Source organism: Micromonospora sp. WMMC273 (assembly GCF_027460285.1).
Classification (GTDB): Bacteria; Actinomycetota; Actinomycetes; order Mycobacteriales; family Micromonosporaceae; genus Micromonospora; species Micromonospora aurantiaca.
This window is the reverse complement of the sequence record NZ_JAPZBE010000002.1, coordinates 54,659-107,793: the sequence shown is the minus strand read 5'-3', so window position 1 is coordinate 107,793 and position 53,135 is coordinate 54,659. Positions and strand designations below refer to the sequence as shown.

Below are 53,135 nucleotides of genomic sequence, written 5' to 3'. Positions count from 1 at the left end.
CTGGGACAGCCCCGAAGCCCAGCTGATCGACGTGCTCCCGGCGAGCCTGTCCCTGGAAGACCGCAACAGCGAAGCCGCGGTACCCGGCTCGCACCAGCGCCTCAACCGCGTGCTCTACGGCGTCACCGACGACTACGACTACACCCTGTTCGACTGCCGGCCCGCCCTCGGCCACCTGGAACAGAACGTCGTGCAGAGCCTGGAAGCCGAGAACGGCGACGGCGTCTACATCGTGGCCGAACCCCACAAGGACGCCATCACCGGCGCGCAGCGCGTCCTCGCCGAAGTCGAGGAATGGGCCGACCAGCTCGACATCGACGTCGACATCCTCGGCGTCATCGTCAACCTCGTCGTGTCCAACACCAAGCTGCACCAGGGCCGGGTCAAGTCCATCCCCGCCTCCCTCGGCGACAACGCCCCGCCGGTCCTCACACCGCACATCCCCCGGCTCACCCGCATCGCCGAGGTGACCGACCTCGCCGTGCCGATGCTCTACGACCCCCGCCTGCGCCGTGAGGGCGTGGTCGACATGATGAAGCAGCTCGCCGCGGCGATCGACGTCGGAGCGGACGCATGACGGCCAACGGCTTCGACCAGCCGGTGCAGCCGCACAACGTGCCCCGCCGGCGTGGACGCCGCGACCCGGACGAGCAGCCCGCCACCCCGGCCCCGGCACGCGCCGAGCCCGCCCCCGCCCCGGCACCCGCCCCGGCACCCGCCCCGGCACCCGCCCCGGCACCTGCCCCGGCACCGGCTCCCGAACCGGCCCCGGTACGCACCGCCGAGCCGACCGGCGCGACCTCCCTCGACCGCGTCCTCAGCAACCCGGCCCCGGCACAGACCGTCGCCAGCGCCGTGTCCGTGACGGACCTGCTGGAGCTGCGCAAGAAGCGCCGCGACCCCATGACCGACTGGTCCCGCGACGGCACCCGCCTCACCAAGTGGATCCAGGCCGCCGTCAAGCTCCAAGCGGACATGACCGGCTACCAGCAGCAGGAGGTCATCCGCGACGCCCTGCTCGGCCGCGTACCGCTGTCCCCGCAGCTCCTCGACGCCGCATTCGAAGCTGAGTACGGCTACCCGCGCACCGATCTGCGCGACTGACCACGCACCACCCGGGGCCGGCCCGGGGCGACGCCTCCCCACCCAGGGGAACGCACGCCCCGGCCGGCCCTCCTTCATGCCCACCCACCTGCACAGCTAGCAGCACAGCTAGCCACGCTGCTAGCAGACTGGCTAGCAAGCTAGCTAGCAGATCACGGGGCCCCGTACGGGGCTAGCCACGTGGCCCCGTGACCACCGGCCCGCCCGCGTCACCGGCAAGCTACCCGCACACCCGCCGGACCACCGTGCCGCCCGGCCACCCGCACGCCGGGGCAGACCGCCTCGTGCCGACCCTCGCCACCGCGTACCCGCCGGACCACCCGGTCACCTCGACAGCCACCCGGACAGCAGACCAGACACCCGCCCGGACACCGGTCCGGACAACCAGACGCCCACGAACCCGCTCACCAGCCCGCGCGCCCGGACAACCACCCGGACAACCAGCCGCCCACCGGCCTGCTCACCAGCCCGCACGCCCGGACACCGGATCGGACAACCACCCCGGCCCCTGACCACCCGCCAGCCCTCGACCCGGGCCACCCGCCCGCCTCAGCACCCGACCACCCGGCCGCCCGGTCGGCGACCCGCCCGGCCGCCTCCACACGCGACCGCCCGCCGAGCCGCCCGGCGCCGCACCTCACCGCCGACGCCACCCACCCCGCACCAGCCCTCGCGGCAGGACACCCCGCAACCCGGCCGGGTACGCCCCCGCCCGCCGTCACCTGTCACCCCGAAAACAGGGGAACAGGGCCACCGGCCCGCTCCCGGTCACCCGGCGGCCCGCCCGCGCCAGTCACCCCGAAAACAGGGGAACTGGCCACCACCACCCCGAACAGCCACCACCGCGGCCGCCGGCCCGGCCCGACCCCCACCCGCCAAGATCATCGGCACCCCCCGCCCGTACCGGCGAGGTCCACGGCCCCGACCCGCGACCAGCGCCGCAGTGCCCGACACCTGCCCGCGCCGGCCGTGCCCCGCTCGGGCCATCAAGGGCCGGAAACAGCTATTCCCGGCCCTTACCCTAGGATCAGCGGGAGGAGGTCGCCGTGAGCGAAAAGCAGCAGGCCAGCGCCGTCGACCGGGCGCTCACCGTCGCGGGCAGGGCCCGACGCGACGACGGGCGGCTGGAGTCGCAGACCATGGCCCGGTACCAGCGGGTGTTCGGGGAGTTCAACGCGTGGCGGCGGGGTCGGGGTCTGTCGGTGACCAAGCCGCCCACCTCCGAGCATCTCGCCGAGTACGCCGAAGCGCTGGTCCGGGAGCACGGGTACGCGAAAGCGACTGCCCGGGGCCGGGTGGCCGCGGTCAGGGCGGTGTTGCGGTTACGCGGCGAGCCAGTGCCAGATGGCGTCGCGGCGTGGTTCGTGCTCCGTGAGGCTGACCATACCGCTGATCAGCCGGAAGGTGACACCCCACGGGGGGTGCGGCGTGGCGTGCTCGCCGCGGTGGTGGCCCGGGGGCTGAACCTGGACAAGCCTGCGGCGGCGGCGCGGGACCGGTGTCTGGTGACGTTGGCGCACGCGCTGACGGTGCCGGTGGCGCGGCTGGTCGAGCTGGACGTGACCGATGTGGACCTGGTCGACGGCGCGCTGGTGGTGCGGGTGGCCGGGGAGGTGCGGGAGCTGGAACACGACCATGATCCGGAGGAGGTGTGTCCGGTGGAGGCGGCGGCGGGGTGGCTGGGTGTGCTGGCGGCCGCCGGCGTGCGGTCGGGTCCGTTGTTCCGGTCGGTGGACTCCGGGCAGAACATCGCGGGGTGCGGGCCGAAGGCGGGGACGTCGGGGGCGGACGGTGGCCGGCTGAACGTGCGCGGGTTGCACCGCATCTGGGCGCGGCTGGTGGTCAGGGCAGGATTACCCCCGTCGACGCCGCGTGATCTCCGGCTGGGCGGCGCCGTCGACGACCTCGCGGAGGGGTCGCCGTTGGTGGAGGTGCTGCGCCGGGGTGGATGGTCGCCGAGGTCGGCTTCGGCGGCTCGGCGGCTGGTCGACCATCTGCAGAACGGGGGAGCCGATGGTGGAGGACGATCAGGATGAGACGGTGGCCGCGGTGCGCGAGGTGGTGGCGGCGCACGGGTGGGCGGTCAAGGGCGTCGGGCCGAACATCGCGTACACGGTGGGGCTGACCGAGGCGGGGTTGCCGGAGCTGGTGCTGATCGGTGTGCGGGTGGAGGTCGCGGCCCGGGTGCTCAACGATCTGGCGCGGCGGTCGCTGGAAGCGGAGTTGACGCCGGAGCTGTTGTACGCGGTGGGGGAGTTCCGGCGGCCGGTGGGGGTGCGGGCGGTGCCGATGGATGTGGCGCGGCGGGTGTTGCGGTACGCGACGGCGTTGTACGGGGACCGGTGGCGGGTGTGGGAGGTGGTTCCCGGGTTGACCGATGAGCCGCCTACGGTGTGACCCGTGGGCCGGGTGAAGGGACCTGACGAGCCGGTGGCGCCGACGGTGCTGCCGGGGCATCGTCGGCGTGGGCGGCCGGGGCCGCCGGACGGCGTACGAGGTCGCGGTTCGCGGCAGGACAGCCGCGAGCGGTCGGAGGGGATGTGGATGGCAGCGGGGTGGAGCGGGACCGGGCACGTGCAGGAGGTGCCGGGGCAGGTCGATCGGCTGCCGGAGTTCGACCCTCGGTCGGGCGAGCATCTGTGGATGGTGTTCGCGGGGTTCCGGGTGGTCCCGGAGCGGTCTGGTGAGGATGGTCCGGCGCTGCTGGATCGGGAGAACCTGTTGCTGATGCAGGGGCCGGGGTGCTTCTACTGCGAGGAGGCGTACACGCCGCGGTTGGCGATGCGGCGGTGTCGCGGCCCCCGCCCGTAATTACCCCCTGGTAGTTGACTACTTAGGGGTTAGTGGATAGGCTAGCGGGGGACCGCCTGGAACGGTCCGCAGCCGAGGAGGAACCCCCGCCCATGCCACTGGACCGGATCGACGAAGCCGCTATCCGCTTCGTGCTCACCTGCCAGCAGCCATCGACCGTCTCCGACGGCGACTGCATCGCTGCGGCCGATCGTCTCACGGACACCCTGCGAACCCTCGGCATCACCGCCGAGTCCGTGTCGGTGATCGGCTGGATCGACCCCGACTGCCACGTCCTCGGGTTCGCCCACCGCGCGACGGCGATCGGTGACCACATCGCCGACCTCACCGCCCGCCAGTTCCACCCCGACGCCCCCGCACGGTGGCTCGCCCCCGTCGGGGAGTACCTGAGCCGGCTGACCACGTTGACGCGGGTCGCTGCCGCGACGATCGTGCGGGACAACGAGTCGATCGTCAGGAGTGCGCCATGACCATGCCCGAGGAGACCAGCACCGCCGCCTGGTTCCACGAACTGACCAACCGCGTCGCCGCCGCTCACCGCGCGGACGACACCGCCGAGGTCAACCGGCTGCTGGACTACGCCGAGCGGGAGGGCGGCGCGCACTGGCGGGAACGGCTGGAGCACCTGCTGACCACCACCACGCTGATCAAGGAACGCCGCGCGGCCGGGCTGCCCGGCGGCGCCCACTCCATCGGCCACAACGGCGGGGTGCTGGTCTGCGACTTCTGCGGCGGCGAGCCGGTCATCGCGTACTACCCGTTCACCCCGTTCCAGCTCGCCGTCCTCGACGCGCAGATGGACTCCGGTGACCGGTGGTACGTGTGCGGACGCTGCCGCGAGCTGCACGACGCCGGGGACTGGAAGGGCCTACGCGACTGGGTCGGCCCGGCCGCCCGCCAGGAGCCGGTCCGGCTGATCTGGCACGGCTTCCGCACTCACCGCACCGGAGACGCCGTCCCGGTCGCGCCGGGCAGCAACCCCGAGGCGGGCAGGCCGTGACCGGCCGCCGGACGCTGCTGTTCGGGCTGGCGTGCCTGACGGCGGGGTGGATCGCCGCCGGCCTGTTGGAGGAACACGACGGGCCGATTTGGCTGGCCGTGCTGGTGTTCCTCGCGCTCGTCCTGGCCGTGGCGATCGCCGCGGACCTGCTCCACGCCAGGAGAGCCCGGTGAACGACGACCTCGACCAGCGGCTGCGCTACTACCGCACCGTCAACGTCATCTTCCTGTGCCTGGGCGTGGCCATCGTGACCGCGCTGACGTTCGGGGTGCTGCTCGACGTGATGCCCGTGCCGGTGTGGGCACGGACCGGGGCCTGGTTCGTCTCCCTCACGGTGATCATCGGCGCGCACGTCTGGACGAACCGCGCGCAGCGGCGGGTGATCACCGCCGAGCGGGAACGCCGCGAGGAGCAGCTACGCGCCCGGATCGCCTCCGGCGAGCTGGACCGGAGGTGACCGGGTGGCCCGCACGATCCGGCTGGATCTGACCGAAGCCGAAGCCCGCGCGCTGCTGCGGCTGTGCCAGGAGGGCAGCGCGGGAGACCTGTACGAGCTGATGGACCGCAACGCTCAACGGGTCGCCGCCGCTGAGCGCGCCGAGCGGAAGGTCCGGGAAGCGCTGGAACCCCGCCGAAACACCCGAACTTGACATAAGGAAGGTTATCGAACAATGCGGACAGATGTGCGGTGGACCGCCGTCCTCGCGCCCCTCAACGTCGCCAGCACCGACCACCGGCTGCTGACCCTCGACTTCACGCTCACCGCGCACACACCGCTCGCGCTGCTCGAAGACCTCCCGCACGCCCCCGTCATCGGCACCGTCGACGACGCCGAGGTGCACCAGGGCATCATCCTGGCCCACGGCACGCTCACCGACCCGGCCACCGCGACCCGGATGTCCAGCGGCGAGCTACGCCCCCAGATCGACCTCCACGACACGACCGTCACCCACCGCGACGGGTTGACGGTCTTCCACTCCGGGCTGCTCGGCGCCGTCCGCGCCGGCACCCGACCCGTGTGGCCCGCCGCCCGGTTCCACATCGACTGACCGGCGCACCCCGCCAGGAGGTACACCACCATGACCACCCCGAACGCCGCCGTGCTGTGGGCACTGGACCAGCAGTGCCCGTCGGCCGCCGACAAGCTCGTGCTCACCCTGATCGCCCGCAAGGTCGGCCCGGACGGCACCTGCCACCCCACCCGGGCCACCCTCGCCCGAGAAGCGCACCTGTCCGACCGGCGGGTGTCCCGCGCCATCACCAACCTGTGCACCGCCGGGCTGCTCGACGTCCGGCGCGGCAAAGGCCCGAACACCTACAGCCCGAACGTGAGGAACAGATGACCCTGCCCGTACTACCGCCCGAGGCCCGCCGGGTCTACCAGTCGCTGCTGCTGCTCGCCGGGGAGGCCCGCCCGTCGATGGGCTGGCTCGCCGAACGGTCCGGGCTGTCCCGGGAGGACATGCTCCAGGCCCTCGGCGAGCTGACCGAACTCGGCTACCTGTCCGCCCGCCCGCCCGGCACCATGACCTGCGACCACCCGACCCCTCCCCCGATGTCGAGCAACCTGCTCGACAACCCCACCATCGAGCTGGCCCGCGCCGTGTCCGACGTCTACAACCTCGACTGGACCGGCTACCCGAAGACGCTGCCCGACGACTACCGGATGACCGCCCCCAGCGACCTCGCGTTGTTCCTCGGCGGTGACTGCTCGTCGTTCACCGGCGACCTGCTGCGGCTGATCGCCAAGAGCCAGGCGACCGTGGCGCACTTCCACGCCCTGCTGACCGCGTTCCCGTACGCCGTGGTGGCGTGGTCGGTGTTCCAGGTGCTGCCGGTCGTCAACGCCGGTCAGCTCGCCGCGGTCCTGCGGGGAGACGAGCCGTCATGACCGCCGACGCCCCGTACTACATCGACGACCCGATGGTGGACCGCGCCGCGCACCGGCTGGTGATGACCCTCGCCGAGGTCGAGTCGGCCGCCGCAGGCCGCAGCCTGCACTACGGCCGGTGCTCCTGCACCACCATGGACCCGGTCGGCCCGTGGGACGACTACGCCGTGCTGGAGGCCTACGACCAGCACATGCAGCACGTCCAGACCGAGACGCGCGCCCGCGCGGCCCGGTCGTGACCCGGCTGCTGGCCTGGGCCTCCGGCCGGTGGGCGGTCCACCTCGCGGTCTGGACGTCCTGCTGGATGCTGCTGAACTGGCTGGCCGCCGACGCGCCGGCACGGCGCGCGCCCGGCCCGCCGACCACCGGCCCGATCGCGGAGTTCGACCTGCTCATGTGGTGCTCGGCCCCCGGCAAGGTCCGGATCCACGTGCGGAACACCGGCTGGACCTCGGTGTTCTACCTGGAATCACCGACCCTCGGCGTCGAGATCGCCGGCTGGACCGACCCGATGCCGCACCGGTTCCCGCCCCGGTCGATGAGCTCACCGCCCAACGAGATCCGGCTGACCATGCCCCGACGCGGCCCCGACGACGTGTGGATTCTGACCGTCGACGGACACCGCTACGTCCAGCGCACCGGTTACCCGATGGAGTGTCTGGCCCCGATCTGACCGGGCTCGCGGCTCACCACGATCACCACTCGCATCACCCCCCACCAGGGGGGTATTCTGACCTGGCCGCAGTCGCATGATGGCCTGGGTGGTCCCACCGTCTGTTCCCCAGACTCACGGTGGGACCACGTGGCATTGCGGCCCGGACACGCCCACCCCCCACCGGTTGACCGGTAGAACGCTGAGTCGCTGATCAGACTGCGTACACTCCCTGCTAGATCAAACGACGACGGGGGGTCGCGCGGTGGTCAAGGGCAACAAGGGTGCCTCCACACAGGCCGGAGCACTGATCCGGGCAGAACTGGCCGCGCTGGCGGTCCCGATCGATCAGGTGTCGAACTGGCCGGGCAACCCACGCCGCGGTGACATCGCCAAGATCAAAACGTCGCTGACGCAGCACGGCCAGTACACCCCGCTGCTGGTGCAGGCCAGCACCGGGCACGTGGTCAAGGGCAACAACACCCTCATCGCCATGCGCGAGCTGGGCGCGACGTCCGTCGCGGTGAACAAACTCGACCTCACCGACGACCAGGCCCGCAAGATCCTGCTGCTGGACAACAAGACCAGCGACGACGCGGAGTACGACGAGGGCGAGCTGGCCGCGCTGCTGGCCTCCTTCGGTGAGGCCACCGACGACCTCGCCGACACCGGCTGGTCGACCGCCGAACTGGACGAGCTGCTACGCGCCTCCGACCACCTCGGTAACCAGGCCGCCGCGTTCCTGGACCCGATGATCGCCCAAGCGCCGGACCCGGCCACCGCCGCCGCCGCGATGGCCACCACCGCACCGCCCGCCGCCGTCCCGGCCGCCCCGGCCGGCCCGCCGGCGGACCCGAGCACCGCGGCGGCCGCCACCGAACCGGCCGAGGTCGTGCTCCCGCCGGCCCCGGCCGCTCCGGCGCCGCCCGGCGAGCCGCAGGCTCCCCCGGTGCAGTACGTCCAGCTGTCGTGGACCGCGACCGCCGAGCAGCGGGAAGTCGTCCGGGAGGCGGTCAAGCTCGCGCAGACGATCACCGGCAGCCCGATCGCCGTGGACGCGCTCGTCGCGATCGCCCGCCACTACCTCACCACCGCGCAGGCCCCGGCAGGAGCAGACGCATGAAGCCTCCGTCCGGCCGGATCGAAACCGGCGTCACGCCCGTCGAGGGCCTGAAGATCATCAACCTGTGGGAGACCCGGCCGACGCTGCCCGACGCCGGAGTCGACGTGCACGGCGCGCCCGCCCGAGGCCTGCCGCTGCACACCAACGGCCACCTCGGCGCGGACATGCTGCACGTCGCCGCCGGGAAGCAGTTCCCGGTGCACACCCACCCCGGCGACCACCTGCTGTACTGCCTGTCCGGTGAGGGCACCATGTCCATCGCCGGGAAGACGTACCGGATCTTCCCGGGCGACCTGTACATGGTCGACGGGGAGGTGCCGCACGCCGTCGGCGCGATCACCGATCACGTCATCGTCGCGATCGGGTCGCCGCACAAGCCGGTCGACTCCCCCGAGCGGATGACGTTCGTGGACTGGACCGGCCGGCTGGTCGACACCCCGCTGCTGGCCACCGACCCGGTGCCCCCGCCGGAGGCGTGAGCGGTGCTCGGCCGTAAGCAGGCCCTCGCCGACAACCAGGTGTGGACCGACGCGATGCACCGCGCCGCCGAGCTGGTCACCGACACCGAGCTGGACGACCTCATCGGCCGGGCCGTCGAGGGCATCCGCGCCGAGCAGGCCGCAGGCCGGGTGATCGGCTACGGCTGGTCCGGCGGGAAAGACTCCCAGGCGCTGCGGTACGTCATGGACGCCGCCGGAGTCTCGGACTGCGTCCTCGGGATCACCGCCGGGCTGGAATGGCCCGCCATGCTGCGGTGGCTCACCGACCACATGCCGCCGGCCTGCGACGTGATCGCCGCCCCGCTGGACCTGCACTGGCTCGCCGCCCACCCGCACATGCTGTTCCCGCAGGGCGCGGACGGGTCGAAGTGGTTCGGGCTGGTGCAGCACAAGGCCCAGCGGGACTTCTACGTCCGCCGTCAGCTCGACCTCCTCGCGCTCGGCCGCCGCCGCAAGGACGGCAACTACATCGGCCCCAAGGGCGCCGACCGGTACACCAACCGCGCCGGGATCACCCGCTGGTCCCCGATCGCCGACTGGACCCACGAACAGATGTTCGCGCTTCTCGTGCGGCGGGAGGTGCCGCTACCGCCCTGCTACGGCTGGCCGCGCGGCTGGCAGATCGGTACCGGCGCGTGGCCGGCCCGCCAGTGGACGACCAGCCCGGACCACGGCTGGTCCGAGTGCTGGCAGATCGACCCGGACGTGGTCCGGCACGCCGCCACGGTGCTGCCGCAGGCCGCCGACTGGCTGACGCGAACGGGGAACGGCTGATGTGCGGGATCTTCGCCTACGCCGGGTCGGTGCCGCCGGAGACCGGGCACCTCGCCGCCGCCGCGTCCGGCGCCGCACGCCGCGGTCCGCACGGCCACGGGTGGATAGCCCGCAACCCGGACGGGCGGCACCACCTCCACACCGCCCTCGGCCCGCTCACCCACACCGCCCTGCACCGCATCCCGGCCACCGCCACCGCCCTGCTCGGCCACGCCCGCATGGCCACCGTCGGCCGGTACGACGACCCGGACGCCCTGCAACCGTGGCTGGTGAACGCCGCAGACGGCCGGGTCCACGCCGTGGTGCACAACGGCAACGTCTACAACGCCGACCGGCTGTCCGACCGGCCCGGCGCGGTCACCGACTCCCACGCCCTCGCCCTCGCCTACGCCGACCTGCGCGCCGCCGGCCTGACCCCGCCCGTGGCGATCAAGGCGCTGGTCGACCGGGCGCAGCAGCACGCCTGGGTAATCGCCGTGCTCGACAGCGACGGCCGGCTCTACGGCCACCGCCACCGCCACCCCCTCTACACCTGCACCGCCGGGTCCGGGGCCGTGTACTGGACCTCACAGCCCTGCTGCCGTACGGCGGTCCCGCTACCCGAGCTGACCGTGTTCACCGCTCTGGAAGGCTCCTGATGGCCAGCAAACGCCGGTCCAGCAACGGCGGGCACATGCTCAAACCGGTCCCGCTCGACCAGGACGTCTACACCCTGGCCCTCGAACGCACCGCCTACGTCTTCGACCAGTTCGACCACGTCGTGGTGTCGTTCTCCGGCGGGAAAGACTCCACCGCGGTGTTGCAGGTCGCGTTGGAGGTGGCGCACTCACACCCGCGGTTCGCCCGGCACCTGCCGCTGCGCACGGTGTTCTTCGACGAAGAGGCGATCCCGTACGAGACGGAGCAGTACGTCCGGCGGATCTCGCAGCGCGACGACGTCGCGTTGGAGTGGTACTGCCTGCCGGTCCGGCACCGTAACGCCTGCTCCCGCACCGAGCCGTACTGGTGGCCGTGGGCGCCGGAAGCCCGCGACAAGTGGTGCCGCCCGCTGCCGCCGGAGGCGATCACCGAGCTGGCCGGGTTCCCGACCTGGCCGCCGATGGACCGCCTGTCGATCCCGAACCTCAACGGCCTGCTCGTGCCCGCCCACCTCGGCAACGTCGCGATGCTGATGGGCATCCGGGCGCAGGAGTCCCCGAACCGCCGCCGGGCCGTCAAGCTCCACAAGGTCGACAACTTCATCATCAAGTTCGATGAAGGCACCTCCCAGGGCAACGTGTACAAGGCGTACCCCATCTACGACTGGATGACCTCCGACGTGTGGACCGCCCCGGCCCTGCACGGCTGGGACTACAACCGGGCGTACGACCTGATGGAGATGGCCGGCGTCAGCGCGTTCTCGCAACGCTGCTCGCCGGCGTTCGGTGAAGAGCCGATCCAACGGCTCGACACCTACGCCAAGTGCTTCCCCGACGTGTGGGCGATGATGGCCGAACGGCTGCCCGGCGTCGGCGCGGCCCTGCGCTACGCCCGCACCGAGCTGTACGGCTTCGGCACCCGCCCGGAGAAACCCGCCGGGCTGCCCTGGTCGGAGTTCCTGGCCCTCTACGCCAGCAAGCACGGCGACCTCACCCGCCGGCAGGTCACCAACCGGCTGCGTACCGAGATCCGCCGCCACTACCGCAAGACCACCCACCCCATCCTGGAAAACACCCCCCACCCGCTGACCGGCGTGTCCTACAAGTTCCTGCTGCCGCTGGCCATGCGCGGTGACCTCAAGGAACGCCGCCAGGCGTACAAGCTGCTCGACAACGAGCCGGGCACCGGCCTGCCGACCGTCGGGATCTGGCGCCGCTACGCCGAGGAACTCACCCAGATCCTCGCCGCCGGCCGGTTCCACGAGCTGGGCCACCCCGGCGACCCGCCCGCCGACCCGTGGGCGCTGCTGCCCGACTACGCCCGCCAGGAGGTGTGATGCCCGCCAGCCCGGCCCGGGTCGACCCCGGCGACATCAAGAACAAGAAGCGCCAGTCCCGCGACCGCATCGACGTGGACCGGTCGGTGTACGACCTGGCCTGCGAGCGCATGGAGGTGATCTTCGACCTGCACGACACGGTGATGATCGCCTTCTCCGGCGGGAAAGACTCCACCGCCGTGCTGAACGTGGCGTTGCAGGTCGCGCACTCCCATCCCCGCCACGCCCGGCACCTGCCGCTGCGCACCTACTTCTACGACGAAGAGGCCATCCCGTACGAGACGGAGGAGTACGTCCGGCGGGTGTCCCAACGCGACGACGTGGACCTCACCTGGTACTGCGTGCCGTTCAAACACCGCAACGCCTGCTCCCGCACCTCGCCGTGGTGGTGGCCGTGGGCGCCGGAAGCCGAAGCCCTGTGGTGCCGGCCGATGCCGCCGGAGGCGGTCACCACCCTGCCCGGCTTCCCGATCTGGCCGCCGGAGGCCCGCCTGACCGCCCCCGACGCCAACGGGCTGATCGCCCCGCCGTCGCTCGGGAACGTGGCCATGGTGATGGGCATCCGCGCGCAGGAGTCCCTGACCCGCTACCGGGCCCTGGTGCGCGCCGGAGGCCGGGAGCACAACTACCTGATCAAGTTCGACGACGCCACCGCCAAGGGCAACCTGTGGAAGGCGTACCCCATCTACGACTGGCGCACCGAAGACGTGTGGACCGCCCCCGCCCTCATGGGCTGGGACTACAACCGCGCGTACGACCGCCTCGAGATGGCCGGCCTCGGCCACTCCGCGCAGCGCTGCTCCCCGGCCTTCGGCGAGGAGCCGCTAGAAAAGCTGCACACCTACGCCTCCTGCTTCCCCGAGGTGTGGGCCAAGATGGTCGACCGGGTACCCGGCGTCGGCGCCGCCGGCCGGTACGCCCGCACCGAGCTGTACGGCTACCGGGGCCGGCCGGAGAAACCCGCCGGGATGACCTGGCCGCAGTTCATCACCCACTACGTCGGGAAGTTCCGGCCCGGCGACCAGAAGTTCGTCGCGTCCCGGCTGCGCGACGAGATCCTGCTGCACTACCGCAAGACCACCACCCCGATCACCCGCAAGACCCGCCACCCGGTCACCGGCATCAGCTGGGAATGGCTGCTGATGCTGGCCATGCGCGGGGACTTCAAGGGCCGTAAGCAGGCCGGGAACGAGTCGTCGGCCTACGGCAGCCCGGAGTGGGCCCGCCTGTGGCACAAGTACATCGACGAACTCGCCTCCACGATCGCTGATGGTCTGCTGCCCGACCTCGCGCATCCCGGCACGGTGCCCGAGGACCTGTACGTGCTGCTGCCCGCCGAGCTGCGGGACGGTAGCTCATGATCAGTTTTCGGTTAATGTCAGCTAGTGACAGTTCTCAATACCGAATTGGCGTGGCTGGCCGGACTGTGGGACGGCGAAGGCTCGGTCGGAATCAACCGGAACCACCGCCGGGGAGCCAACAGCGAGGGCTTCAACGTCTTCCCTCAAGTGCAAATCCAGATGACCCACTTTCCGACTATCGACCGGGTCGTGGACCTCATCAAAAGCATGGGATGCCAGGTGGTGTCCTACCACTGGGCCGAAAAGCAGGCCCATCACAAGCGAGCCTGCGGCCTGCGGATCACCCGCACCGGTTACGTCCTCACGATGGCCACGGCGCTCCTGCCGTACTCGGTCACGAAGGTCGAGCAGTGGACGCTGGTCAAGGAGTTCTGCGAGCTGCGGATCGCGCGTCAGGGATTGGGAAGTCATGGCCAGCTCAAACGGGGCGGCCGTCAAGGATGGTGGGTGCCGTACAGTGAGCGCGAAATCGAACTCTACAACCTCATTGGTCGCTGCAATCGGCGTGGACTGCCAGCCGCTGTCGAACGTGGAATGGGTGCCCCGGGACCTTCTGTCCGCGAACAACTGGAATCCGAATAAGGCCGCGCCGCCCGAGCAGCGGCTCTTGAAGACCTCCATCCTGGAGAACGGCTGGACCCAACCGATCGTCGTGCGGGAGTTCGACGGCGGACAGCGGTTGGAGATCGTCGACGGCTACCACCGGTGGATGACGTCGGCGGACCCCGAGGTCCGCTCGCTGACCGACGGGTACGTGCCGATCGTCCGGCTGCCGGAATGCCCGGAAGACCTCGCGATCATGGCCACCGTCCGGCACAACCGGGCCAGAGGCACCCACCACGTTCTCGGCATGGCCGACCTGGTCGACCGGCTGCTGTCCTCCGGCCTGTCCCGCGAGGAGATGGGCCGCCGGCTCGGCATGGACGCGGAAGAGGTCGACCGGCTCGCCGACCGCGGTCAGATGACCAAGCGCGGCGCGGCCGCCGGGTTCAACACCGGCTGGACCGTCTGATGGCCACCCCCGGCCGGGTACCGCCGCTGCACGTCGACCAGCTCCCGATCGGCGGCCGGTGGGTGATGCCCGCCAGCTCCCGCCGGGTCACGGTGGTCAACCCGGCCACCCTCGATGAGGTCGGGTCGTGCCCGCTGGCCGACGAGACCGACATCGACCGGGCGGTCACCGCCGCCCGGCAAGCGTTCGACTCCGGCCCGTGGCCGCGGTTCCACCCCCGCGACCGGGCGATGGTGCTGTCCCGGCTGCTGGACGTCTACGCCGCCCGGCAGGCGGAGATGGCGGACCTGATCACCGCCGAGACGGGCAGCCCGGCCCGGTTCACCGCACAGACCGAACACCCGCTGGAGATCCTGCGTTTCTACATCGACCTCGCCGGCCGGTTCCCGTGGCAGGAGCACCGCGGCAGCGGCACGCAGATCTTCCGCGAGCCGGTCGGAGTCGTCGCCGCGGTGGTGCCGTGGAACATGCCGCAGAAGACCATCCTGATGAAGCTGGTGCCCGCCCTGCTCGCCGGCTGCACGGTGGTGGTCAAGCCTGCGGAGGAGACCCCGCTGGACGCGCTGCTGCTGGCCGACATCCTCGACAGCGCGGGCCTGCCGCCGGGTGTGGTCAGCGTGGTGCCCGCCCTGCCGGAGACCGCGGAGTATCTGGTGGCGCACCCGGCCGTCGACAAGGTGGCGTTCACCGGGTCGACGGAGGTCGGCGCGCGGATCGGGGAGCTGTGCGGCCAGCGGGTGAGGCGGGTGTCGCTGGAGCTCGGCGGGAAGAGTCCCGCGATCGTGTGTCCGGACGCGGACCCGGCCCGGGTCGTCGACGCGCTGCGCACCGACACGTTCGCCCTGTCCGGGCAGATCTGCTCGGCGCACACCCGGGTGCTGGTGCCGCACTCCCAGCTCGACCACTACACCGCCCGGATCGCCGAGATGGCCGAAGGGCTGCGGGTCGGTGACCCGATGAACATCTACACCGACCTCGGGCCGGTGATCTCCCGCCGTCAGCAGCTGCGGGTGGAGGGCTACATCCAGGACGGGATCACCTCCGGCGCGCGGCTGGTCACCGGCGGGCTGCCCGCCGACGGTGAGGAGCGGCAGCCCGGCTGGTGGGTCAAGCCGACGGTGTTCATCGCGGACAACGACCACGTGATCGCGCGGGAGGAGGTGTTCGGGCCGGTGGTCACGCTGATCGGGTACGGCGACGACACCGACGCGGTCCGGATCGCGAACGACTCCCCGTACGGGCTGGAAGCCGCGGTGTGGACCGAGGACCTGGCCCACGCCGACACCCTCGCCCGCCGGCTGCGCGCGGGCACCGTCCGGATCAACGGCGCGTTCGACGTCAACGCCCCCCTCGGCGGGTTCAAAGCCTCCGGGATCGGCCGGGAACTCGGGGTGGAAGGGCTCGCCGGGTACACCGAGGTCAAGGCCGTGGTGTCCCGATAGACCGGCGTTCGGGTGGTGGTGTCCGGGAGTCACGGGGCCGGGATGCCACCACCCGGGCGTCTCACCGCTGGATAGCCGCGAGCCCGCCGAGCAGCCGCCGCTGGCCGGCCAGCGCGTCGATACGCGGCGCCGTGGCGAGGGGGTCCGGCCCGTCGACGGTGTCGTCCCAGGTGTCCGGCGGCATCAGCAGCACCACCGCCCGCCCCCGCTCGGCGGCCACCCGCCACAGGCCGGTCGTCGGCGGCGCGTCGGTGGCCACCACCTTCGACCCGGACAGTTGCAGGTGCGAGATCCGGTCGCCCTGCATCACCACCGTGATCCCGGCCGCGTGCGGCCACAGCGCGCCGGACAGCTCCCGGGAGGTGATCCGGCCCGCGCCGGAGCGCCGCAGCCGGGTCGACACCGCCTCGTACACCTCCTGGTCGCGGGGTTGGATGGCCAGCACCGGCCACCGGTCGAGGTCGTTGCCGAGCACGAGCAGGTTCCACATCGGTGCAGCCACAGGACGCTCCAGGTCAGCCAGGGCAGGACGCCGCCGAGTGTAAGGGCTGGGACAGCCGAGAGGCCCCGGACGCTCACGTATCGTCCGGGGCCTCACTCGGGATAGGTCCGGTCATGCCCCCCAGCACGGCCCGGTACCCCGGCCGGCACGCCGCGGTATGTCCCGCGCGGCGTGACCGACGCAATGTGAAACATCCTATGTGATCGGTCCCATCGCCCCCGCCGAGGAAAGTCGATCTTTTCGTGAAACGTAGAACGGACGAAAAGTTGTCCTCCGTTCAACCGTCTTGACCGGCCCCTACACTCGATCATGTGACGGGGGATCACCACCGGGCACGGGCACGGCAATCACCGGCCCGCTGTCCCGACGGCGCGACCCGTCCCGGCACCTGCACACGCGCTGCCCTGCGGTGGCCGGATCGTCGGTGGGGACGATCCCGGAACACGGGGGCGGGCAGAACGCCAGCGCGGTGACCGGGGCGAGCTGGCCCGCCGCCCTGGCCGAATGGGGCAGGCGGGAGTCCTTCCGTCGCGCAGTGCGTACCGCGCTACCCGCTTGGAGAGGACACCCCACCATGTCTGACCAGCCCGCTGCCCCGCCGCTCGGCCCGGACCCGGACCCCGGCAACGCCGGACCCGAGGACTGGGCCGGAGTCGACTACGACGACCCGGCGCTCGAGGAGGCCACCGCGGCGGCCGAAGACCCGGACACCGCCGACCCGCTGCCCGGCGACTACCGCGACGACACCACCCCGACCGACGGTGAGGTGGCGGCATGAGCACCTGCGCCTGCCACATCTCGCCGGCGTTCGCCCGCGAGCGGGAACGTCTGAAGGCCCTCGGCGGCACCCTGTTCGGCATCTGCCCCGACGCCGACCACAAGTACGGGTTCCACCTGCCGTCCTGCCGCCTCGGCGACAGCGACTACTCCCTGCGCTACGGCCGCGGTAACCGGCTCTACGGCGCCGCGATCGACGTCGGTATGGACTTCGACGGCTCCCGCGACTGGCTGCTCTGGCTGATCGCCGAAGCCCGCGCCGGCCGTAAGCCCGGCCTGGTCGAGGTGATCGGCCAGCCGAAGGGCCAGCCGGTTCTCTACTGGGCGAAGTGGAACGGCTGGAAGGCCAAGGTGTACACCGGCTCCGGCCACGACCGGTGGACGCACCTCGGGGTGGACCGGTCGGTGCTGGCGAAGACGGCGGACCTGAAGCTGCTCGCCTGGACCCCCGGCAGTGTCAGCAAGCCGACACCGGCCAAGCCCGCCACGCCGGCCCCCGGCCCCGTGCTGCCGTTCCCGCTCCCGGCCACCTGGTACTTCGGTCCCGCCTCCGGCCCCCGCCAGTCCGTGTCCGGGCTGCACAAGCGCACGTTCGCCGGGCACACCGACCGGTACTGGCTGCAGCAGTTCGGCACCCAGCTGTCCCGCCGGGGCTGGGCGGTCGGGAAGGGCCGCACCTACCTGCGCTCCGGCAACGACGGCATCTACGGCCCGCAGTACGCCGCCCTGATCCGCGCGTTCCAGAAGGACCAGAAGCTTCAGGTCGACGGGCGGCTCGGCGCGGTCACCTGGAAGGCCGCCTTCAAGAACCCCATCCGGTAGGACACCCCCTGGTGACCGGATTCATCCGGCCCGAGCTGGCGCACCTCGCCGTACCGATCGGTGAGGTGCGCCAGTTCCCGGGCAACCCACGCCGCGGTGACCACGACCGGATCGCCACCAGCCTGCGCCGCCACGGCCAGTACGCCCCGCTGCTGGTGCAGTCCTCCACCGGCCGGGTGGTCAAGGGCAACAACACCTTGCAGGTGATGACCGCCCTCGGCTACAGCGAAGTCGCGGTGGTCCGGCTGGACATCGACGACGAGCGGGCCCGGAACCTGCTGCTGATCGACAACCGGCTCACCGACGAGGCGGACTACGACCTGCCCGAGCTGACCGACATGCTCGCCGGGATCATCGACTGGGAAGCCGCCGGCTGGACCCCGGAAGACCTCGACGACATGCTCGCCGAACTCGACCACGACGCCGCGCTGTCCGAGCTGGAAGGGTACGAACCCGACCCGGCCCCGCAACCCGTCTCGGTGGACCTGAACCGGCCGCCGGCCCGTATCCCGCCGACCCGGCCCGTACCGTCCGGCCCCGGCCCGGCACACCCGCCCGCACCGCCTACCGCCACCCGCCCCCCGGCGCCGCCGCCGCGCGCCCCGGCCCCGGCCCCGGCCCCGGCGCCGGTCCCGGTGCAGCGGCCGGTGCTCGCCGAGCTGCTGCTGTACCTCCCGCCCGACGACCGCGCCGAAGCCATGCGGCTGATCGCCGCCGCCCGCGACTGGCTCGGCGCGGACCTCACCCCCGGCGAGGTCGTCCTCCGCGCGCTGCGGACCCTCGCCGCGATCGGCGACGCCCGCCACAACCCGCACCACACCCTCAAGATCGGCACGCTGCTCTACGCCGCAGGCCGTGACCCGCTGGAGACCTCATGACCACCGACGCCCCGACCTGCCCGCCCGCCCCCGGCGCGGGACTGGCCGAACTGTTCGTCCGGCTCTACCGCCGGCTCGCCGCCCGCCACGACTTCGACCCCGGCCCGCCGTGGCCGCAGATGGCCCCCGCCCAACGCGCGCTGCTGACCGACGTGTTCGCCGACCTGGAACTGCTGCACCACCCCCGGATCACCGAGCTGCGCCACGGCCAGACCGTCCTGCTGATCCTGCCCGACACCGGCGACCCGGCCACCCTCGACCAGATGCGGGCCACCGTCGCGGAATGGCTACCCGACCAGCAGGTCTACATCGCCGCCGGTATCTCCCACACCATCACCTCATGATCCACATCGAGGGCATGGGCTGGTTCGGCGCCGCCATGGCGTACCGCCTGCACGCCGACGGCATCCCGTTCACCTGGCACGACATCGACACCCCCGTCAACGCCTGGCAAGCCAGCGCCGGCATGGTCTACCCCGCAGGCGACGACCGGTCCACCGTCAACCTCACCCGCTGGCCCACCCTCGCGGGTATCTTCCCCCCAGGCACGGTCATCCCGGCCGCGTTCGCCTACCCGCACACCCACCCCCCACACGCCGGGACCTACCGCACCCGACTCGACCTCGGGTGGATCCGCGTCGCGGACGCCCCCGCCTACGCCGTCGACGTCCCGGCCATCGTCAACACCGCCCGCGCCCAGTTCGCCGACCGCCGGCTGTCCGGCCCGGTCCCCGGCAAACCCACGATCATCGCGCACGGCCACACCGACCGCCGGTCCACCTGGATCTGGTCGTGGACCGCCCCCGTCCGGCTGCACCTCCCCGACGCCCTCCACCACGCCGTCCCCGAGCGGATCGCGTTCTACGGCCGGACCCACCGCTTCGCCCGCACCTACGCCTTCCCGATCCCCACCCGCCCGAACTGGTGGTGGGCCGGCACCTCCCTGCTCAACCAACGCCGCCCGCACCCCCTCAACCCCGACCTGCACCTCACCTCCTGGCGCCGCAACGTCGGCCAGCTCTACCCCTGGGTACGCATCGTGGACAACGAACCGGCCATCCACGGCTGGCGCGCCCGCCAACGCCCCGACGACCGCGGCTACCTCGAATGCGACGGCGACCGGCTGATGTTCCCCGCCCTCGCCAACTCCGGCGTCCGCTGGGCCCCCACCCTCCTCGACGACGCCGCGGCGTGGGCGGCCGCCCGTACCCGCACACACGTCTGACCGGCCGGAGGTACCCGCCATGTCCAGCAAACCGCCGATCACCCTCTCGTCCGACCTGGACCCCTGGGACCGGCAACCCGGCGAGTCACACCGCCAGTACAGCCGCTTCCAGACGTTCATGGAGCTGGGCCGGGGCCGCACCCTGAAACAAGCCGCGGAAATGCTGCACGGCCTCGGCGACAAGATCACCTACCGGACGTTGATGCAGTACGCCTACGAGTACCGGTGGAGCGACCGGGCTGAGGCGCACGACCGCGACCAGGACCGGCTGGAACGGGAACGGCTGCTGGTGCTGCGGCGGGAGATGCTGGCCCGCCACCGCAAGCTCGCCGCCGGAATGCTCGGCAAGGCCATCACCAGCCTGCAAAACCTCCAGCCCGCGCAGATGACCCCGACCGACATCACCCGGTTCGTCAAGCTGGCCACCGACCTGGAACGCGTCGCGCTCGGCGAACCCGAGCGGACCGTCGCCGTGACCGGCGCGGGCGGCGGCCCGATCACCGTCGACGACTTCTCCCAGTACACCCCGGCGGAACGGCGGGCACGGCTGGAACAGATCACCACCGAGCTGTCCCGCCGGGCCGCGCTGCACGACGACGAAGACGACGACTGACCCGGGCAGGAACGTCCACCCTGGAACGTGATCACCCGACCGGTACCCGCCGGTATCCTTCGAACGAGCGTTCGCACAGGTCACGCTCACCACGGGGAACGGGGGGACCTGTGAACGGATACCCATGCGGGTTGCCATGCCGCACCGGCTGAGGCCCGTCCAGATCACGAGCGGATCCCATCCGTTCGAAGTGTTCGCGCTGCTCACCGTCCTGATCGCGGGCATGGTGCTGCTGATCTCCGGTGAACGGCCGAGGTCGGTCACCACCGCCATGCCCGCCCTGGTGCTGCTGCTGTGGGAGATCGGCCTGGTCGGTGCGGGAGTGATCGGGCTGATGGGCGTCACCTGGCGCGGTCAGCTGTCGACCGGGCTGGCCGTCGAGCTGCTCGGGCTGATCCTGCTCGGGTCCGCGTCCACCATGTACGCCGTCGCGGTCTACGTGGTGTCCGGGTGGGGCGCCGTCGTCGCCGGGTCGTACGTCATCGCGGCGGCGGGCGCCTCCTGGTGGCGCGCCGGTCAGATCGTCCGTGACCTGTCCCGCGTCGCGCGGGCGGCCAGCCGGGGTTACATCGCGGACGTGCCGCTGCTGGTGCAGGAGGAGCCGTGACGTGGCCGGGGCTGCTGGCCGCGCCGGCTGACCCGTCGCAGGGACCGCTCGGCCAGCTGATGATCGCGCTCGGCGCGCTCGGCGGGCTGACCGGCATCGGCGCCGTGGTCGGGCTGCTGCTGCAGCGCAAGAAGTTCCGCGCCGACGCCGCGCAGGTCGTGACGAACACGGCCCTGACGCTGGTCGAGCCGTTGCGGGCGCGGGTGGACGAGCTGCAGAAGGAAACCAGCGAGGCGCGGGCGCAGACCCGCAACGCCCGCCGGGAAGCCGACCAGGCGAGGCAGGCCGCCTCCCGGGCCCGCGCGGAGGCCGCCCTCGCGCAGGAAGAGGTCACCGAGCTGCGGGCCACGCTGCGGCGGGTGACCGCCGAGATGGCCCGCTGGCGGTCGGCGATCTTCGCCCCGACCGCCACCGTCGACGGTCTGCGGGTGCTGGTCGCCTCCGACCCCACCGGCCACCGCGACTCGCCCTGACCGGCCCGCCGTAGGGCCGGCCACCAACCACACACCACGGGGGTGCACGTCATGGAACAACTGCCTGATCTGGCCATGTGGTCGCTGATCGTCGGGTTCGGGATGCCGCCGATCGTGGCGGTGGTCAACCAGCCGCGGTGGCCCGGCTGGGTCCGCGCGCTCATCACCATCCTGGTGTGCGTCGCGGCCGGAGCGATCACCGCCTACCTCGACGGGTCGCTGACCGACCGGCGGTGGACCACCGCCGCGCTGATCGTCGGAGTCGCCGCGATCGGTTCGTACCGGGCATTCTGGCGGCCGTCGGGCATCGCGCCCGCCATCGAGCAGACCAGCTCACCCGCCACCCCTCCCGGCCCGGACTACCACCACTGACCCCCGGGCCGTCCCGGGCTGCGGGAGCCTGCCGGTGCCCTCCTCCTGACACCGGCCGGGACCCCTTCCCCGCACCCGGGACGGACCGGGCCCCACCCGCAGGAGAACCCCGCCGTGGACCTGCCCCGCCCGACCCGGCTGCTCGGCCAGAACCGCGAGCTACGCGACATCGGGGTCTACAACTGGACGTTGCCCGCCTGGGCCGGCCGTCTGCCCGACGGCCGGACGTACAACACCTGCCCGTCCGCCGGGGTCTGCCGCCACGTGTGCTACGCCCTCAACGGCACCTACCGGTTCCCGGCCGTCCGTCGCGCGCACCTGGCCAACCTGCTCTACGTGATCGATGACCTGGCCGGCTGGCAGCTCCAGATGACCGAGGAGCTCGCGCACATCCGCCACCTGCACGGCTGGGTCCGCGTCCACGACGCCGGCGACTTCTTCTCCGACGACTACACCCGAGCCTGGTTGCAGATCATGCGCGCGACCCCGCTCACCCGCTTCTACGCCTACACCAAAGAGGTCACGCGGTTCCGGGCCCTGGTCGAGCCGGACCCCCCGGCCAACTTCCGGTGGGTCTACAGCCTCGGCGGCCGTCAGGACCGGCAGCTCACCATCGGCACCGACCGTACCGCGGACGTGTTCCCGGACACCGAGTCGATCTGGCAGGCAGGCTGGACCGACCAGTCCGAATCCGACCTGCTCGCCGTCACCGACCCGTCGAACCTCATCGGTATCCCGGCCAACCACATCCCGCAGTTCCTCAACCGCCAGCGGAACCGGTCGCTCGGCGCCTGGCAGGCCGAAGTCGACGCCCGCCGAGAGCACCGGGCCGGCCGTCGGTGACCGACGTCAGCCCGAGCGCCGTCTCCCGCCCCAGGCTGGTGATCCACCAGACGGTATGCGCGGGCCGGTCCGGCACGTCCCGCTGCTGCATGTGGCGGATCAACCGCCCCCGCTCCAACGTCGCCAGCGCACCCCGGACCGCGCCCGGTGACCGGCCGGTCGCGATCGCCAGCTCCCGCACACCCAGCTTCACCCCGGCCCGCTCGCCCATCACCGCGAGCACCGCCCTCACCGCGCCCGTCAGCCGGATCGCCGGCACCTCACCGCCCATGCCATCCATGATCACCGGCAGGTGTGACAGATGACCGACCTCGCTCTCCGACCGACCTGGCAGATGACCGACCAGGAGCTGCTGGCCGAAGCCGACGCGATCGCCCGCGCCGACGACAAGAGCGCCCTCGCCGATCCGGTCACCCTCATGCGCCACCTCACCCCCGGCTACAAACGCCGCGCGCACCTGCGAGTGATCGGCCGGGAGCTGCGCCGGCTGCACACCGGCGAAACCGACCGGCTGATGATCCTGACCCCACCGCAGGTCGGTAAAAGCGTGACCGCCGTCGTCGGCGGGTCGTTCTGGTGGCTCGCCCTGCACCCCGCCCACCGCGTGATCGTCGGCTCCTACGGCAACAGCCTGGCCCTCAACCGCGGCCGCTCGGTACGGAAGATGGTCATCGAACACGGCCACCGCTACGACCTGCGGTTGGAGCGCGGCAGCCAAGCCGTCAACGACTGGCAGCTCACCACCGGCGGGGGCATGAAATCCGTCGGTGTCGGCGCAGGCGTCACCGGCGTCAACGGCGACATCGCGATGATCGACGACCCGCACAAGTCCCGGGCGGAAGCCGACAGCCTCCGGCGCCGGGACGCCGTCCACGACTGGTACTCCGGCGACATCATCTCCCGCCTGTCGCCGGGCGCGCCGGTCGTGCTGATCATGACCCCCTGGCATCCCGACGACATCCGAGGCCGGCTACTCGCCGACGAAGGCCGCATCGAGGACGGCGGCCGGTGGCGGGTGATCCACATGCCCGCCCTGTGCGTCGACCCCGCCAACGACCCGCTCGGCCGGCCGGCCGGAGCACCGCTGCCGCACCCGAAGATCCCGCCCCGGGACACCGCCGCCGCCCTGCGCCACTGGGAAGACCGCCGCCGGTCCAGCTCGGTCCGCGACTGGGCCGCCCTCTACCAGGGCGACCCCAAGCCCGCCGAAGGCGCGCTGCTGTCCCGCAAGCTGCTGCGCGAACGCCGCTGCTACGGCCAGGACCCGACGTGCGGGCCGTGCAACACCACCGTGCTGCGGGCGGCCGTCGCCGTCGACCCGTCCGGCGGCGGCCGGGACACCGCCGGCCTGATCGCCGGGTACCTCGGCGGCGACCGACGGCTCTACATCACCCACGACGCCTCCGGCGTCATGTCGTCGCACGACTGGTCGCGGAAGGCCTGCGAGCTGGCCGCCGACACCGACGCGGACCGGATCATCGTGGAGACCGACTTCGGCGGGGACATGGCCACCCTGTCGATCCGCACCGCCTGGGAGGCCCTACGCCGGGAAGAGGTCGAACGGTGGCGGTTGGCGCTGGACGTCGCGACGGACAAGGAGGCGATGGCGTCCACCGTGTACACGCGGGCCGCGAAGTTCAACCGGCTGTGCCCGCGCATCGTCACGGTCAAGGCCCGCAAGGGCAAGCTGCTGCGCGCCGAACCGATCGCCCAGCAGTGGACCGAAGACCGGATCCGGACCGCGGCGTACCTGCCCGAGCTGGAAGACGAGTGGGCGACCTGGCAGCCGGACCACACCGACAGCCCCGGCCGGATCGACGCGTCGACGTACCTGGCGTACGCGCTGCTGCCGGTGCCGAACTCCGGCACCGGCCGGATGGCCGCCCCGCCGTCGGGTCAGATGCCGTCGACCGGCATGTCCCCGCTGGAGTGACCCCGGTCCGGGGTGTCCTGCCGGTCGAGGCGAGCGAGGCGCACCGCCGCGCCGATCTCAACCCCGTCACCGCCTCGGGCTGCCACCAAGGCCGGGTCGATGGTGCCGTACCGCTCGATCAGGGCGGTACGCGCGAGCTGGGTAGCGGTGACGGCCGGCGGCGCGGTGCGGCGCCAGCCGGCGTCGAGCACGATCCGGGCCAGGGTCATCGACCCCGCGCTCACGCCGTCGAGCCGGGCCCGGGTCAGCACCTCGGCCAGAGCGTGGACCTCATCGTCGGTGTAGTCAGCCACGGCGGTTCCCCTCCCCCGGACACGGAACGAGCCTCCCGTCCCCCAGGGCAGAGGGCAGGAGGCTCGACACCCCGCACGAACTGATTGGTTCGTACACCGTCCAGTGTGCCAGGTGCCGGAACCGGCCCGTGAGCCCGTCCAGGTCCACGGAGACGGCCCGGCCGGGTACGGCCGGTGTGCCGGGTAGCCCGCACCGTGGCAGGGCGGATACGGCGAACCCCCGGCCCGGTGCGGGTCGGGGGTTCGCGGGTCGGGGGGTCAGGAGGCGGGCAGCGCCACGATCCGGTGGCTGATGTGCAGGCCGGGGTAGTTCACCGCGAGGCGGGCCTGGAACGCCTGCACCGCCGGGGAGGCGAGGGCCGCCGCCGGGGAAGCGGCGGGCACGCTCTGGCCGCCGAGGCTGCGGCCACGGGCGAAGTAACGGATGTGGAAGTGCTGCATGGTCGTCTCCCTCTCTCGGTGGGCGGGCCTTCCAGGCGTCCCGCCCTGACATCGACTACGTTACCGCCCACCCCGGAAGTAGTCAACCTCCGGGGGGTGATTTCCGGGGGAGGTTCCGGTCCCTCCGGTACCTGCTCAACCTGAGCTGCAGATGCCCCGGGCTGATCCCGAGGTGTCCCGCCAACCGCCGGGCGCTGACGCCCTCCCGCACACACTCCTCGGCCAGCTCCACGAACTGCTCGGCCGCCGCCCGGTACGGATGGCCGGGCGGGGTGTGATGCCGCACCTTCGCCCCGTCCTCACACAGCCTGCGCAGCTCCGCGATCAGCTCCGGCGACAGAACCACCGTCCGGCGTGCGACCCGGCCGGTATCCGGCTTCGGCGCCGCCGGCCGGGGCCGCCGGTAGCGAGCGACCCGCGCCCGCACCACGGCCTCCTCCACCCCGACGTGAGCCGCCAGCTCGGCCACCGGCACCCCGTCATGCACGTACCCGTCCAGCAGGACGTCCAGCCGGTCCGCCGCCGCCCGCAACGGCGAGTCCTGCGCGGTGCGCGCCCGCACCTGGCGGGCCTGCTCGTACAGGTGCCGCAGCTCGACCGCGGCCTGCGCGGTGACCTCGACCGGCCCGGCTGCCCGCCCGGCGTCCGACGGCCGTAGGGGCGGGTCTTTGATCCGCAGCCCGTCTCCGGTGTCCGGCTTGGCGACCCGGGCGCGGACGGACGTCTCACTCAGCCCGACCGCCCGTCCGAGCGCCCGACCGCCCCAACCCCGCCACCACGCCGTCCGCAAGGTCGCGCTCAGCCTCGGGTCGCCCACCTCCCTCATCGCCCGCAGCAGCGTCGCGTCCTGCGGGTCGACCTCCCGATGGCCGGCGGGCACCCGCAGCGTCATGACCGGCGCAGCCGCCGGATCAGCTCGTACGTCGACCCGATCAACAGCAGCACCAAGAGCGCGATCAGCCAGCCGGTCCGCTCCGGCCCGAGCACGGCGGAGAGCCACAGCCCGCCGCCGGCTGCGGCCAGCAGCAGGACCGTCACCATCACCCGCGTCAGCGGTGACATCTTCAGCAGTGGCGACAGGTTCATCCTTGCCGCTCCTCCTCGTCGTCGTCGGTCAGGTGCAGGCCGATCCGGTTGGCGTAGATCTGCGCCGTGCTCAGCAGCGCGAGGGCGTCGGTCAGCCCGGCCCGGAGGTGGTCGAGCTGGGTCGCGGTGACCAGCGCGGTCTCCTGCGGGTTCGGCATGTTCGGGTGCTCCCGGTCTTCCGGGCGCGGGTTGTTGACGTACGCATCGGGCTGGTCGGCGATCACCGACAGCCGGTGGCCGGTCTGGTCGAGGGTCTGCCCGAGCCGTTGGAACACCGTACGCAGGCTGCCGATCAGGTCACCGGCCGTCGACGGGTACCGCATCCCGACCTCAGCGGCGGTGGCGTAGTTGAGGTACCGCACCACCTCACCGAGCACGACCGCCGCCCGGCTGGTCCGCTCGTCGTCGTACGGGCCGTCGGTCGGGAACAGCTCGCGCACCAGCTCGTGTCCGGTCAGAGTCCGCAGCCGGTCCCGTTCCCGGGCCCGGCCGTCGAGGACACCTTGCGCGTACGCCCCGTCCGCCGCTCCGGCGACGGCGCCGGAGCGGGCGGTCGGGGCGGTCACGCCGCCGCCGAGGGCGGTAGCGGGCTGGCCGCCCGGTGCACGGCCCGTTCGATCTCGACGCGCAGCCGCTCGGGATGCACGGCCACCAGGTCAGCCGCGCCGGGCGCGTACCGGGCTTCGGCGAGCTGCCGGAGCAGGGTGGACACCCCGATGCCGGGGCCTGCGGCGTCGGCTTCGGCCTTCAGCCGGTTCAGCAGCTCGACCGGCAGCTTGACCGGCACCACGGCCATCGGTTCGGCCACCGGCTCGCGGACGATCTCGGACCGCGATAGCTCCTGCTCGGTCAGCGGGGCAAGCGGGTCGATCATGGCAGTTCCCCCTTCATCATCTGCTCCCAGGCGGTCCGTTCCGCCGGGTCCAGCCACCGCGCGCCGACGACCCGATACCGGTCGGGTGCGTCCTCGATGAGCGCGACGAGCAACGGCCGGCCGTCGCGGGCCGGCGCGGTCACCCGCAACACCGCCCCGAGATGGCCGCGTACGCACGGGCGGGAGTGGTACAGCACGTACTGGACATCGAGCCAGTCGATCGCCGCCGCGGCGAGCGCGGCGTAGCTGTCGTCATCCCAGATGTAGACGTCTCTCGGCACACCACAAGGGTATACCCCGGTATACCGGCACGTCACGGGTCCGGGAGAGACGCTGACGGCCTCCCGCCAGCATGGAAACGGGAGGCCGTCACCGGCACACGTGGGGTGTTCTGGAACAGGGCTGCAATCCGTCTGGGGGAGATCTGTACTGGCCCTCGGCGGGTCGGGTGCCGGTCCGTCCTGCCACCGGCCACGGTACCGCCTACCCCCCGCCGGGGGGTACCGGCCGCCGCCCCTCGCCCCGGCCGATGACCGGACCGCCACCGGCCCTGACCGGAAATCCTCCACCACCACCCGCCCCGGCACCCGCCGCGGCAGGAAACCCGCACGCCCGAGCCGGTTGCGGCCGAAGAATCTTCACCACACCGGCCTATGATCGTCTCTATGCCTCCGGCTTGGGTCCTGCTCGTCTACGCCCTCGCCGTCGCACGTCTGACCGGACTCGCCACCACCGACAAGATCACCCAACCGCTGCGCGCCGCCCTCGTGTCCCGGGTCAACCCGCACAACCGGCTGCACCGCGGACTCGTCTACGTCGTCGGTGGAGTCAACGACGACGCCGACGGCTGCCCCTGGTGCGCCTCCATCTGGATCGCCGCCGCCGTCGCACCGATCGCCTGGCTGTGGGGCACCAACCCCTGGTTCGCGATCCCCGCCCTGCTGCTCGCCTTCTCCCAGGCGACCGGCATGACCGCGCACATCAACCGAGGCTGACCATGGGCTGGCGTAACAAGACCCCACCGCCCGCCCCGGACCCCACCCCGGCCCTCGACCCCGCCCAGGCCCGCGCCGCGCTCACCGCCGCCGTCTCCCGCATCACCCTCGACGGCGTCGCCTGGAAGGCCTGGAAGTTCGGCGACCGCGCCTGGCAACGCGACGCCTGGCGGCTCTACGACATCACCGGCCAGCTCCGGTTCATCGCGAACTGGATCGGCGGTTCGGTGTCCCGCTGCCGCCTGTACGTCGCGGAGGTCGACGAAGCCGGCGAGGTGATCAGCGAAGCCGAAGACCCCGAGGTGCAAGCCCTAGCGGGCGGGCCGCTGGGCCGCGGTCCGGCCAAGGACGAAGCGCTGCGGCTGCTGGGCATCAACCTGTTCGTCGCCGGTGAGGCCTACATCGTCGCCGAGAGCGAAGGCAACGACGACGGCACCGACCGGTGGTGGGTCGCCTCCGGCCGGCAGATCAAACGCCAGGGCGACGTCATCACCATCGCCCGGTCGCAGCTGCACGGCGGCGGACGGCTGGAGTACCGCGACGGGGAAGACCTGCTGCTGCGGACCTGGACCCCGCACCCGGCAGACTCCGACCTGGCCGACTCGCCCACCCGCTCGGCGATCCCCGACCTGCGCGAGCTGGAAGCCATCCGCAAGCGGGAGTTCGCCGAGCTGGACTCCCGGCTGTCCGGCGCCGGGCTGCTGCCGCTGCCCGAGGGCATCGACTTCCCCATCCCCGACGACGTGCAGCAAACCGGCGTGCAGGGCTTCGCGCACACCCTCATGCGGGCCATGGCCACCAGCCTCCGCGACCGGTCCTCGGCCGAGGCCATGGTGCCGATCATGTTCACGGTGCCCGGTGAGTACCTGGACAAGATCCGGCCGGTGCACTTCTGGTCCGACCTGTCCGCCCAGCTCATCCCCATGTGGGAGAAGGCGGTCAAGTCCCTCGCCCAGTCCCTCGACGTGCCGCCCGAAGTGCTGATCGGCATCGGCACCACCAACCACTGGAACGCCTGGTCGATCTCCGACGACGCGATCGACACCCAGATCAAGCCGGTGCTGTCGCGTATCGCCGACGCGCTGACCATCGGCTACCTGCGGGCCGCGCTGGAAGACCTCGGCAAAGACCCCGACCGGTACGTCTACGACTTCTCCACCGACCCGCTGACCGTCCGCCCGAACCGGTCCACCGACGCCGTCAACTTCCACGAGCGCGGGCTGCTGTCGGACAAGGCCGCCGTGGAAGCCGGAGCGTGGAAGGTCGAAGACCTGCCGTCCGACGAGGAGCGGCTACGCCGGCTGTTGGAGAAAGCCGTCGTCACCACCCCCTCGCTGCTCAACGACCCGACCGTCCGGCAGATCATCGGCCTGCCCGCCGCAGGCCCGGCCATCACCGGCACCGACGACGGCGGCGGTGGCGGGCCGGGTGAGTTGCCGCCCGGCGAGCCGGAACGCGACCCGCAGTCCCCGCCGGAGGAACCCACCGAGACGGCCGCGGTGATCCGGGTCGACCCGCTGCACGTCGCGGCGTCCATGGCCGTACGCCGGGCGCTGTCGGTCGCCGGGTCGCGGCTGGTGCCGCACCGCCAACGCGACCGGTGGCCGAACACTCCCCGCTACGACCTGCACACCCGCGTCGGCGCGCTCGCGCCCGACCGCGCCGACGACATGCTGCGCGGCGCCTGGACCGACCTGCCCGCCACCGCCGCCGAGCTCGGCGTCGACGCCCACGAGCTGCGGTCGCTGCTGCACTCCTTCTGCGTCGAGCTGCTGACCCGCGGCATGGCCTACGACCACCGGCTGCTGCGTGACCTGCTCACCGCCGACGTGGTCACCACCCGCCTGCGACCGAGGACTGCCGCATGACCGACCGCCACTCCCTGCAAGGCGTCGCCCCCACCACCGCCCCGGCCGACCCGGGACCGGCCGCGCAGGTGCCGACCGTGCCGTACGCGATGCTCAACAACCACGGCGACGTGTTCTACCCGGCCACCCTCGCCGAAGCCGAGCACTACGCCCGGGTGCACGGCGCGTGGCCGCTGCCGCCGTCGAGGTCGACGTGACCGCCGTCTGGGACGGCGACGGTCCGGACCCCTGGCTGCCGGACCGGCTGGCCGCCCTCACCGACATCACCGAAGCCGAGCAAGCCGTGTACCGGGACTACTGGTCGCGGTTGTCCGGCTGGCTGGTGCAGGTGTCCCGGGCGGTCCTGCGCCACCACCGCCCCGACGCCCTCGCGGTGTGGTCGCTGGCGCCGGAGTGGGCGCGGGAGATCGGCGCCCTGGTCGCCGGGTCGATCACCGAAGCCGTCGCCGTGGCGTACCGCAGGCTGCTCGGCGACTCGTTCCTGTTCGACCACCGCCCGGCCGTCACCGCCTACCTCGCCGTCGTCCACAACCGCATGTCCGCCACCCCCGACGAGGTGTACGACCTGATCGCCGGGGAGATCGCCGAAGGCGCGAACGCCGGCGAGAGCATCCCGAAGCTCGCCGAACGCGTCGACCGGCTGCTGACCGACCACGAGCTGGACCGGTGGCCGAACCGCGCCGTGGTGGTGGCCCGCACCGAGACGATCGGCGCGTTGAACGCCGGCCGCACCGATGCGTTCACCGCCGTGTCCGAGGTGCTCGGCGACAGCCGGTTCGAGCACATGTGGCTGGCCACCGACGACACCCGCACCCGCCTGTCGCATCGGGAGGCCGACGGCCAGCGTCAGCCGCTCGGCCAGCCGTTCACCGTCGGCGGCCACCAGCTCGCCCGGCCCGGCGACCCGACCGCCCCGGCCAGCGAGATCATCCAGTGCCGCTGTACCACCCTCCTGCTGCGGCCCGGGGAGAACGTCGACCTGTCCAACCGCCAGTTCACCGACTGGTAGCAACCGAACAGGAGGTGCCGGTATGGGCACCAGATGGCGGGGGCTGCTGGCCCCCATCGGCACGTCGACCGGCGACGGCCGCCGGTTCGCCCGCGACGGGGTGTCCCACCGCGAGCTGCCGTTGCCGTTGAAGTGGCAGCGCACCGACGAGATGGGCCACGACGCGTCGGTGATCATCGGTATGGCCGACACCATCGACATCCGCGACGACGGCGCGTGGGGCGAGGGCGAGCTGTTCGACGACGTCGACCCGGCCGTGCTGCCACGGCTGGCCGAAGACGTCGCGGAGGCCAAGCACCTGCTCGCGCAGAAGGTGATCGGTCCGTCCGTCGACCCGGGCGCCGCCGAGGCGGTGCTGGCCGAGGTCGGCTCCGACGAGCCGATCTCCGAGGAGCGGCTGGAGGAGCTGCTGGAGGAGGCGTGGGAGAACGGCACCGATCCCGCGCTGGAGATGCTGTTCGTCGTCTACGAGATCGCCGCCGCCACGCTGGTGTCGGTACCGGCGTTCGCCGAGTGCGGGCCGTTCGAACTGCTCACCGAGGACGCTCAGGAGCCCGTCACGGCGTCCGTCCGGACCGCCGGATGGTCGGACATGCCCCTCGCGGCTCGGGACGCCTCCTGGGACGGTGACGCCGCCGCCGGACGGCTCGCCGGCCACTGCGGCATCGACGGCGACGACCCGGACTGGGGCTGCTACGCCGCCGGGTTCCTGCACCGCGACGACGACGCGGACGGCGAGACCCGGACGGCGTACGGGTTCGGCATCGTCGACGTCATCGACGGCACCCCGACGATCGTCCCGGCCGCTGTGTTCGCCGTCGCGTCGGTGCTGGAAGGCGGCCGCGGTGGCACCGACCTGCCCGAGGAGGAGCAGGACCGGATGCGGCAGGTGGTGTCCGGGCTGTACGCCCGGATGGCCGACGAGTTCGACGACCCCGGTCTGCGCGCCCCCTGGGATGAGGAAGAGGCGGACGGGGAGGCGTCGGTGGTCACGCCGGCGTTGGTCGCGTCGTTGACGGCCGCCGCCGGCCTCGCGGTCACGATCCCGGCTGAGGTGTTCACCGATCCGCAGCTGTCCGAGCTGACGTTCCTCACCGTCACCGAGCCGGACGACAACGGGCTGCGGCGGGTGTTCGGGCACATCGCGCCGTGGGGGGTGTGCCACGTCGGTATCCGCGACTCGTGCACCACCGCCCCGACCAGCGAGCGGGAGTACGCGGACTTCCACCGCTACCACGAGACGGCGTCCGGGGTGGCGCTGCCGATGGCGGTCGGCCGGATCACCACCGGCCACGGCGAGCTGACCGGCTCGTGCCGCTGCTGCCCGGGTAAGGACGACCACGCCTGCTCGCGGTTGAGCGCGGGCGCCGCGATCGGCCACCACGACCGGATGGCCGCCGTGGCGTACGTGCGGGCCGGGGAGGACGAGCACGGCATCTGGGTGGCCGGGATCGTCGCGCCGGAGGCCGGTGACCGGGAGATCGCCGCCCTGGCCCGGCAGAAGGTGTCCGGGGACTGGCGGGATATGGCCGGCGGTCTGGAGCTGGTGGAGGTGCTGGCGCTGGCGCGGGAGCGGCCGGGGTTCCCGCTGCCGCGCACCACGCTGCGCAACGGCCGTCAGGTCGCGCTGGTGGCCGCCGGAGGGATGGACCCGGCCCGCCAGCGTCGGCCCGCGCCCGACACGGAGGCGCCGGTGGTGGCGGCGCCGTTGGACTACCAGCGGTTGGGCCGGGAGATCGCGGACGCGCTGCGCGGCCAACCGGCGGTCACCGCCGGGGCCGGGCTGGTGGACCGGGATGCGGTGGCAGCGCAGGTGAGCGCCGACCTGCAAGCGGAGATCGACGCCGCGGTGCAGGTCGTGGAGGAGCAGGAGCGGGCCCGGGAAGCGCGGGCTCTGCTGGCCGAGTTGGAGGTGGCGTGACATGTGCGGATGTCGGAAGGCAGCCAGCGGGAAGGTGTACGTGGTGACGTACCCGGACGGCACCACGAAGGAGAAGTATTCCGAGCTGGGGGCCAAGCTGGCGGCGGCCGCGGTGCCCGGCGCGACGTACCGGGTGAAGGAGTAGCAGCCCTCGGATAGACGAAACCGGCCACCTGTCTCCGTCCCCGTGGTGTGCGCCCTCGGGGGTCGCCTGGGAGACAGGTGGCCGGTTCCGTTTTCGCCGGTCGTCCGCGTCAAGAACGTCCGTCGCACAGGTTAGCCGGTGGGTCCGATGGGGACCATTCCGGGAGGTCACCCCGCCGATGACGGCGGGGTGACCGTTTCCCTTGGTGGCCGCCCCTCGACTTGCGGCGTGGTCACGGTACCGGATGCGGTCGGTCTGTGACAGCACGGGAGGGATGTGGCGTAGCGGCAGATACCGGGATAGATCCTCTTCCTCACCGGCCGGAAATAATCTACCATCGGTTGCCACACAACGCGATGAAGTTTCGTGACTGTGCGTGACTTTTTCTGGGGAGGAAAGTCCTTGCTGTTTACGCACCGCCGTCCGGCCGCCGTCCCGGCCAGCCCGCCACCGCCCGCGACCTGCCCGGTCGACCACACCGCGCTGCGCCCGTCGGCACCGCCGCCGCCGGTCGACCGCGAGGCGGAAGCCCGCCAGTTCCTCGAGCTGTTCCACACCGAGACAGGCCGGCCCGGACTGGACGCCCGCTGGCAGCAGGTGTCACGGGAGCTGGACGCCACCGGCACGTGGCTGCCGACCACCGACGAGCTGACCCACGGCGCGCGGGTCGCCTGGCGGCAGTCGTCGCGGTGCATAGGCCGCCTGCGCTGGCAGGGCCTCGTGGTCCGCGACCTGCGCCACGTCCGCGACGCCGCCGGTATCCACCGCGAGCTGGTGCAGCACTTGGAGTACGCCACCAACCGCGGCCGGATCCGGTCGGTGATCTCGGTGTTCGCCCCCGACTCCCCCGACACCGGCCCGCGCGCCCGGGTCTGGAACGACCAGCTCGTGCGGTACGCCGGCTGGAAGACCTCGCAGGAGCAGACCCTCGGCGACGCCCGCTATCTGGAGTTCACCCGGCTGGCGATCTCCATGGGCTGGCAGGGCCCGCGCGGGCGGACCGGCGCCCGGACCGCGTTCGACCTGCTGCCGTGGATCATCGAGACCGACGGTGAGCAGCCGCAGGTGTTCCCGGTGCCGCCCAAGGCGGTGCGGGAGGTGAAGCTGACGCACCCGCGGTACGGGTGGTTCGCCAGCCTCGGGTTGCGGTGGCACGCCGTGCCGGTGATCTCGAACATGCGGCTGAGCTTCGGCGGTCTGGACTTCTCCTGCGCCCCGTTCAACGGCTTCTACCTCGGTGCCGAGATCGCCACCCGCAACCTGGCCGACCCGGACCGGTACAACCTGCTGCCGGTGGTGGCCGAGCTGGCGGACTTCGACGTGGCCACCGATCCGCTGTGGCGGGACAAGGCGCTGCTGGTGTTGCAGGAGGCGGTGTTGCACTCGTTCACCGACTCCCGCACGTCGATCGTGGATCACCACACCGAGAGCGAGCGGTTCGCGGCGTTCGTCGCGCGGGAGGAGCGCGCCGGGCGTCCGGCGTACGGCGACTGGTCGTGGCTCAACCCGTACCCGATGACGCCGCAGGACCCGTCGTGGCAGCGGTACTACGCCGACGGGGAGCCGTCGCCGAACTTCTACCTGGACGATGCCGCCGCTGAGGTGGTGCGGTCCGGGTTGCCTCCGGCCCGGTCGTTGTTGCGGGCCGGGTGACCCGTGCCGGGCTGTCGGCGGTGGCCGGCGGCCCGTACGCGCGGATCTGCGGGAGTCGGGCGTCCCCCGCCAAATAACCCCCTGACGGTTGACTAGTTAAGCGTCAGTGGGTAACCTGTCAGGTGTCTGTGGGGCGCCTGGAGCCCTGCCCGACCGAGAAAGGCCCTCATGTCCACATTCATCACCGGACCACCGATCAACGCCGCCAGCCTGCGCGCCTCCTGGACGGAGGTCGAGAAGCTCGGCGACGAAGCAGCCCGGATCTTCTACAGCCTGTTGTTCGCCGCCGAGCCCGCCACCCGCAGCATGTTCCCCGCCGGGATGACCGAACAGCGCGACAAGCTGCTGTCGGCCCTCGGCCACATCATCAGCAACGTCGACGACACCAACCTGCTCGCCGACTTCGCCGCCCAGCTCGGCCGTGACCACCGCCGCTTCGGCGTCGTCGCCCACCACTACAAGGCGGTCGGCAACGCCCTCATGGAGACGCTGCGCCGGGCCCTGGGCCGCCACTGGACCCCGGAACTGGAAACCGAGTGGCAGCGCGCCTACGACCTCATCGCCGCGATGATGGTCGACGGAGCCCGCGCCGACGAGCAGGTCAACCCTCCCGCGTGGAGAGGCACGATCGAGCACATCGACCGCCGGTCACCGGACCTCGCGGCCCTGACCGTCGCCGTCGACCTGCCGTACCACTTCATGCCCGGCCAGTCGTGCGCCGTCGAGCACCCGTCACGCCCCGGCGTGTGGCGGTACCTCACCCCGATCAACCCGCCCCGGGACGACAACCGGCTGGGGTTCCTCGTCCGGGCCGTGCCCGGCGGGCTGCTGTCCCCGGCCCTGGTCTACCAGGCCAAGCCCGGTGACCTGCTGCGCATCGGCGCGCCGGTCGGTACCGCCCTCACCGGCTGGCACCGCGACCCCGGCCCGGTGCTGTTCATCGCCGGAGGCACCGGACTGGCCCCGTTCGCCGCGGTCATCCAGCACCTCGCGACCGACCCCACCTGGCGGTGGCCGGTCACCCTCATCTACGGCGTCGACCAGCCGCACGAGCTGCGGGAGGTCAACGCCCTGCGCGAGCTGGAACGGCACCTGCCCTGGCTGACGATCGTCCCGGTCGTCTCCCGCGACCCGGACTGGACCGGCTACCGGGGCACCGCCGTCGAGGTGGCCGTACGCGGCGGGGAGTTCCACGACCGCTACGTCTACCTGTGCGGCTCCGAAGCCATGATCGGCGGGTCGATCGCGATGCTGCTCGCCAACGGCTACAGCCGGCGGCAGATCCGCGTCGAGACGTTCACCTCCACCAGCTACCCCCCTCTGGCGCCGCTCGCTCTCCCCTCCGGAGTGACCTCATGACCCTGCCCATCGACGCCGCGACCGCACCGATCGTGGCCACCCCGGACATCTCCCCGTCCGACAAGATCAACCGGATGCGTCTGCGGCTGGCGTACACCAAGACCTTCCAGCGCGGCTACGTCATCGAGGAGGTCGACGCGCTGGTGCAGGAGGCCGGCAGGCAACTCGACGAACTCGCCCGCCGGGTCGCCGACCAGCACACCCAGCTGCAGATGTCGTGGGGCGAGATCCACGCCCGCCGTCACGGCACGCTGCCGGACCGGTCGATGGAAGGCCCGATCGGGGACATGCTCCTGCAGATGCAGCAGAAGGCGATGGCGGCCGGTGACGAGCAGGTCGCCACCGCCACGGTGCAGGCCCGCGCGATCGTGGAGGCCGCGCAGCAGCAGGCCAACCACATCCTCGCGCAGGCCCGCGACCAGCTCGCCGCGGTGGAAACCCTCGGCGGTCAGCAGATGCAGGATCTGCGGGAGGTGCTGGGTGAGGTTCTGGGGTTCATGGACCGCACCGCCACGGCGCTGACCGACGCCACCGGCCACTACCGCGGCGTGGTGAACCTGCCGCCCCCGCCGCCGTCGACGTCGCCGGCCGGTCGGCACGCTGAGGAGGGCTGAGCGGTGCTGTTCGCCGTGCAGGCGGCCATGCCCGCCGCGATGGTCCCCCGCTCGCAGTGGGTGTCGATCGACCCGCCGTTGAAGGCCGGGCGGGTGGACCTCAACGCGGTGGTGCCCCGCGAGGTGGAGCAGCGGTACCACCGGTCGTCGCAGTGCCCTCCGCTGCCGGAAGACCTGGACCAGGAAGGACGCCGGCGGTTCGTCTACGACTTCATGCTGACCCAGATCACCGCGACGGCGCACTTCATCCAGATGCAGGCGGCTGACCTCCCGGCGTTCGTGTGGGAGTGGTTCGCCGAGGGGATGCCGGTGGTGTTCACCTGGACCGACCCGGCGTCCGGTACGCCGGTCGAGCGGGTGGTGGTCGTGGTGTGGAAGGTCGTCGACGGGCAGACGGCTCAGACGTAGACCTGGGGCTGCGCCCGGCGGTCCCTCCGGGTCTGGCGTACGCCCCCTCCTGAAAGGATCGGCCCCCCGAGCGCCAGGGCTCGGGGGGCCGGTCGCTGTCCGGGTGGGTCAGCGGGTGTAGCGGGTGGCCTCACGCACGGCCCAGGCGGCGAAGGCAGCCGGGCGGGCCATGTCGGGGCAGGACGCGCCGCCGCTGGCGCGCTCGATGGCGATGAGGTGCAGGGCGATCATGGCGGCGGTCGCCTTGTGCTCGGTGGTGAGGCCGGCCAGGTCGTCGTCGCTGTGCTCGACCATGCCGTCGAGGAAGTCGGTGGCGGCCTGCGCGGCGATGCGCTGGCGGATCTCGGGGGCGGTGCCGAGGTGAGCGAGTTCGGCGGCGATGAGCAGCATGGTCGGTGGTCCCTTCTCGGTTCGGGCGGGGCTTCCAGGCGACCCGCCCTGACATGCATGACGTTACCGCCTCCCCCCGAAATAATCAACCTCCGGGGGGTGCTTTTCGGGGGGAGGCTCCGGCATCGGGACGGCGGCCGTACCCGGCGTACCCGGCAGGTACGCCGAGGGCCCTCGGTGGCTCTCAGCGGGCACGAAGCGGCCCCCGGGCGGTCACCCGGGGGCCGATGTCGCGGTCAGGTCAGAAGGCGCCCGCCGAGATCCGCGCGTCGATCCCGATCAGCTCGGCCACCTGGTCGCAGGTGAGGAACCGGGCGTGGAACTCCAGGCACTCCCCGCACAGCGGGTGCCGGTGCTGGTGCACCACCCGCAGCTGCTCGTTGAGCCGGTCCATCCGGAAGGCCCGGACGGCGTCGCGGTCGGCGCCGAACTCGGCGAAGTAGGGGTCGTGCTGGCCGGCCTCGGCGATGGCGGCCGCGGCGAACGGGGGCAGGCTGACGGGCATGGGATCCTCCTCGGTGCGGTGGGCGGGGCTTCCAGGCGACCCGCCCTGACATGCATGACGTTACCGCCTCCCCCCGAAATAATCAACCTCCGGGGGGTGATTTCTGGGGAGGGTGGTACCGCGCCGGCACGCAGCTCGCAGCCCCCGCCGCCCGGTAGGGCGTCGAGGGCTGCGGGGATCAGTACCCGAACTCGAACGTCCGGCCCACCAGCTCGGGCCGGTCACTGTCGACGATGGTCACGTCATACCAGGAGTTCCCGTCCGTGTGTCCCACGCCGGTGAAGCATTGGACGTACACGTGCGCCCACTCGTGGTACTCGTCGCTGTCGTCGTCCTCCGGCGGCTGCGGGATCTGCACCTGCTCGACGCGGGTCCGCACGTTCGGGTACCGCTCGTAGGTGTTGTCGATCTCCATGCTGACCGTGACGTAGGCCTCCGGCGGCAGTGCGCGCCACACGCCGTCGACCTCACCGGCGGCGACGACCTTCACCGGCCGGTACCCCGCCCGGTTGGCCGGGTCGTCGTGGACGCCGGCGTACTGCTCGACGTGCACCGGATGACCGGTCGCCTCGGCCAGGTTCCCGGCCGCCGCCACCGCGGCGTCCGCCGTCGCGTAGTGCTCGTGGGTGGCGCCGTCACCGACCCGGTACGGCTTATCCATGCTGCTCATGGTTCCTCGCTTCCTGTCCACCTCGTGGTGGTGGCGCCCGCCCGGCGGTCGCCGGGCGGGCCCCGTCACCACGAGCCGGTCAGCGCCGGGAGGCGGCGGGCAGCACGTAGGTGAGGTCTGGGCTGGCGTTGCAGTAGGCCAGGAGGCCCTGGTTCATGAGCTGGGTCAGCGCGCCGCCCACCTGGCTGTCGGTCAGGCCGGACAGGTCGGTGAGGTCGTGGATGTCGGGGAAGAAGTAGCCGTCGCGCACGGAGTTCTGCGCCACCAGGAGCAGCACGGTCTTGGCGTGGTCGCCGGTCGGGTTCTGGGCCTGGGCCCACGGCACGGTGTTCGGGTGGGGCCGGACGTTGGCGAGCCAGGTGCTGTCCACGGGGGTTCCTCCTCGGTTCGGTGGGCGGGCCGTTCCAGGCGACCCGCCCTGACATCGACTACGTTACCGCCTCCCCCTGAAGTAGTCAACCTCGGGGGGGTGATTTGTCGGGTGGCGCGGTGGCCTTATAGACGTGCGAGCCACCAGCCAAAACTCTTCCCCGAAAATACCCCCTCACGGTTGACTACTTCCGGGGAGGTCGGTAACGTCATGGGTGTCAGGGCGGCCCACCTGGAAGGGCCCGCCCACCGAACCGAGGAGGAGCCATGAACCCGGTGATCGTCGAGACCGTCGGTGACCTGATCGCCGCACTGGAAGACCTGGGCGACGAGACCCCGCTCTACCTGGCCAAGCAGCCGTCCTGGCCGCTGGAGCACCGCGTCGGCACCGTCGTGGTCGCCGAGGTCGACGGCGAGCGCCGGGTCTACATCAGCGAGGGCGAGCAGGTCGGCTACCTGCCCGGCACGGCTTCGGAGGAGCTCGGCTGGGCCTGACCACCCCCGGCCGCCCCGGGTCCGGTGCCCGGGGCGGCCCCGCGAGAAGGGAGACACCGTGCAGCACGAGCCGGTGAACTGCATCGACTGCGGCACCCCCGTGGCCTACGACGACGGGGTGACCGTGGAGGTCAACGGCGACGGCACCTCGGCCGGCGTCGAGCACGAGTGCGACACCTACGGCGACGGCCGGCCCTCCTGACCTGCCGCGCGCGCGACCCCCGGAGCACCAGCTCCGGGGGTCGACCTGCATCCGGGCCGGCCCCCGTCACCCCCCAAGAAATCACCCCCCGGGGGTTGATTACTTCCGGGGGAGGCGATAACGTAGTCCATGTCAGGGCGGGTCGCCTGGAAGCCCCGCCCACCGAACCGAGGAGGACCAGATGTTCCGCTACGCGATCCCCACCACCGCTGCTGCCGTCTTCGTCGGCTCCCACCTGTTCGTCAGCACCGACGGCGACGAGGTGATCCCGACCTTCGGCACCACCACCCAGGACACCCCGATCGCGAAGGTGCTGCGCAACGTCAAGGCTGACGTCCGGGGCAAGCGGCTGATCACCACGAACATCGGCTCCTTCCAGATCAGCTCCGGCAAGCGGGTGCAGGCGGTCGGCTTCAAGGACACCGCGCCGGAGACCACGGAGGCTCCGGCCGAGGTCGAGTGCCCGCAGGCCGAGCTGCACGCCACCCCGGGCACCTGCGCCTGCGGCGTGGTCACCCCGGCCACCGGCCCCCGCAAGTCGGCCAAGGAGTTCCGCGCCGAGCTGCGGGCCAAGAAGACCCCGGCCAAGCCGCAGGCACCGGCCGCGCCGGCACCGGCCGCCGAGGCGCCCGCCGTGCAGGAGCCCGCCCCGGCCGTCGAGGTCGCCGAGCAGGCCCCGGCGGCGGCCGACGCGACCGCCGCCCAGGGCGAGCCGGTCACGGAGGCGGTGGAGGGCCTGCGGGTGCACCACACCGAGCGGATCGTGGGCGGGTGCACCGGCACCGGCCACCGCAACGGGGTGATGACCGGCCGGTCGCGGGTCATCCAGGGCCGTGACCACGTGGAGGTCCGGCTGGACTGCGGGCACGTCCGCTCCCCGCTGCTGCGGGTGCTGCGCACCGGCACGAGCCCGGCCTGACCCGGCCGGTGGCGGCCCCCGGGCGACCTGCCCGGGGGCCGCGCCGCGTCCGGCCGGCCCCTCCCGAGAAATCACCCCCCGTAGGTTGATTATTTCACGGGGAGGCGGTAACGTCATGGATGTCAGGGCGGCCCGCCTGGAAGGGCCCGCCCGCCGGAGAAGGGACATCCCCGTGAAGCTCACCCGCACCGACCTGATGAACCAGCTCACCCGGGCCTACTGCGACACCAAGCGGGTCCACATGCGGTACAGCGCGTGGGTCAACGCGCTGGCCAAGCACCGGGCCGGTGACCCGACCGCCCTGCACCGCGCGACCCCCTGCAACGAGAACACCCGCCGCCGGCTGTACGACCTGGCGCGCGGGCTGCGCTTCGAGATCAACAACGTGCGCGAGGAGGACGGCGTCGAGCTGCTGCCGACCGGCACGATCAGCCGGCTGTCGGAGGTGACCGCGATCCTGCGGGCGGCCGAGTCGCTGATGCAGCGCTGACGCTGCGAGCCTGTCGACCCCCGGGAGAAAACCACCCCCCGGGGGTTGATTACTTCCGGGGGAGGCGGTAACGTCATGGGTGTCAGGGCGGCCCACCTGGAAGGGCCCGCCCACCGAACCGAGGAGGATCCGATGGAGTTCACCGTCAAGGCCACCGAGAACAAGGCCGTCCGCAACATCGTCGTCGGCGGCGCCGTGGTCGGCACCATCACCCGGTCGACCATCGAGGTGGAGCGGCCGATCCCCGGCACGACTCTCCGGTACGCCAAGGGCCGGATGGAGACCCGCTTCCACGTGCGGCTGTCGCGGGCGGCGTTCGTCGGTGCGCCGATGTCGATCACCTCGGACCGGCTCGGGTCGTACACGCTGAAGGCGGCCAAGGCCGAGGTCGCCGCCCGGCTGGCCACCCTGACCCTGCGCTGACGCTCGCAGCGACCGCCCCCGGCCACCGCGGCCGGGGGTTTGCGCTGTCCGCAGGCCGGTGAGGTCCACGGAGGCGGGTCGGCGCGGTGTGCGCGGTGTGCCGGACGCGGGCGAGCGCCGGCACGTCTGGGGCGAGCTGAGCGGGTCGCTGTCCCCGCCCAAGAAATCACCCCCCGGAGGTTGATTACTTCACGGGGAGGCGGTAACGTCATGGGTGTCAGGGCGGCCCGCCTGGAACGGCCCGCCCACCGAACCGAGGAGGACCACATGGCCACCACCGCCCCCACCGCCGACCAGCTGGACATGGCCCGCGAGGAGCTGCGACGCCTGCGCCGCCGCCACCGTGCGTTCGCCGCCTGGCACGCCGCCTGCGACGCCTACAGCGCCGGCAACCGCGCCGCCCTGGACGGCAAGCGCCGCCCGAGCAAGGACGCCAAGCACCGCATGTACGACTCGGCGTACCGGCTCATCCGGCTGCTGAAGCTCGACGTCCGGCACCCGCGGACCCTGGAGGACATCGCGGCGGTCATCACCGCGGCGGCCGGGCATCTGGCCCGCCGCCCCCGGAAGGCCACCCCGCCCCTGCCCTACGTGCACGGCACCGACGGCCGGTGGGTGCTGGCCCAGGGCTGGCAGGTCCAGCAGGGCGACGTGGTGACCGGCAACCCGGACGCGATCGACGCCCTGCGCGAGGACCGGGAGCAGGACATCAACTGGCGGGTGGTGGCCCTGGACGTCATGGAGGTCACCAGCCTGGTGCGCGACGGCCTCGGGCGGCGCGCCAACGGCGTCCGGCTGCCTGACGCGGCCGCGGTGCTGCGCTGGGAGCGCTGACCCCGGACAGCGGACGGCCCCCGAGGGGATACCTCGGGGGCCGTCTGCGAGCCGAGCGTCCTCATTGGCGTGAGGCCGCCAGGTTAGCTCAGATGGTGTCGGCCGTGCAGGTCACCACGGCGAACTGGCCCTTGGACGAGTTCGTCTTGACCAGCTTCCCGTCGATGGTGATCTTGCAGGTGATCGTGCCGCTGCCCTTCGACTGCGCGACGATCGTCGGGATGAGGAACGCCTCCCCCGAGGTCAGGGTCTTCTTCCACGGCAGCTCCGCGCCCTGCTCCTGTGACTGGTCGCCGCTGATGCCGAAGGTGATGTCCGCCTTCGACGGGCCGGACACCTCCATGACGATCGACTTCTTGCCGTCGTCGGCGGGCTTCGCTTTCGCGGCGCCCGAGCTGGCGGGCGCGTCTGCCGGCTGCTGCTGCGCGCCGGGGCCCTCCACGTCGTCGGTGCCGCCGGCTCCACAGCCGAGGGCGAGCAGGGCGATCACGGCGAAGCCGGCGATGGTCGTACGGCGCATGATGACTCTCCGAGAGGGACCGAGGGGACCTGTTGGTGCAGCCGGGCCCCGGTCCGCCGGGCCCGGCCGCCCGGCGAGTCTGCCGACCTCGATCGGAAATGTCACCCCGCCGGGGGGTGATGTCAGCCATCCGACAGAAAACACCCCCCGTCGGGGTGGGTCAGCCCCGGCCGGACGCCGGGAAACTGGTCCACCCCGCCGAGAAGCGACGGCGGTCAGGCGGTGTAGGCCTCGACCGGCAGGCGGTAGCACACCTCGTCGCCGAGGGCATCCGGCAGCAGCAGGCCCCGGGCGTTCAGGATCTTCAGCGAGCGGAGCACCTGAGCGTTGTTCAGACCTGCGCCAGTTTGCATGTGCCGCACGTCGCGGGTGTAGACGCCCTCCGGGTCGGCGTGCCGGGCGACCAGCACCAGCAGCAGCTTCGGGTACGGCGGCAGGTTCTGGGCCAGGGCCCACGTGATCGCCGTGAGCGCCCGGTCGGGGGTGCCGATCCGGCGGGCGGTGGGGGCCACGAAGCAGTCGGTCAGGGCGTGCGGCAGCCGGCGGCCGCAGAAGGTGCGGCCCAGCGCGCGGTCCCGCTCCGCGACGGTGGTGGCCGGCTCGTGGTGGACCACGGTGCCGTTGCGGCGCTCGCCGTCGGGGCACCGGCCGGTCTCGTCGTACTCGCCGGAGCGCCACCGGTTGTCCCGGTCGACCAGGCGCGGGTAGAGGTAGATGTGGTGGCCGCAGTGGCGGCAGTTGGCGACCTGCGTGCCGCTGTGGTCGGCCAGCACGGTGAAGGTGCCGTCGACGACCGGGATCGTGTACGGCTGGTGGTTCTTGACGAGGGCCATGTGGCGCTCGGTGTGCGCCTCGCAGGCGGTGGTGGCGTACTGCTGGCCGGGCGGGTTCCACAGGACGACGTGGGTCGACGGCTGGGAGCAGGGCGATCCGGCGTAGCAGCGCAGGGATATGGCGCGGTCGGTGTCGATGCCGATGGTCACGGCGGTGGTCCTTCCTATTGTCGGGGCTTTGTCCAGGTCTGCCCCGTTGGTGCTGACGTTACCGATTACCTTAGAAATAGTCAACCCCCGGGGGGTGAATTCCCCCGGGGGTTGACGGTCGACGCTCAGCGGCCGAAGCAAGCCCGTACCGCGCGGCGGTCGGCGTGGTAGACCCGCTCGCCGCGGTGGTTGCCGCAACGCACCCCGCCGGCCGGAGCCGCCACCGGGGCCGGGGCCGCCACCGGCGCCGGGGTCGGGGCCTGCGGCCGGAGGGACACCGTCCGGGTGTCGCAGCGGGTGGGGTCGATGCGCACGATCCGCTCGACGCCCCGGCCGGCCCGCCAGACGCCACCCTGGTGCTGCTGGACGGACTCGCGGATGTAGACCTCAGCAACCCGGTAGTCGGTGGCCATCAGACGGCCGGCCCAGTCGCGGGCGGCGGCCAGGGCGTCCGGGCCGTTGAAGTCGGCGTACACGTCCCAGTCGTTGACCAGGTGCTCCGGCACGGCCTGGCCCCGGGCGTCGAGGGCGTCGGCGTGCAGGCCGACCTGGTACGCGGTGGAGGTGTCGACGGCAGGCATGGCGGGTGTCCCTTCCTCGGTGGTCGGGAGGGGTTCCAGGCCCTCTCCCGGTGCACCTGTGACGTTACCGCCTCCCCCGTAAGTAATCAACCTCCGGGGGGTGAATTGTGGGGGCCGGACATGACGATGCCCTCCCCGTAACGTGTCTGGCCGCCCCGGGGAGGGCACCGCGACTGACCCGGCGTGCTCAGACCGATGTCGTCACCACCCACCCTACGACCACCGTCCACACAGGCCCCACCGGCACCCCCACCCGGGGGGAGACTTCCCGACAATCCGCTGCACACGCACCTCGCCCCCGCCCACCCCCACCCGGTACAGTGCGACCAGGCGTGACGATCACCCGGCGCTGCTGCGGTCCGGCCGGAGATCCGCCACCTGACGTACCAGCGCTGCCGCGGTCCGGCTGGGCGTAGATGACCCTCCTAGGGGTTACCGCCATGCTGCACGCAACCACTGTCCCGACCACCGGCCGGCACCTGCTCCCCGGCGCGATCCTCGGCTACCGCCGCAACGGCGCCCCGATCCGGCTTCAGGCCGGCGGTGACGGCACCGACGAGAACACCCAGACCGCCTACGCCTTCCCGTTCGACGTGCCCGAGGACCTGTCGGCCGTCGCGACCGACGACCTCAACGCCCTGCTCGGGCAGGTCCGTGAGCACGCCGCCGGGTTCAACGGGCAGACCACCCCCGAAGCGCTCACCGCGCTGCGGGCCTGCCGCGACCTCGCCGTGCGCGCCAGCAACGAGATCACCGAGCGCGCGAACCGCGAAGACGAGCTGGCCGCCCTCAACGCCGACATCGCCGCCGCGACCACCGTCGAGCAGCCCGACGACAGCGCCGCCGACGACGAGGACGACGACACCGACGGCGACGGCGACGGCGAGCCGGAGGGCACCCCGGCCGCAGAGACCGAGCGGCAGCCCGAGCGCGAGCCGGTCGTGGCGTCCCGCCGCACCAACCCGCCCGTGCGCCGGGTCGCGCGGACCTCCCGCACCCGCCGCCCGGACGTGCCCGAGGACACCGACACCCGGTTCATGTCGATGACCGCCAGCGCCGACGTGCCCGGCTTCGCCGCCGGACAGCGCCTGGAACGCTTCGACGACGCCGCCCGCGCGCTCGCCGCACGCCTCGACCAGTACCCGGGCATGACCGCCGGACGCGCCGGACGTCTACCCACGGGCCAGAACAGCAAGCGGCCGGTCACCGTGTACGACCCGGACGAGCCGGGCCGTCAGCTGGTGATGCAGCGGTTCACCCGCCACAACGCCGTGCAGTTCCGGCGGGAGTTCCCCGACGACCTGCGGGTGCGTGAGGGCGACAACGGCTACGCCGTCGCGGAGTACGCCGCCCGCGAGCGCCGTCTGCCCGGCGGGAACCTCCGCGAGTCCGCCCGCCTGGCCGTCGAGAAGGGCCGGTCGCTGACCGCCGCCGCCGGCTGGTGCGCCCCGTCCGAGGTCATGTACGACCTGCTGGAGCTGGAAACCCTCGACGGGATGCTCGACCTGCCCGAGCTGCAGACCACCCGCGGTGGCTGGCAGATCCCGGTCGACGGCGGCCCGGACTTCGCCTCCATCTACGGGTCGCTCGGCAACGCCGGCGACACCCACCTCACCGAGGCCGAGGTCATCGCCGACACCCAGAAGGTGTGCACCGAGATCCCGTGCCCGCCGTTCGAGGACGTGCGGCTCGGCGTCGACTACATCTGCCTGACCGGCGGGCTGCTGCAGCGCCGGGGCTACCCGGAGGTCGTGGCCCGGTTCGGCCGGGGCGCCGTCGTCGGCCTCGCCCACAAGATCAACGCCGGGGTCATCGCGTCGATCGTCGCCGCGTCCGGCACCGCCCGCGTCGTCCCGGCCGACGCCTCCGGCGACGACGCTATCTCCGGGCTGCTGTCGGCCGTGGACCTCGCGATCGCCGACGCCAAGTACCGCAACCGGATGGGCTTCAACGCCACCCTGGAAGTGGTGCTGCCGATGTGGGTGCTGGTGCAGCTGCGGGCCGCAGGCTCCCGCCGCAGCGGCGTCGACATGGTCGGTCTGACCGACGCGCAGATCCTCAACTGGTTCGCCATCCGCAACGCCGTGCCGCGGTTCGTCTACGACTGGCAGGACGCCTTCTCCGGGCTGTCCGCCGGCCCGGGCGGCGCCACCCCGCTGACCGCGCTGCCGACCACCGTCCAGTTCGTGGTGTACCCGGCCGGCACGTGGGTCAAGGCCGTGCAGGACGTCGTCCAGCTCGACACCATCTACGACTCCACCATGCTGGCCACCAACCAGTACACGGCGGTGTTCGCCGAGGACGGCTGGGCCGCGCTGCAGATGGGCGGCACCTCCCGCCTCTACACCGCCCCGGTCGACCCGTCCGGTGTCGTCGGCTGCTGCCCGCTGCCCGAGACCACCCCCTGACCGCGGCTCGCTGACCAGAAAGGGGTGAGCGGTCCGTGGTGATGGCACCGCACACCATCGTGCCTGCCCCCGAACCTCGGGGGCTGCGGTACGGGCTGCTCACCGCCGCGAACGGCCCGCTGGACCTCCCGGCTCCAGCGGGCCACGGCGGTGGGGTGCAGTACGAGCCGGTGTCCTGCGGGTTCGCCCGCCTGTACCCGGTCGACTGCGACGACGACCCGCCGGAGAAGACGTTCGACCCGGCCGATCCGTGGGTGACCGCCGACCCGCTGGTCGCGTACGCCACCCTCACCTGCTCGGCGGTCGGGTCGACCGCCCAGTCGCTGGAGGCGAAAGTCGCCCGCCGGCTGGCCAACGGCGAACAGTCCATCGCGGAGCAGGCCCTCGACGCGGTCCTGTCGACCGCCGGGGGGCCGACGCTGACCGCCCCCGACCCGACCCGCATCAAGTCGGTCATCGGGGAGTTGGAGCAGTGGCTCTACGGCCCGGACGGGGCGAACTACGGCAACGTCGGCTACCTGCACGCGCCGTTCCGGTACGCGCAGGTCGCCGATCCGGTCGCGGACGGTCGGCTGCTGCGCACGAAGCTCGGCTCGATCTGGGTGTTCGGCGCGTACCCCGATGACGGCACCATCCGGATCTCCGGGCAGGTGACCGTGTGGCGGGCGCCGGAGGTGTTCGTGTCTCCGGCCGGGCAGGGCTTCGACCGGGCGAGCAACACCTACCGGCTGCTCGCCGAGCGGGAGTACGCCGTGGCGTTCGACTGCGTGACCGCCGAAGCGTCCTACCAGGAGGGCACGCCCTGATGATGATCACTCTGCATCCCGGCCCCGGCCAGTCGATCGGTGACCTGCTGCGGGAGGTCCGTGACGTGGCCGACGACGACCGGCCGTTGACCACCGGCCACGGCGGGCTCGACGTGGACGAGGACCTGGCGCTGGCGTACCTCACCGCCCGCCGGTCGACCGGCGGGCGTGGGCGGGCGGTCCGTGACCCGGCCCCGGCCGAGACCCCGACCCCGACCGAGGGCACCCCGACGGTCGCGCCGGACACCGACCCGGCCGCGACGCCGAAGACCGACCGGCGGACGACCGAGACCGCCGAGCCGGAGCCGGACCCCGCGGCGAAGCCTCGGGCCGGCGGCCGGCGGCGCGCGGCCCGCCCCCGCTCCACCACGCCCACCACGAGCAAGGAGTCCTGATGGCAGACAGCTACCTGCAGGGGCTGCGGATCCGCGCGACCCGGCTCGATGACTGCGGCGCCCCGGTGTTCGGGCCGTGCGGCACCGTCGTGTCGAAGGGGTTCGTCAACATCAACCTGTCGGTGCAGGAGACGAACCCGACCGAGATCGCTCCGGTGCTGGCGGACGGCTCCCGCTGCTACTACATCCAGACGGCGAAGTTGCTCAACAACATCCAGGCGTCGCTGGAGTTCTGCGAGGTCGACCCGGAGCTGTTCGAGATGATGACCGGCAGCCCGCTGGTACTCGACGACGCGACGGTGCCGAAGGCGCAGGGGTTCGTCACCGACAGCCAGGTGTACGGGCTGGCGAACGTCGCGCTGGAGGTGTGGACGAACCTGGCCCGAGGCGGGTGCGGGGTGCCCGGCGGCCGCCGGTGGGGCTACTACCTGCTGCCGTGGCTGTACCAGGGCACGGTGTCCAAGCCGACGATCGAGAACGGGGCGGTGAACTTCACCGTCAACGAGGCCGTCACCCGCGACGGGAACCAGTGGGGCGTCGGCCCGTACGACATCCAGATGACCTCCGGCAGCACGCCGGAGCCGTCGCCGTTGTTCGAACCGCTGACGTCCACCACCCACGACCTGCTGTACAAGGTGAACATGGCGCCTCCGGCGCCGACCGAGGGCTGCGTGCCGCTGGTCGCGGCCTGAGCTGATGGGGCCGTGCGCGTGGGAGGTCACCCCGACCTGCCCGGACTGGAACCGGTACAGCGAGCAGCAACGCGCGGACGCGATCGCCGTGGCCACGCTGTTGCTGTGGGCGGCGACCGGACGCCGGTACGGGCAGTGCGAGGTCACCGTACGGCCGTGTAACCCACCGCCGCCGCCCCGGCTGTATGTCACCTACCCCGTGACCGGAGACGCCGTCTCCGGCGACGGTGGAGGCGGTTACGGGCCGGTGCTCGACGGCGGTCGGTGGTTCAACCGGTGCGGCGCCGGTTGCTCATGCTCCTCGCGGTGCGAGGTGCTGTTGGACGGGCCGGTCACCGCGGACGCGATCGTCGCGGTCACGGTCGACGGGGGCGTGGTGCCCGGCTCGTCCTACGAGATGCACGACGGGAACGTGCTGGTGCGCACCGACGGGTTGTGCTGGCCGTCGTGCGCTGACCCGGCCACCGACCAGTTCCAGGTGACCTACCTGCGCGGGCTGCCGCCGCCGCCTGCGCTGCTGGCCGCCGCCGCCATGTTGGCCTGCGAGGTCGCGGCCGGTGGGGCGGGCGGGCCGTGCCGGTTGCCGGCGCGGATGTCGTCGCTGACCCGGCAGGGGGTGGAGGTGCAGGTGGAGCAGATCACCGACGGCACCGACCCGTTCGTCACCGGCATCCCGGAGGTCGACCGGATCGTGTCCGCCCTCAACCCGCACCGCCGCCACGGCCCCGCCGTGGTGTTGTCTCCCGACCTGCCGACCGCCCGGAGGATCATGTGACCACGCCTGTGCCGGTGACCGATCCGGTGGTGCTGCCGGTCGCCGTCGAGCTGCTCGGCGCTCTGGCCGAGGAGACCGCCCGGGTGCCGGAGCCTCCGGCGGTGACCGCGCTGCGGCCGGGTGACCGCATCGAGCTGCTGCTGTCGACCAACCGCGACGAGTGCTGCGAAGGGCTGGCGTGGGTGCGGGTGGTGCGGGTGTACCCGTCGCGGGAGTTCCCCGCGCAGGACACCGCCTACCAGACCTGTTCTCCGGTGCAGTGGGCGGTGGTGTTCGAGCTGGGGGCCGCCCGGTGCGCGCCGACGCCGGGCGCGTCGGCGTTGCCGACCGCGCAGGAGTGGATGGACACCACCACGGCGGTGCTCAACGACGCCGCCGCGGTCCGGCGGGCGGTCGCGGCGTTCATGGAGCTGGACATCGATCGTATGTACCTGGCGGGGATCTGGTCCCCGCTGACCACCGAGGGCGGGTGCGTCGGCGGCGCGATGCAGCTGACCGTCGCCGTGCCCGCCTGCGACACCCTGAGGGAGCCGGAATGACCAGCACCAACACCAGCAGCGGTGGACGGCGGCGGCCGTCGACGGACACCACCACCGAGGCGTTCACCGGGCAGGACAGCCCGCAGGAAGCGGCGAAGGTCGACGCCCGTGACGCCGACCGGCAGGCAGCCCGGGAAGGCACCGTGCTGGTGGAGGTCGTGGTGTCCCACGGCCACGCCCGGCGCGGGGAGCGCGGGGAGGTCGAGCTGACCGACGCCGTCCGGGCCCGGCTCGACCGCGGGTACCTGCGGCGCGTCGACCCGGCCACGGTGCCGGTGTCCCGCGCGCCGGGCACCGCCGGACGGCCGGCTGAGGTCGGGCTCGCCGGCGGCGCCGTTCCGCCGGCTGCCGCTGACGCTGCCTGACCGGGGGTTGACCGGTGGCGGGGGCCAGCGTGCGGGTCGCGCGGATCGTGCTCGACGTCGACCAGGGCGACGTCGAGCAGATCGGCCGTGACTTCGCCTTGGAGCTGGTCACCGACGTCACCCGCCGCACCTACAACCGGGCGAACGTGCTGACTCCTGTGGACACCGGCAACCTCCGGGCGCACAACCAGATGGTGGTCGACGTGGCCCCGGCCCGGGTCGTCGGCACGGTGTTCAACGACGCGGAGTACGCCGACGTGGTGCATGACGGGTCCGGGCCGTACACGATCCGGCCCCGGCGGGCGAAAGCGCTGCGGTTCGAAGTCGGCGGCCGGGTGGTGTTCGCCCGCAAGGTGCGGCACCCGGGCACCCGGGCCCGGCCGTGGATCGCGCGGGCCTGCGAGGAGGTGGCCATCCCGGAGGGGTTCCTGTGGACCCCGGGATGACCGGCCGGGTACCCTCCGTCGGGGGGTGATTCCGCGACAACGTCGCCCCCTGCGGCTGCCCACCCATGCCGCCCAGCTCCGGCCGGTCCCTGTCTCGGGCCACAATCCCGTAGGGGTCGGTGGAGGCGTCACACGTGGAAGGCCAGATCCCTCTGATGGTCGGGGATCTGGCCTTCCGCCGTCTGGTCAACCGTCAGGGTGGGATATCCGGGGGTACGCTCGCGGTGATCAACCACGGGGAGGGACCATGGCCACCGCCAGCACGAGCACCACCCGCCGCCGCGCCGCCGCCGACCCGGACGCGCCGGCACCCCGCCGCCGCCGGACCACCACGGCGGCGGCCGAGGAGGAGGCTCCCGCGCCGCGCCGCCGCACCACCGCGGCGGCCAAGGACGCTCCGGCGCCGCGCCGCCGCACCACCACGGCGGCGGCCGAGGACGCTCCGGCGCCGCGCCGCCGCCGCACCCCCACGGCGGCCGCCGACGAGGACGCTCCGGCTCCCCGCCGCCGCCGCGCCACCACGACCGCCGCCGAGCCGGCGGCCCGCTCGAGGCGGCGCACCGCGCCGGAGCCGGAGGAGTCGTCCACCCCGGACGGTGAGGTGGATCTGGAGACGCTGACCGCTGAGGTGCCGTTCCGGGGCCGGACGGTGCTGGTGCGGATGCCGACGCTGGAACAGCTCACGATCTTCCGCCGGCTGGCGCAGCGGTTCGCCGACCTGGAAGGCAAGGAGATCGACGCGAACAAGGCCCTCGACTACTACGACCGGGGCCTGCGGGTGATCACCGCCGTGGTGGTCAAGGACGAGGACAAGGCGTGGATCGAGGACATGCTGCTCGACGGTGACATGCGGCTGCCGGACGGGCTGCCGCTGCTGCACGAAGCCACGGATGCGCTGAAGGCGGCGGCCGGGGACAAGACCAACCGGGCCGGCCGTCGAGGTGCGGCCAAGCGCGCGTCCCGGCGATAGCCGGTGCCGGTCGAGTTCGACCCGGCCGCGTCGTGGTGGATCGCGCCGGTCGAGGTGACGATCGGCGGGCGGATCTACCGGATACCGGCGCTGCCCGCCGTCGACTGGATGACCGCCCTGTCCGAGGGCACCTGGCTGGACATCGTTCCGGCGTTGCTGGAAGACACCGGCGACGAGCTGGACGACGCGCTGGAAGACGGGTCGGTCACCCATGAGGATCTGATCACCGCGGCGAAAGACGCCGTCGAGGTGGCGGCCGGGGTGAAGTGGTGGACGGCGGTCCGGCTGGTGCAGGCGACCGCGCACGTGGCCGGGGAGCTGGCGCTGGCCGGGCTGGACATGACGCGGGTGTCGCTGGGGGCGGCGGTGCAGGCGGTGTACCGGGTGTACACCCGGCACGCGACCGAGGCTCAGCAGCGGAAGGTGGACAGCGAGCTGACGAAGCTGCCGGAAGGGATGGGGGCCGGTGCAGCGTACGACGAGGAGCGGGCCGCGGACGCCTTCGAGCAGATGGCTCGGATGCGCGGGGTCGCGTAGACGCCGGCTGGCGGCCGACGGCGCCGCCCGGGCCGCGGTGCGAGCGGCCCGGGCGGCGAGGTGGCCGTCGTGGCGGATCGCGATCGTGGCCGGGTTGGGGGCGGTCGGCGGTGGGTTCATCACCGCCGGGGTGGTGTGCCTGGGGCTGTGGCCGTGGTTCGCGGACTGGCGGTGGGGAGCGACCGGCGGGACGTTGATGGCCGGTGGGGTGCTGCTGGTGGGGGTGACGGGGGCGTGGCGGGTGTGATGACGCGCAGTGTGCGGCACCGGCTCGCCCGGCGGTGCCGACCGGTCGACGGCGTTCCGGCCACCGGCCGGTCCCGGGTGGCCGGGCTGTCGGACATCGCGCGGTTGTTCGGCGTGCCGCCCGAGCTGCTGACCACGCGCCGGACCTACCGGGCGAGGTGTCGGCTTGCCCGGCGCCGCCGGTCGCCGGTGCTGTGGTTGGCGGTGCCGGTGGTGTCG

78 protein-coding genes (2 of these 78 running past the window's edge) are annotated in these 53,135 nt (G+C 72.3%); 62 read left to right on the top strand and 16 right to left on the bottom strand.

Going from position 1 to position 53,135, the window contains the following annotated elements; genetic code table 11:
• From O7611_RS31550 to O7611_RS31440, 23 genes are all read left to right on the top strand, one after another.
• Positions 1-577, top strand: partial view of a ParA family protein gene (locus tag O7611_RS31550; RefSeq protein WP_269698236.1) — the 3' portion only. 323 nt of this gene lie to the left of the window's left edge; only the last 577 of its 900 coding nucleotides appear in the window; its start codon lies off the left edge, out of view; it ends in the stop codon at positions 575-577.
• A complete protein-coding gene (locus tag O7611_RS31545) occupies positions 574-1,104 on the top strand; it encodes a hypothetical protein (protein WP_269698234.1) in 531 nt (176 codons plus the stop codon). Before O7611_RS31550 ends, O7611_RS31545 begins: the two co-directional genes overlap by 4 nt.
• A 1,046-nt stretch (positions 1,105-2,150) precedes the next feature.
• The gene (locus O7611_RS31540; protein WP_269698232.1) at positions 2,151-3,140 is read left to right on the top strand and encodes a hypothetical protein; all 990 of its coding nucleotides are present in this window, start codon (positions 2,151-2,153) and stop codon (positions 3,138-3,140) included.
• Entirely contained in the window at positions 3,121-3,501 is a 381-nt protein-coding gene (locus O7611_RS31535; RefSeq protein ID WP_269698231.1) for a DUF4262 domain-containing protein, read from the top strand. Before O7611_RS31540 ends, O7611_RS31535 begins: the two co-directional genes overlap by 20 nt.
• A gap of 506 nt (positions 3,502-4,007) precedes the next feature.
• Positions 4,008-4,385 (top strand): hypothetical protein, encoded by a 378-nt coding sequence (locus O7611_RS31530; protein ID WP_269698230.1) that lies wholly within the window; start codon positions 4,008-4,010, stop codon positions 4,383-4,385.
• Positions 4,382-4,915 carry a hypothetical protein gene (locus O7611_RS31525; protein ID WP_269698229.1) on the top strand — a complete coding sequence of 178 codons (534 nt, stop codon included), beginning with the start codon at positions 4,382-4,384 and terminating at the stop codon, positions 4,913-4,915. The genes O7611_RS31530 and O7611_RS31525 overlap by 4 nt, the downstream gene beginning before the upstream one ends.
• Complete coding sequence (locus O7611_RS31520; protein WP_269698228.1) at positions 4,912-5,088, top strand: hypothetical protein; 177 nt, start codon at positions 4,912-4,914, stop codon at positions 5,086-5,088. Before O7611_RS31525 ends, O7611_RS31520 begins: the two co-directional genes overlap by 4 nt.
• A complete protein-coding gene (locus tag O7611_RS31515; RefSeq protein WP_269698227.1) occupies positions 5,085-5,372 on the top strand; it encodes a hypothetical protein in 288 nt (95 codons plus the stop codon). Before O7611_RS31520 ends, O7611_RS31515 begins: the two co-directional genes overlap by 4 nt.
• Positions 5,373-5,376: 4 nt before the next feature.
• Positions 5,377-5,565 (top strand): hypothetical protein, encoded by a 189-nt coding sequence (locus O7611_RS31510; RefSeq protein ID WP_269698226.1) that lies wholly within the window; start codon positions 5,377-5,379, stop codon positions 5,563-5,565.
• Between the two features lie 21 nt (positions 5,566-5,586).
• Entirely contained in the window at positions 5,587-5,964 is a 378-nt protein-coding gene (locus O7611_RS31505; RefSeq protein ID WP_269698225.1) for a hypothetical protein, read from the top strand.
• Positions 5,965-5,994: 30 nt separating this feature from the next.
• The gene (locus tag O7611_RS31500) at positions 5,995-6,258 is read left to right on the top strand and encodes a helix-turn-helix domain-containing protein (protein WP_269698224.1); all 264 of its coding nucleotides are present in this window, start codon (positions 5,995-5,997) and stop codon (positions 6,256-6,258) included.
• Complete coding sequence (locus tag O7611_RS31495) at positions 6,255-6,806, top strand: hypothetical protein (RefSeq protein ID WP_269698223.1); 552 nt, start codon at positions 6,255-6,257, stop codon at positions 6,804-6,806. Before O7611_RS31500 ends, O7611_RS31495 begins: the two co-directional genes overlap by 4 nt.
• Complete coding sequence (locus O7611_RS31490) at positions 6,803-7,045, top strand: hypothetical protein (protein ID WP_269698222.1); 243 nt, start codon at positions 6,803-6,805, stop codon at positions 7,043-7,045. Before O7611_RS31495 ends, O7611_RS31490 begins: the two co-directional genes overlap by 4 nt.
• Positions 7,042-7,479, top strand: a complete 438-nt coding sequence (locus O7611_RS31485) for a hypothetical protein (protein WP_269698221.1) — start codon at positions 7,042-7,044, stop codon at positions 7,477-7,479. The genes O7611_RS31490 and O7611_RS31485 overlap by 4 nt, the downstream gene beginning before the upstream one ends.
• A 244-nt stretch (positions 7,480-7,723) precedes the next feature.
• The gene (locus O7611_RS31480) at positions 7,724-8,581 is read left to right on the top strand and encodes a ParB N-terminal domain-containing protein (protein WP_269698220.1); all 858 of its coding nucleotides are present in this window, start codon (positions 7,724-7,726) and stop codon (positions 8,579-8,581) included.
• Positions 8,578-9,060 carry a cupin domain-containing protein gene (locus O7611_RS31475; RefSeq protein ID WP_269698219.1) on the top strand — a complete coding sequence of 161 codons (483 nt, stop codon included), beginning with the start codon at positions 8,578-8,580 and terminating at the stop codon, positions 9,058-9,060. The genes O7611_RS31480 and O7611_RS31475 overlap by 4 nt, the downstream gene beginning before the upstream one ends.
• A 3-nt stretch (positions 9,061-9,063) precedes the next feature.
• Positions 9,064-9,855 (top strand): hypothetical protein, encoded by a 792-nt coding sequence (locus O7611_RS31470; protein ID WP_269698218.1) that lies wholly within the window; start codon positions 9,064-9,066, stop codon positions 9,853-9,855.
• A complete protein-coding gene (locus O7611_RS31465) occupies positions 9,855-10,493 on the top strand; it encodes a class II glutamine amidotransferase (RefSeq protein WP_269698217.1) in 639 nt (212 codons plus the stop codon). The genes O7611_RS31470 and O7611_RS31465 overlap by 1 nt, the downstream gene beginning before the upstream one ends.
• Entirely contained in the window at positions 10,493-11,830 is a 1,338-nt protein-coding gene (locus O7611_RS31460) for a phosphoadenosine phosphosulfate reductase domain-containing protein (protein ID WP_269698216.1), read from the top strand. The genes O7611_RS31465 and O7611_RS31460 overlap by 1 nt, the downstream gene beginning before the upstream one ends.
• Positions 11,830-13,191: a DUF3440 domain-containing protein gene (locus O7611_RS31455; protein WP_269698215.1), complete on the top strand. Its 1,362-nt coding sequence runs from the start codon at positions 11,830-11,832 to the stop codon at positions 13,189-13,191. The genes O7611_RS31460 and O7611_RS31455 overlap by 1 nt, the downstream gene beginning before the upstream one ends.
• Before the next feature lie 24 nt (positions 13,192-13,215).
• Positions 13,216-13,773 (top strand): hypothetical protein, encoded by a 558-nt coding sequence (locus tag O7611_RS31450; RefSeq protein WP_269698383.1) that lies wholly within the window; start codon positions 13,216-13,218, stop codon positions 13,771-13,773.
• On the top strand, positions 13,730-14,203 hold the full coding sequence (locus tag O7611_RS31445) for a ParB N-terminal domain-containing protein (RefSeq protein WP_269698381.1): 474 nt from the start codon (positions 13,730-13,732) through the stop codon (positions 14,201-14,203). The genes O7611_RS31450 and O7611_RS31445 overlap by 44 nt, the downstream gene beginning before the upstream one ends.
• Positions 14,203-15,645: an aldehyde dehydrogenase family protein gene (locus O7611_RS31440; protein ID WP_269698379.1), complete on the top strand. Its 1,443-nt coding sequence runs from the start codon at positions 14,203-14,205 to the stop codon at positions 15,643-15,645. The genes O7611_RS31445 and O7611_RS31440 overlap by 1 nt, the downstream gene beginning before the upstream one ends.
• Positions 15,646-15,706: 61 nt before the next feature.
• On the opposite strand, the gene O7611_RS31435 is transcribed toward O7611_RS31440, so the two are convergent.
• A complete protein-coding gene (locus O7611_RS31435; protein WP_269698377.1) occupies positions 15,707-16,147 on the bottom strand; it encodes a hypothetical protein in 441 nt (146 codons plus the stop codon).
• A 574-nt stretch (positions 16,148-16,721) separates the two neighbouring features.
• On the opposite strand from O7611_RS31435, the gene O7611_RS31430 reads away from it, so the two are divergent.
• From O7611_RS31430 to O7611_RS31385, 10 genes are all read left to right on the top strand, one after another.
• Positions 16,722-16,925: a hypothetical protein gene (locus tag O7611_RS31430; protein WP_269698375.1), complete on the top strand. Its 204-nt coding sequence runs from the start codon at positions 16,722-16,724 to the stop codon at positions 16,923-16,925.
• On the top strand, positions 16,922-17,746 hold the full coding sequence (locus tag O7611_RS31425; RefSeq protein WP_269698373.1) for a peptidoglycan-binding domain-containing protein: 825 nt from the start codon (positions 16,922-16,924) through the stop codon (positions 17,744-17,746). The genes O7611_RS31430 and O7611_RS31425 overlap by 4 nt, the downstream gene beginning before the upstream one ends.
• An 11-nt stretch (positions 17,747-17,757) precedes the next feature.
• On the top strand, positions 17,758-18,624 hold the full coding sequence (locus O7611_RS31420; RefSeq protein WP_269698372.1) for a hypothetical protein: 867 nt from the start codon (positions 17,758-17,760) through the stop codon (positions 18,622-18,624).
• On the top strand, positions 18,621-18,968 hold the full coding sequence (locus tag O7611_RS31415) for a hypothetical protein (protein ID WP_269698370.1): 348 nt from the start codon (positions 18,621-18,623) through the stop codon (positions 18,966-18,968). Before O7611_RS31420 ends, O7611_RS31415 begins: the two co-directional genes overlap by 4 nt.
• Entirely contained in the window at positions 18,965-19,849 is an 885-nt protein-coding gene (locus O7611_RS31410) for a hypothetical protein (protein ID WP_269698368.1), read from the top strand. Before O7611_RS31415 ends, O7611_RS31410 begins: the two co-directional genes overlap by 4 nt.
• Positions 19,850-19,868: 19 nt before the next feature.
• Complete coding sequence (locus tag O7611_RS31405) at positions 19,869-20,462, top strand: hypothetical protein (protein WP_269698367.1); 594 nt, start codon at positions 19,869-19,871, stop codon at positions 20,460-20,462.
• A 190-nt stretch (positions 20,463-20,652) separates the two neighbouring features.
• On the top strand, positions 20,653-21,069 hold the full coding sequence (locus tag O7611_RS31400) for a hypothetical protein (protein WP_269698366.1): 417 nt from the start codon (positions 20,653-20,655) through the stop codon (positions 21,067-21,069).
• Positions 21,066-21,542: an alanine-zipper protein gene (locus O7611_RS31395; protein ID WP_269698365.1), complete on the top strand. Its 477-nt coding sequence runs from the start codon at positions 21,066-21,068 to the stop codon at positions 21,540-21,542. The genes O7611_RS31400 and O7611_RS31395 overlap by 4 nt, the downstream gene beginning before the upstream one ends.
• A gap of 51 nt (positions 21,543-21,593) precedes the next feature.
• On the top strand, positions 21,594-21,914 hold the full coding sequence (locus O7611_RS31390) for a hypothetical protein (RefSeq protein WP_269698356.1): 321 nt from the start codon (positions 21,594-21,596) through the stop codon (positions 21,912-21,914).
• Between the two features lie 114 nt (positions 21,915-22,028).
• On the top strand, positions 22,029-22,757 hold the full coding sequence (locus tag O7611_RS31385; RefSeq protein WP_269698354.1) for a GP88 family protein: 729 nt from the start codon (positions 22,029-22,031) through the stop codon (positions 22,755-22,757).
• On the opposite strand, the gene O7611_RS31380 is transcribed toward O7611_RS31385, so the two are convergent.
• A complete protein-coding gene (locus O7611_RS31380) occupies positions 22,675-23,028 on the bottom strand; it encodes a hypothetical protein (protein WP_269698352.1) in 354 nt (117 codons plus the stop codon). The genes O7611_RS31385 and O7611_RS31380 overlap by 83 nt on opposite strands.
• A 30-nt stretch (positions 23,029-23,058) precedes the next feature.
• Here O7611_RS31380 and O7611_RS31375 point away from each other — a divergent pair, with 30 nt between their 5' ends.
• Positions 23,059-24,690 carry a terminase large subunit domain-containing protein gene (locus tag O7611_RS31375; RefSeq protein WP_269698350.1) on the top strand — a complete coding sequence of 544 codons (1,632 nt, stop codon included), beginning with the start codon at positions 23,059-23,061 and terminating at the stop codon, positions 24,688-24,690.
• Here O7611_RS31375 and O7611_RS31370 read toward each other — a convergent pair.
• The 7 genes from O7611_RS31370 to O7611_RS31340 form a co-directional block, all read right to left on the bottom strand.
• Positions 24,654-24,983, bottom strand: coding sequence for a hypothetical protein (locus O7611_RS31370; RefSeq protein WP_269698348.1), 330 nt, complete (start codon positions 24,981-24,983; stop codon positions 24,654-24,656). The genes O7611_RS31375 and O7611_RS31370 overlap by 37 nt on opposite strands.
• 258 nt (positions 24,984-25,241) lie before the next feature.
• Positions 25,242-25,424 (bottom strand): hypothetical protein, encoded by a 183-nt coding sequence (locus tag O7611_RS31365; RefSeq protein ID WP_269698346.1) that lies wholly within the window; start codon positions 25,422-25,424, stop codon positions 25,242-25,244.
• Between the two features lie 82 nt (positions 25,425-25,506).
• On the bottom strand, positions 25,507-26,316 hold the full coding sequence (locus tag O7611_RS31360; RefSeq protein ID WP_269698344.1) for an AsnC family protein: 810 nt from the start codon (positions 26,314-26,316) through the stop codon (positions 25,507-25,509).
• Positions 26,313-26,510, bottom strand: coding sequence for a hypothetical protein (locus O7611_RS31355; protein WP_269698343.1), 198 nt, complete (start codon positions 26,508-26,510; stop codon positions 26,313-26,315). The genes O7611_RS31360 and O7611_RS31355 overlap by 4 nt, the downstream gene beginning before the upstream one ends.
• A complete protein-coding gene (locus O7611_RS31350) occupies positions 26,507-27,076 on the bottom strand; it encodes a hypothetical protein (protein ID WP_269698341.1) in 570 nt (189 codons plus the stop codon). The genes O7611_RS31355 and O7611_RS31350 overlap by 4 nt, the downstream gene beginning before the upstream one ends.
• Positions 27,073-27,384, bottom strand: a complete 312-nt coding sequence (locus O7611_RS31345) for a hypothetical protein (RefSeq protein ID WP_269698340.1) — start codon at positions 27,382-27,384, stop codon at positions 27,073-27,075. The genes O7611_RS31350 and O7611_RS31345 overlap by 4 nt, the downstream gene beginning before the upstream one ends.
• Positions 27,381-27,665 (bottom strand): hypothetical protein, encoded by a 285-nt coding sequence (locus O7611_RS31340; protein WP_269698339.1) that lies wholly within the window; start codon positions 27,663-27,665, stop codon positions 27,381-27,383. Before O7611_RS31340 ends, O7611_RS31345 begins: the two co-directional genes overlap by 4 nt.
• A 384-nt stretch (positions 27,666-28,049) precedes the next feature.
• Here O7611_RS31340 and O7611_RS31335 point away from each other — a divergent pair, with 384 nt between their 5' ends.
• From O7611_RS31335 to O7611_RS31290, 10 genes are all read left to right on the top strand, one after another.
• The gene (locus O7611_RS31335; protein ID WP_269698337.1) at positions 28,050-28,379 is read left to right on the top strand and encodes a DUF1360 domain-containing protein; all 330 of its coding nucleotides are present in this window, start codon (positions 28,050-28,052) and stop codon (positions 28,377-28,379) included.
• Positions 28,380-28,381: 2 nt separating this feature from the next.
• Entirely contained in the window at positions 28,382-30,247 is a 1,866-nt protein-coding gene (locus O7611_RS31330; RefSeq protein ID WP_269698336.1) for a hypothetical protein, read from the top strand.
• A complete protein-coding gene (locus O7611_RS31325; protein ID WP_269698334.1) occupies positions 30,244-30,444 on the top strand; it encodes a hypothetical protein in 201 nt (66 codons plus the stop codon). The genes O7611_RS31330 and O7611_RS31325 overlap by 4 nt, the downstream gene beginning before the upstream one ends.
• Positions 30,414-31,256 (top strand): phage minor head protein, encoded by an 843-nt coding sequence (locus tag O7611_RS31320; protein ID WP_269698333.1) that lies wholly within the window; start codon positions 30,414-30,416, stop codon positions 31,254-31,256. The genes O7611_RS31325 and O7611_RS31320 overlap by 31 nt, the downstream gene beginning before the upstream one ends.
• 22 nt (positions 31,257-31,278) lie before the next feature.
• Positions 31,279-33,177 (top strand): hypothetical protein, encoded by a 1,899-nt coding sequence (locus O7611_RS31315; RefSeq protein ID WP_269698331.1) that lies wholly within the window; start codon positions 31,279-31,281, stop codon positions 33,175-33,177.
• A gap of 1 nt (position 33,178) precedes the next feature.
• Positions 33,179-33,322 (top strand): hypothetical protein, encoded by a 144-nt coding sequence (locus O7611_RS31310; RefSeq protein ID WP_269698329.1) that lies wholly within the window; start codon positions 33,179-33,181, stop codon positions 33,320-33,322.
• Positions 33,323-33,724: 402 nt separating this feature from the next.
• Positions 33,725-34,975, top strand: a complete 1,251-nt coding sequence (locus O7611_RS31305) for a nitric oxide synthase oxygenase (RefSeq protein ID WP_269698328.1) — start codon at positions 33,725-33,727, stop codon at positions 34,973-34,975.
• Positions 34,976-35,143: 168 nt separating this feature from the next.
• Positions 35,144-36,334, top strand: coding sequence for a globin domain-containing protein (locus O7611_RS31300; RefSeq protein ID WP_269698326.1), 1,191 nt, complete (start codon positions 35,144-35,146; stop codon positions 36,332-36,334).
• Positions 36,331-36,948, top strand: coding sequence for a hypothetical protein (locus tag O7611_RS31295; RefSeq protein ID WP_269698324.1), 618 nt, complete (start codon positions 36,331-36,333; stop codon positions 36,946-36,948). The genes O7611_RS31300 and O7611_RS31295 overlap by 4 nt, the downstream gene beginning before the upstream one ends.
• Positions 36,949-36,951: 3 nt before the next feature.
• The gene (locus tag O7611_RS31290; protein ID WP_269698323.1) at positions 36,952-37,356 is read left to right on the top strand and encodes a hypothetical protein; all 405 of its coding nucleotides are present in this window, start codon (positions 36,952-36,954) and stop codon (positions 37,354-37,356) included.
• Between the two features lie 108 nt (positions 37,357-37,464).
• Here the strand turns inward: O7611_RS31290 and O7611_RS31285 are convergent, their stop codons facing one another.
• From O7611_RS31285 to O7611_RS31270, 4 genes are all read right to left on the bottom strand, one after another.
• Positions 37,465-37,746 (bottom strand): hypothetical protein, encoded by a 282-nt coding sequence (locus O7611_RS31285; protein ID WP_269698322.1) that lies wholly within the window; start codon positions 37,744-37,746, stop codon positions 37,465-37,467.
• A 241-nt stretch (positions 37,747-37,987) separates the two neighbouring features.
• Complete coding sequence (locus tag O7611_RS31280; protein ID WP_269698321.1) at positions 37,988-38,251, bottom strand: hypothetical protein; 264 nt, start codon at positions 38,249-38,251, stop codon at positions 37,988-37,990.
• A 178-nt stretch (positions 38,252-38,429) separates the two neighbouring features.
• Positions 38,430-38,921: a hypothetical protein gene (locus O7611_RS31275; RefSeq protein WP_269698320.1), complete on the bottom strand. Its 492-nt coding sequence runs from the start codon at positions 38,919-38,921 to the stop codon at positions 38,430-38,432.
• Positions 38,922-39,000: 79 nt separating this feature from the next.
• Positions 39,001-39,291: a hypothetical protein gene (locus O7611_RS31270; protein WP_269698319.1), complete on the bottom strand. Its 291-nt coding sequence runs from the start codon at positions 39,289-39,291 to the stop codon at positions 39,001-39,003.
• 266 nt (positions 39,292-39,557) lie between these two features.
• Here O7611_RS31270 and O7611_RS31265 point away from each other — a divergent pair, with 266 nt between their 5' ends.
• The 6 genes from O7611_RS31265 (at position 39,558) to O7611_RS31240 (ending at position 42,653) form a co-directional block, all read left to right on the top strand.
• The gene (locus tag O7611_RS31265; protein WP_269698317.1) at positions 39,558-39,785 is read left to right on the top strand and encodes a hypothetical protein; all 228 of its coding nucleotides are present in this window, start codon (positions 39,558-39,560) and stop codon (positions 39,783-39,785) included.
• 58 nt (positions 39,786-39,843) lie between these two features.
• Positions 39,844-39,987, top strand: a complete 144-nt coding sequence (locus O7611_RS31260) for a hypothetical protein (protein WP_269698315.1) — start codon at positions 39,844-39,846, stop codon at positions 39,985-39,987.
• Between the two features lie 181 nt (positions 39,988-40,168).
• The gene (locus O7611_RS31255) at positions 40,169-40,906 is read left to right on the top strand and encodes a hypothetical protein (protein ID WP_269698314.1); all 738 of its coding nucleotides are present in this window, start codon (positions 40,169-40,171) and stop codon (positions 40,904-40,906) included.
• Between the two features lie 172 nt (positions 40,907-41,078).
• Positions 41,079-41,396, top strand: a complete 318-nt coding sequence (locus tag O7611_RS31250; protein ID WP_269698313.1) for a hypothetical protein — start codon at positions 41,079-41,081, stop codon at positions 41,394-41,396.
• A 132-nt stretch (positions 41,397-41,528) separates the two neighbouring features.
• Entirely contained in the window at positions 41,529-41,819 is a 291-nt protein-coding gene (locus tag O7611_RS31245) for a hypothetical protein (protein WP_269698312.1), read from the top strand.
• A 267-nt stretch (positions 41,820-42,086) separates the two neighbouring features.
• The gene (locus tag O7611_RS31240) at positions 42,087-42,653 is read left to right on the top strand and encodes a hypothetical protein (protein WP_269698311.1); all 567 of its coding nucleotides are present in this window, start codon (positions 42,087-42,089) and stop codon (positions 42,651-42,653) included.
• An 88-nt stretch (positions 42,654-42,741) separates the two neighbouring features.
• Here the strand turns inward: O7611_RS31240 and O7611_RS31235 are convergent, their stop codons facing one another.
• From O7611_RS31235 to O7611_RS31225, 3 genes are all read right to left on the bottom strand, one after another.
• A complete protein-coding gene (locus tag O7611_RS31235) occupies positions 42,742-43,173 on the bottom strand; it encodes an MmpS family transport accessory protein (RefSeq protein WP_269698310.1) in 432 nt (143 codons plus the stop codon).
• Positions 43,174-43,388: 215 nt separating this feature from the next.
• Entirely contained in the window at positions 43,389-44,156 is a 768-nt protein-coding gene (locus O7611_RS31230; RefSeq protein WP_269698309.1) for a hypothetical protein, read from the bottom strand.
• Positions 44,157-44,281: 125 nt separating this feature from the next.
• Positions 44,282-44,737: a hypothetical protein gene (locus O7611_RS31225; protein WP_269698308.1), complete on the bottom strand. Its 456-nt coding sequence runs from the start codon at positions 44,735-44,737 to the stop codon at positions 44,282-44,284.
• Between the two features lie 440 nt (positions 44,738-45,177).
• On the opposite strand from O7611_RS31225, the gene O7611_RS31220 reads away from it, so the two are divergent.
• The 12 genes from O7611_RS31220 to O7611_RS31165 form a co-directional block, all read left to right on the top strand.
• Entirely contained in the window at positions 45,178-47,145 is a 1,968-nt protein-coding gene (locus O7611_RS31220) for a major capsid protein (RefSeq protein ID WP_269698307.1), read from the top strand.
• A 35-nt stretch (positions 47,146-47,180) separates the two neighbouring features.
• On the top strand, positions 47,181-47,951 hold the full coding sequence (locus O7611_RS31215; protein ID WP_269698306.1) for a hypothetical protein: 771 nt from the start codon (positions 47,181-47,183) through the stop codon (positions 47,949-47,951).
• On the top strand, positions 47,951-48,346 hold the full coding sequence (locus O7611_RS31210; protein WP_269698305.1) for a hypothetical protein: 396 nt from the start codon (positions 47,951-47,953) through the stop codon (positions 48,344-48,346). Before O7611_RS31215 ends, O7611_RS31210 begins: the two co-directional genes overlap by 1 nt.
• Complete coding sequence (locus O7611_RS31205) at positions 48,346-49,038, top strand: hypothetical protein (RefSeq protein ID WP_269698304.1); 693 nt, start codon at positions 48,346-48,348, stop codon at positions 49,036-49,038. Before O7611_RS31210 ends, O7611_RS31205 begins: the two co-directional genes overlap by 1 nt.
• Before the next feature lie 4 nt (positions 49,039-49,042).
• Positions 49,043-49,813, top strand: coding sequence for a hypothetical protein (locus O7611_RS31200; RefSeq protein ID WP_269698303.1), 771 nt, complete (start codon positions 49,043-49,045; stop codon positions 49,811-49,813).
• Positions 49,810-50,352, top strand: coding sequence for a hypothetical protein (locus tag O7611_RS31195; protein WP_269698302.1), 543 nt, complete (start codon positions 49,810-49,812; stop codon positions 50,350-50,352). The genes O7611_RS31200 and O7611_RS31195 overlap by 4 nt, the downstream gene beginning before the upstream one ends.
• Positions 50,349-50,717, top strand: a complete 369-nt coding sequence (locus O7611_RS31190) for a hypothetical protein (RefSeq protein ID WP_269698301.1) — start codon at positions 50,349-50,351, stop codon at positions 50,715-50,717. The genes O7611_RS31195 and O7611_RS31190 overlap by 4 nt, the downstream gene beginning before the upstream one ends.
• 14 nt (positions 50,718-50,731) lie before the next feature.
• Positions 50,732-51,163: a hypothetical protein gene (locus tag O7611_RS31185; protein WP_269698300.1), complete on the top strand. Its 432-nt coding sequence runs from the start codon at positions 50,732-50,734 to the stop codon at positions 51,161-51,163.
• 247 nt (positions 51,164-51,410) lie between these two features.
• Positions 51,411-52,133 (top strand): hypothetical protein, encoded by a 723-nt coding sequence (locus O7611_RS31180; RefSeq protein WP_269698299.1) that lies wholly within the window; start codon positions 51,411-51,413, stop codon positions 52,131-52,133.
• Between the two features lie 3 nt (positions 52,134-52,136).
• Positions 52,137-52,670, top strand: a complete 534-nt coding sequence (locus O7611_RS31175) for a hypothetical protein (protein WP_269698298.1) — start codon at positions 52,137-52,139, stop codon at positions 52,668-52,670.
• A gap of 85 nt (positions 52,671-52,755) precedes the next feature.
• Positions 52,756-52,917 carry a hypothetical protein gene (locus O7611_RS31170; RefSeq protein WP_269698297.1) on the top strand — a complete coding sequence of 54 codons (162 nt, stop codon included), beginning with the start codon at positions 52,756-52,758 and terminating at the stop codon, positions 52,915-52,917.
• Positions 52,917-53,135: the 5' portion of a hypothetical protein gene (locus O7611_RS31165; protein WP_269698296.1), read on the top strand. 90 nt of this gene lie beyond the right edge of the window; only the first 219 of its 309 coding nucleotides appear in the window; its start codon is at positions 52,917-52,919; its stop codon lies off the right edge, out of view. The genes O7611_RS31170 and O7611_RS31165 overlap by 1 nt, the downstream gene beginning before the upstream one ends.

Excerpts from the sequence above, each read along its gene's own strand:
- O7611_RS31405 (WP_269698367.1), top strand. The coding sequence starts at position 19,869 with ATGTCCAGCAAACCGCCGATCACCCTCTCGTCCGACCTGGACCCCTGG.
- O7611_RS31255 (WP_269698314.1), top strand. The coding sequence starts at position 40,169 with ATGTTCCGCTACGCGATCCCCACCACCGCTGCTGCCGTCTTCGTCGGC.
- O7611_RS31345 (WP_269698340.1), bottom strand. The coding sequence starts at position 27,384 with ATGATCGACCCGCTTGCCCCGCTGACCGAGCAGGAGCTATCGCGGTCC.
- O7611_RS31190 (WP_269698301.1), top strand. The coding sequence starts at position 50,349 with ATGACCAGCACCAACACCAGCAGCGGTGGACGGCGGCGGCCGTCGACG.
- O7611_RS31415 (WP_269698370.1), top strand. The coding sequence starts at position 18,621 with ATGACCACCGACGCCCCGACCTGCCCGCCCGCCCCCGGCGCGGGACTG.
- O7611_RS31465 (WP_269698217.1), top strand. The coding sequence starts at position 9,855 with ATGTGCGGGATCTTCGCCTACGCCGGGTCGGTGCCGCCGGAGACCGGG.
- O7611_RS31460 (WP_269698216.1), top strand. The coding sequence starts at position 10,493 with ATGGCCAGCAAACGCCGGTCCAGCAACGGCGGGCACATGCTCAAACCG.
- O7611_RS31310 (WP_269698329.1), top strand. The coding sequence starts at position 33,179 with ATGTGCGGATGTCGGAAGGCAGCCAGCGGGAAGGTGTACGTGGTGACG.
- O7611_RS31525 (WP_269698229.1), top strand. The coding sequence starts at position 4,382 with ATGACCATGCCCGAGGAGACCAGCACCGCCGCCTGGTTCCACGAACTG.
- O7611_RS31220 (WP_269698307.1), top strand. The coding sequence starts at position 45,178 with ATGCTGCACGCAACCACTGTCCCGACCACCGGCCGGCACCTGCTCCCC.
- O7611_RS31500 (WP_269698224.1), top strand. The coding sequence starts at position 5,995 with ATGACCACCCCGAACGCCGCCGTGCTGTGGGCACTGGACCAGCAGTGC.
- O7611_RS31440 (WP_269698379.1), top strand. The coding sequence starts at position 14,203 with ATGGCCACCCCCGGCCGGGTACCGCCGCTGCACGTCGACCAGCTCCCG.
- O7611_RS31425 (WP_269698373.1), top strand. The coding sequence starts at position 16,922 with ATGAGCACCTGCGCCTGCCACATCTCGCCGGCGTTCGCCCGCGAGCGG.
- O7611_RS31505 (WP_269698225.1), top strand. The coding sequence starts at position 5,587 with ATGCGGACAGATGTGCGGTGGACCGCCGTCCTCGCGCCCCTCAACGTC.
- O7611_RS31410 (WP_269698368.1), top strand. The coding sequence starts at position 18,965 with ATGATCCACATCGAGGGCATGGGCTGGTTCGGCGCCGCCATGGCGTAC.
- O7611_RS31265 (WP_269698317.1), top strand. The coding sequence starts at position 39,558 with ATGAACCCGGTGATCGTCGAGACCGTCGGTGACCTGATCGCCGCACTG.
- O7611_RS31225 (WP_269698308.1), bottom strand. The coding sequence starts at position 44,737 with ATGCCTGCCGTCGACACCTCCACCGCGTACCAGGTCGGCCTGCACGCC.
- O7611_RS31365 (WP_269698346.1), bottom strand. The coding sequence starts at position 25,424 with ATGCAGCACTTCCACATCCGTTACTTCGCCCGTGGCCGCAGCCTCGGC.
- O7611_RS31545 (WP_269698234.1), top strand. The coding sequence starts at position 574 with ATGACGGCCAACGGCTTCGACCAGCCGGTGCAGCCGCACAACGTGCCC.
- O7611_RS31355 (WP_269698343.1), bottom strand. The coding sequence starts at position 26,510 with ATGAACCTGTCGCCACTGCTGAAGATGTCACCGCTGACGCGGGTGATG.
- O7611_RS31375 (WP_269698350.1), top strand. The coding sequence starts at position 23,059 with ATGACCGACCTCGCTCTCCGACCGACCTGGCAGATGACCGACCAGGAG.
- O7611_RS31275 (WP_269698320.1), bottom strand. The coding sequence starts at position 38,921 with ATGAGCAGCATGGATAAGCCGTACCGGGTCGGTGACGGCGCCACCCAC.
- O7611_RS31530 (WP_269698230.1), top strand. The coding sequence starts at position 4,008 with ATGCCACTGGACCGGATCGACGAAGCCGCTATCCGCTTCGTGCTCACC.
- O7611_RS31475 (WP_269698219.1), top strand. The coding sequence starts at position 8,578 with ATGAAGCCTCCGTCCGGCCGGATCGAAACCGGCGTCACGCCCGTCGAG.
- O7611_RS31200 (WP_269698303.1), top strand. The coding sequence starts at position 49,043 with ATGGGGCCGTGCGCGTGGGAGGTCACCCCGACCTGCCCGGACTGGAAC.
- O7611_RS31380 (WP_269698352.1), bottom strand. The coding sequence starts at position 23,028 with ATGGGCGGTGAGGTGCCGGCGATCCGGCTGACGGGCGCGGTGAGGGCG.
- O7611_RS31245 (WP_269698312.1), top strand. The coding sequence starts at position 41,529 with ATGGAGTTCACCGTCAAGGCCACCGAGAACAAGGCCGTCCGCAACATC.
- O7611_RS31240 (WP_269698311.1), top strand. The coding sequence starts at position 42,087 with ATGGCCACCACCGCCCCCACCGCCGACCAGCTGGACATGGCCCGCGAG.
- O7611_RS31180 (WP_269698299.1), top strand. The coding sequence starts at position 51,411 with ATGGCCACCGCCAGCACGAGCACCACCCGCCGCCGCGCCGCCGCCGAC.
- O7611_RS31335 (WP_269698337.1), top strand. The coding sequence starts at position 28,050 with ATGCCTCCGGCTTGGGTCCTGCTCGTCTACGCCCTCGCCGTCGCACGT.
- O7611_RS31330 (WP_269698336.1), top strand. The coding sequence starts at position 28,382 with ATGGGCTGGCGTAACAAGACCCCACCGCCCGCCCCGGACCCCACCCCG.
- O7611_RS31360 (WP_269698344.1), bottom strand. The coding sequence starts at position 26,316 with ATGACGCTGCGGGTGCCCGCCGGCCATCGGGAGGTCGACCCGCAGGAC.
- O7611_RS31490 (WP_269698222.1), top strand. The coding sequence starts at position 6,803 with ATGACCGCCGACGCCCCGTACTACATCGACGACCCGATGGTGGACCGC.
- O7611_RS31205 (WP_269698304.1), top strand. The coding sequence starts at position 48,346 with ATGGCAGACAGCTACCTGCAGGGGCTGCGGATCCGCGCGACCCGGCTC.
- O7611_RS31430 (WP_269698375.1), top strand. The coding sequence starts at position 16,722 with ATGTCTGACCAGCCCGCTGCCCCGCCGCTCGGCCCGGACCCGGACCCC.
- O7611_RS31280 (WP_269698321.1), bottom strand. The coding sequence starts at position 38,251 with ATGCCCGTCAGCCTGCCCCCGTTCGCCGCGGCCGCCATCGCCGAGGCC.
- O7611_RS31315 (WP_269698331.1), top strand. The coding sequence starts at position 31,279 with ATGGGCACCAGATGGCGGGGGCTGCTGGCCCCCATCGGCACGTCGACC.
- O7611_RS31325 (WP_269698334.1), top strand. The coding sequence starts at position 30,244 with ATGACCGACCGCCACTCCCTGCAAGGCGTCGCCCCCACCACCGCCCCG.
- O7611_RS31390 (WP_269698356.1), top strand. The coding sequence starts at position 21,594 with ATGGAACAACTGCCTGATCTGGCCATGTGGTCGCTGATCGTCGGGTTC.
- O7611_RS31235 (WP_269698310.1), bottom strand. The coding sequence starts at position 43,173 with ATGCGCCGTACGACCATCGCCGGCTTCGCCGTGATCGCCCTGCTCGCC.
- O7611_RS31285 (WP_269698322.1), bottom strand. The coding sequence starts at position 37,746 with ATGCTGCTCATCGCCGCCGAACTCGCTCACCTCGGCACCGCCCCCGAG.
- O7611_RS31295 (WP_269698324.1), top strand. The coding sequence starts at position 36,331 with ATGACCCTGCCCATCGACGCCGCGACCGCACCGATCGTGGCCACCCCG.
- O7611_RS31495 (WP_269698223.1), top strand. The coding sequence starts at position 6,255 with ATGACCCTGCCCGTACTACCGCCCGAGGCCCGCCGGGTCTACCAGTCG.
- O7611_RS31455 (WP_269698215.1), top strand. The coding sequence starts at position 11,830 with ATGCCCGCCAGCCCGGCCCGGGTCGACCCCGGCGACATCAAGAACAAG.
- O7611_RS31210 (WP_269698305.1), top strand. The coding sequence starts at position 47,951 with ATGATGATCACTCTGCATCCCGGCCCCGGCCAGTCGATCGGTGACCTG.
- O7611_RS31300 (WP_269698326.1), top strand. The coding sequence starts at position 35,144 with ATGTCCACATTCATCACCGGACCACCGATCAACGCCGCCAGCCTGCGC.